General features: G+C 72.0%; 50 protein-coding genes and 2 pseudogenes (2 of these 52 running past the window's edge). 21 read left to right on the top strand and 31 right to left on the bottom strand.

Going from position 1 to position 56,435, the window contains the following annotated elements; all coding sequences use genetic code 11:
• The 7 genes from NQU54_RS02465 to NQU54_RS02435 all read right to left on the bottom strand — a co-directional run.
• On the bottom strand, positions 1–345 hold the 5' portion of the coding sequence (locus tag NQU54_RS02465; protein ID WP_069860357.1) for a zinc-dependent alcohol dehydrogenase family protein. It extends 645 nt beyond the left edge of the window; only the first 345 of its 990 coding nucleotides appear in the window; the start codon lies at positions 343–345; the stop codon falls past the left edge of the window.
• Positions 342–1,217: a carbohydrate ABC transporter permease gene (locus NQU54_RS02460; protein ID WP_069860358.1), complete on the bottom strand. Its 876-nt coding sequence runs from the start codon at positions 1,215–1,217 to the stop codon at positions 342–344. Before NQU54_RS02460 ends, NQU54_RS02465 begins: the two co-directional genes overlap by 4 nt.
• Positions 1,214–2,179 (bottom strand): carbohydrate ABC transporter permease, encoded by a 966-nt coding sequence (locus tag NQU54_RS02455; protein WP_069860359.1) that lies wholly within the window; start codon positions 2,177–2,179, stop codon positions 1,214–1,216. Before NQU54_RS02455 ends, NQU54_RS02460 begins: the two co-directional genes overlap by 4 nt.
• Positions 2,176–3,525: an ABC transporter substrate-binding protein gene (locus NQU54_RS02450; protein ID WP_069860360.1), complete on the bottom strand. Its 1,350-nt coding sequence runs from the start codon at positions 3,523–3,525 to the stop codon at positions 2,176–2,178. Before NQU54_RS02450 ends, NQU54_RS02455 begins: the two co-directional genes overlap by 4 nt.
• 50 nt (positions 3,526–3,575) lie before the next feature.
• The gene (locus NQU54_RS02445; protein ID WP_069860361.1) at positions 3,576–4,337 is read right to left on the bottom strand and encodes a DeoR/GlpR family DNA-binding transcription regulator; all 762 of its coding nucleotides are present in this window, start codon (positions 4,335–4,337) and stop codon (positions 3,576–3,578) included.
• A 290-nt stretch (positions 4,338–4,627) separates the two neighbouring features.
• The gene (locus NQU54_RS02440; protein ID WP_257629516.1) at positions 4,628–5,980 is read right to left on the bottom strand and encodes a 6-phospho-beta-glucosidase; all 1,353 of its coding nucleotides are present in this window, start codon (positions 5,978–5,980) and stop codon (positions 4,628–4,630) included.
• Positions 5,977–6,738, bottom strand: coding sequence for a DeoR/GlpR family DNA-binding transcription regulator (locus tag NQU54_RS02435; RefSeq protein ID WP_069860362.1), 762 nt, complete (start codon positions 6,736–6,738; stop codon positions 5,977–5,979). The genes NQU54_RS02440 and NQU54_RS02435 overlap by 4 nt, the downstream gene beginning before the upstream one ends.
• A 208-nt stretch (positions 6,739–6,946) precedes the next feature.
• On the opposite strand from NQU54_RS02435, the gene NQU54_RS02430 reads away from it, so the two are divergent.
• On the top strand, positions 6,947–8,083 hold the full coding sequence (locus NQU54_RS02430) for a carbohydrate kinase family protein (RefSeq protein WP_257629515.1): 1,137 nt from the start codon (positions 6,947–6,949) through the stop codon (positions 8,081–8,083).
• A 198-nt stretch (positions 8,084–8,281) separates the two neighbouring features.
• On the opposite strand, the gene NQU54_RS02425 is transcribed toward NQU54_RS02430, so the two are convergent.
• Both NQU54_RS02425 and NQU54_RS02420 read right to left on the bottom strand, forming a co-directional pair.
• Positions 8,282–9,040 carry a DUF72 domain-containing protein gene (locus NQU54_RS02425; protein WP_257629514.1) on the bottom strand — a complete coding sequence of 253 codons (759 nt, stop codon included), beginning with the start codon at positions 9,038–9,040 and terminating at the stop codon, positions 8,282–8,284.
• Positions 9,037–9,276 carry a hypothetical protein gene (locus NQU54_RS02420; RefSeq protein WP_257629513.1) on the bottom strand — a complete coding sequence of 80 codons (240 nt, stop codon included), beginning with the start codon at positions 9,274–9,276 and terminating at the stop codon, positions 9,037–9,039. Before NQU54_RS02420 ends, NQU54_RS02425 begins: the two co-directional genes overlap by 4 nt.
• Before the next feature lie 126 nt (positions 9,277–9,402).
• On the opposite strand from NQU54_RS02420, the pseudogene NQU54_RS02415 reads away from it, so the two are divergent.
• Positions 9,403–10,047: pseudogene (locus tag NQU54_RS02415) on the top strand (phosphoribosyltransferase); the annotation flags it as partial.
• A 35-nt stretch (positions 10,048–10,082) separates the two neighbouring features.
• A complete protein-coding gene (locus NQU54_RS02410; RefSeq protein WP_039940568.1) occupies positions 10,083–10,352 on the top strand; it encodes a DUF1876 domain-containing protein in 270 nt (89 codons plus the stop codon).
• A gap of 94 nt (positions 10,353–10,446) precedes the next feature.
• On the opposite strand, the gene NQU54_RS02405 is transcribed toward NQU54_RS02410, so the two are convergent.
• A complete protein-coding gene (locus tag NQU54_RS02405) occupies positions 10,447–10,857 on the bottom strand; it encodes a LysM peptidoglycan-binding domain-containing protein (RefSeq protein ID WP_257629512.1) in 411 nt (136 codons plus the stop codon).
• Positions 10,858–11,133: 276 nt separating this feature from the next.
• Positions 11,134–11,487, bottom strand: a complete 354-nt coding sequence (locus NQU54_RS02400; RefSeq protein ID WP_257629511.1) for a hypothetical protein — start codon at positions 11,485–11,487, stop codon at positions 11,134–11,136.
• Here NQU54_RS02400 and NQU54_RS02395 point away from each other — a divergent pair.
• The 3 genes from NQU54_RS02395 to NQU54_RS02385 all read left to right on the top strand — a co-directional run bounded on the left by NQU54_RS02395 (position 11,477) and on the right by NQU54_RS02385 (position 14,059).
• Positions 11,477–11,890 (top strand): DUF4232 domain-containing protein, encoded by a 414-nt coding sequence (locus NQU54_RS02395; RefSeq protein WP_257629510.1) that lies wholly within the window; start codon positions 11,477–11,479, stop codon positions 11,888–11,890. The two genes, NQU54_RS02400 and NQU54_RS02395, sit on opposite strands and share 11 nt — an antisense overlap.
• Positions 11,891–12,052: 162 nt before the next feature.
• Entirely contained in the window at positions 12,053–12,232 is a 180-nt protein-coding gene (locus tag NQU54_RS02390; RefSeq protein WP_167505227.1) for a hypothetical protein, read from the top strand.
• 48 nt (positions 12,233–12,280) lie between these two features.
• Positions 12,281–14,059, top strand: a complete 1,779-nt coding sequence (locus NQU54_RS02385) for an HEXXH motif domain-containing protein (protein ID WP_257629509.1) — start codon at positions 12,281–12,283, stop codon at positions 14,057–14,059.
• A gap of 45 nt (positions 14,060–14,104) precedes the next feature.
• Here the strand turns inward: NQU54_RS02385 and fxsT are convergent, their stop codons facing one another.
• The 6 genes from fxsT to NQU54_RS02355 all read right to left on the bottom strand — a co-directional run bounded on the left by fxsT (position 14,105) and on the right by NQU54_RS02355 (position 25,439).
• Entirely contained in the window at positions 14,105–18,466 is a 4,362-nt protein-coding gene (fxsT, locus tag NQU54_RS02380; protein WP_257629508.1) for an FxSxx-COOH system tetratricopeptide repeat protein, read from the bottom strand.
• Positions 18,463–19,644 (bottom strand): AAA family ATPase, encoded by a 1,182-nt coding sequence (locus NQU54_RS02375; RefSeq protein ID WP_257629507.1) that lies wholly within the window; start codon positions 19,642–19,644, stop codon positions 18,463–18,465. Before NQU54_RS02375 ends, fxsT begins: the two co-directional genes overlap by 4 nt.
• Positions 19,641–21,137, bottom strand: a complete 1,497-nt coding sequence (locus NQU54_RS02370) for a VMAP-C domain-containing protein (protein WP_257629506.1) — start codon at positions 21,135–21,137, stop codon at positions 19,641–19,643. Before NQU54_RS02370 ends, NQU54_RS02375 begins: the two co-directional genes overlap by 4 nt.
• Before the next feature lie 369 nt (positions 21,138–21,506).
• Entirely contained in the window at positions 21,507–22,772 is a 1,266-nt protein-coding gene (locus NQU54_RS02365; protein ID WP_257629505.1) for a phosphorylase family protein, read from the bottom strand.
• Positions 22,773–22,880: 108 nt separating this feature from the next.
• On the bottom strand, positions 22,881–23,438 hold the full coding sequence (locus NQU54_RS02360; protein ID WP_257629504.1) for a hypothetical protein: 558 nt from the start codon (positions 23,436–23,438) through the stop codon (positions 22,881–22,883).
• 66 nt (positions 23,439–23,504) lie between these two features.
• Positions 23,505–25,439 (bottom strand): helix-turn-helix domain-containing protein, encoded by a 1,935-nt coding sequence (locus NQU54_RS02355; protein WP_257629503.1) that lies wholly within the window; start codon positions 25,437–25,439, stop codon positions 23,505–23,507.
• Positions 25,440–25,719: 280 nt separating this feature from the next.
• Here NQU54_RS02355 and NQU54_RS02350 point away from each other — a divergent pair, with 280 nt between their 5' ends.
• Entirely contained in the window at positions 25,720–26,634 is a 915-nt protein-coding gene (locus NQU54_RS02350) for a YceI family protein (RefSeq protein WP_257629581.1), read from the top strand.
• Between the two features lie 59 nt (positions 26,635–26,693).
• Here NQU54_RS02350 and NQU54_RS02345 read toward each other — a convergent pair.
• Positions 26,694–26,750, bottom strand: a pseudogene (locus NQU54_RS02345) (DUF3761 domain-containing protein); the annotation flags it as partial.
• A gap of 22 nt (positions 26,751–26,772) precedes the next feature.
• Between NQU54_RS02345 and NQU54_RS02340 the strand changes: the two are divergent.
• Together NQU54_RS02340 and NQU54_RS02335 are read left to right on the top strand one after the other, a co-directional pair.
• Complete coding sequence (locus NQU54_RS02340) at positions 26,773–27,291, top strand: hypothetical protein (RefSeq protein WP_257629587.1); 519 nt, start codon at positions 26,773–26,775, stop codon at positions 27,289–27,291.
• Between the two features lie 147 nt (positions 27,292–27,438).
• On the top strand, positions 27,439–27,927 hold the full coding sequence (locus tag NQU54_RS02335; protein ID WP_093707302.1) for a glutathione peroxidase: 489 nt from the start codon (positions 27,439–27,441) through the stop codon (positions 27,925–27,927).
• A gap of 64 nt (positions 27,928–27,991) precedes the next feature.
• Here NQU54_RS02335 and NQU54_RS02330 read toward each other — a convergent pair whose 3' ends face one another.
• The gene (locus NQU54_RS02330) at positions 27,992–29,836 is read right to left on the bottom strand and encodes a glycoside hydrolase family 9 protein (RefSeq protein ID WP_257629502.1); all 1,845 of its coding nucleotides are present in this window, start codon (positions 29,834–29,836) and stop codon (positions 27,992–27,994) included.
• A gap of 230 nt (positions 29,837–30,066) precedes the next feature.
• Here NQU54_RS02330 and sigJ point away from each other — a divergent pair, with 230 nt between their 5' ends.
• Entirely contained in the window at positions 30,067–30,957 is an 891-nt protein-coding gene (sigJ, locus tag NQU54_RS02325; RefSeq protein ID WP_257629501.1) for an RNA polymerase sigma factor SigJ, read from the top strand.
• A 216-nt stretch (positions 30,958–31,173) separates the two neighbouring features.
• Entirely contained in the window at positions 31,174–32,400 is a 1,227-nt protein-coding gene (locus NQU54_RS02320; RefSeq protein ID WP_257629500.1) for a glycosyltransferase, read from the top strand.
• Between the two features lie 64 nt (positions 32,401–32,464).
• Here NQU54_RS02320 and NQU54_RS02315 read toward each other — a convergent pair whose 3' ends face one another.
• The 5 genes from NQU54_RS02315 to NQU54_RS02295 all read right to left on the bottom strand — a co-directional run bounded on the left by NQU54_RS02315 (position 32,465) and on the right by NQU54_RS02295 (position 39,341).
• Positions 32,465–33,718 (bottom strand): MFS transporter, encoded by a 1,254-nt coding sequence (locus tag NQU54_RS02315; RefSeq protein ID WP_257629499.1) that lies wholly within the window; start codon positions 33,716–33,718, stop codon positions 32,465–32,467.
• A 293-nt stretch (positions 33,719–34,011) separates the two neighbouring features.
• Complete coding sequence (locus tag NQU54_RS02310; protein ID WP_167505241.1) at positions 34,012–35,076, bottom strand: zinc-dependent alcohol dehydrogenase family protein; 1,065 nt, start codon at positions 35,074–35,076, stop codon at positions 34,012–34,014.
• A gap of 85 nt (positions 35,077–35,161) precedes the next feature.
• Positions 35,162–37,567, bottom strand: coding sequence for a GH92 family glycosyl hydrolase (locus NQU54_RS02305; RefSeq protein ID WP_257629498.1), 2,406 nt, complete (start codon positions 37,565–37,567; stop codon positions 35,162–35,164).
• Between the two features lie 165 nt (positions 37,568–37,732).
• Complete coding sequence (locus tag NQU54_RS02300) at positions 37,733–38,524, bottom strand: SDR family NAD(P)-dependent oxidoreductase (protein ID WP_257629497.1); 792 nt, start codon at positions 38,522–38,524, stop codon at positions 37,733–37,735.
• Positions 38,525–38,738: 214 nt separating this feature from the next.
• Entirely contained in the window at positions 38,739–39,341 is a 603-nt protein-coding gene (locus tag NQU54_RS02295; RefSeq protein WP_257629496.1) for a TetR/AcrR family transcriptional regulator, read from the bottom strand.
• Between the two features lie 94 nt (positions 39,342–39,435).
• On the opposite strand from NQU54_RS02295, the gene NQU54_RS02290 reads away from it, so the two are divergent.
• On the top strand, positions 39,436–40,218 hold the full coding sequence (locus NQU54_RS02290; protein WP_257629495.1) for an MBL fold metallo-hydrolase: 783 nt from the start codon (positions 39,436–39,438) through the stop codon (positions 40,216–40,218).
• 172 nt (positions 40,219–40,390) lie between these two features.
• On the opposite strand, the gene NQU54_RS02285 is transcribed toward NQU54_RS02290, so the two are convergent.
• The 3 genes from NQU54_RS02285 to NQU54_RS02275 form a co-directional block, all read right to left on the bottom strand.
• Positions 40,391–41,569, bottom strand: coding sequence for an amidohydrolase family protein (locus tag NQU54_RS02285; RefSeq protein ID WP_257629494.1), 1,179 nt, complete (start codon positions 41,567–41,569; stop codon positions 40,391–40,393).
• A gap of 3 nt (positions 41,570–41,572) precedes the next feature.
• Complete coding sequence (locus tag NQU54_RS02280) at positions 41,573–42,931, bottom strand: type I glutamate--ammonia ligase (RefSeq protein ID WP_257629493.1); 1,359 nt, start codon at positions 42,929–42,931, stop codon at positions 41,573–41,575.
• A 270-nt stretch (positions 42,932–43,201) separates the two neighbouring features.
• Complete coding sequence (locus tag NQU54_RS02275; protein WP_257629492.1) at positions 43,202–44,209, bottom strand: ABC transporter substrate-binding protein; 1,008 nt, start codon at positions 44,207–44,209, stop codon at positions 43,202–43,204.
• A 172-nt stretch (positions 44,210–44,381) separates the two neighbouring features.
• On the opposite strand from NQU54_RS02275, the gene NQU54_RS02270 reads away from it, so the two are divergent.
• Positions 44,382–45,527, top strand: coding sequence for a glycoside hydrolase family 88/105 protein (locus tag NQU54_RS02270; RefSeq protein ID WP_257629491.1), 1,146 nt, complete (start codon positions 44,382–44,384; stop codon positions 45,525–45,527).
• 62 nt (positions 45,528–45,589) lie between these two features.
• Here NQU54_RS02270 and NQU54_RS02265 read toward each other — a convergent pair whose 3' ends face one another.
• A complete protein-coding gene (locus NQU54_RS02265; RefSeq protein WP_257629490.1) occupies positions 45,590–46,669 on the bottom strand; it encodes a PQQ-dependent sugar dehydrogenase in 1,080 nt (359 codons plus the stop codon).
• Between the two features lie 399 nt (positions 46,670–47,068).
• Here NQU54_RS02265 and pqqA point away from each other — a divergent pair, with 399 nt between their 5' ends.
• From pqqA to NQU54_RS02235, 6 genes are all read left to right on the top strand, one after another.
• Positions 47,069–47,212 (top strand): pyrroloquinoline quinone precursor peptide PqqA, encoded by a 144-nt coding sequence (gene pqqA / locus NQU54_RS02260; protein ID WP_257629489.1) that lies wholly within the window; start codon positions 47,069–47,071, stop codon positions 47,210–47,212.
• An 11-nt stretch (positions 47,213–47,223) separates the two neighbouring features.
• Positions 47,224–48,123: a pyrroloquinoline quinone biosynthesis protein PqqB gene (gene pqqB, locus NQU54_RS02255; protein WP_147967173.1), complete on the top strand. Its 900-nt coding sequence runs from the start codon at positions 47,224–47,226 to the stop codon at positions 48,121–48,123.
• A complete protein-coding gene (gene pqqC / locus NQU54_RS02250) occupies positions 48,120–48,827 on the top strand; it encodes a pyrroloquinoline-quinone synthase PqqC (RefSeq protein ID WP_102936580.1) in 708 nt (235 codons plus the stop codon). Before pqqB ends, pqqC begins: the two co-directional genes overlap by 4 nt.
• Positions 48,824–49,108, top strand: a complete 285-nt coding sequence (pqqD, locus tag NQU54_RS02245) for a pyrroloquinoline quinone biosynthesis peptide chaperone PqqD (RefSeq protein ID WP_257629488.1) — start codon at positions 48,824–48,826, stop codon at positions 49,106–49,108. Before pqqC ends, pqqD begins: the two co-directional genes overlap by 4 nt.
• The gene (gene pqqE / locus NQU54_RS02240; protein ID WP_257629487.1) at positions 49,105–50,211 is read left to right on the top strand and encodes a pyrroloquinoline quinone biosynthesis protein PqqE; all 1,107 of its coding nucleotides are present in this window, start codon (positions 49,105–49,107) and stop codon (positions 50,209–50,211) included. The genes pqqD and pqqE overlap by 4 nt, the downstream gene beginning before the upstream one ends.
• A gap of 90 nt (positions 50,212–50,301) precedes the next feature.
• Positions 50,302–51,780 (top strand): SDR family NAD(P)-dependent oxidoreductase, encoded by a 1,479-nt coding sequence (locus NQU54_RS02235; RefSeq protein WP_257629486.1) that lies wholly within the window; start codon positions 50,302–50,304, stop codon positions 51,778–51,780.
• Positions 51,781–51,969: 189 nt separating this feature from the next.
• Here the strand turns inward: NQU54_RS02235 and NQU54_RS02230 are convergent, their stop codons facing one another.
• Entirely contained in the window at positions 51,970–53,235 is a 1,266-nt protein-coding gene (locus NQU54_RS02230; protein ID WP_257629485.1) for a glycosyltransferase family 4 protein, read from the bottom strand.
• 175 nt (positions 53,236–53,410) lie between these two features.
• Here NQU54_RS02230 and NQU54_RS02225 point away from each other — a divergent pair, with 175 nt between their 5' ends.
• Entirely contained in the window at positions 53,411–54,115 is a 705-nt protein-coding gene (locus NQU54_RS02225; protein ID WP_257629484.1) for a response regulator transcription factor, read from the top strand.
• Positions 54,115–55,539 (top strand): sensor histidine kinase, encoded by a 1,425-nt coding sequence (locus NQU54_RS02220; protein WP_257629483.1) that lies wholly within the window; start codon positions 54,115–54,117, stop codon positions 55,537–55,539. The genes NQU54_RS02225 and NQU54_RS02220 overlap by 1 nt, the downstream gene beginning before the upstream one ends.
• A gap of 24 nt (positions 55,540–55,563) precedes the next feature.
• Here NQU54_RS02220 and NQU54_RS02215 read toward each other — a convergent pair whose 3' ends face one another.
• Together NQU54_RS02215 and NQU54_RS02210 are read right to left on the bottom strand one after the other, a co-directional pair.
• Positions 55,564–56,382: an SAM-dependent methyltransferase gene (locus tag NQU54_RS02215; protein WP_257629482.1), complete on the bottom strand. Its 819-nt coding sequence runs from the start codon at positions 56,380–56,382 to the stop codon at positions 55,564–55,566.
• Positions 56,379–56,435 carry the end of a DUF397 domain-containing protein gene (locus NQU54_RS02210; protein WP_202544203.1) on the bottom strand. The gene runs 213 nt beyond the window's last position, so the window shows 57 of its 270 coding nt (coding positions 214–270); its start codon lies beyond the right edge, outside the window; the stop codon is at positions 56,379–56,381. Before NQU54_RS02210 ends, NQU54_RS02215 begins: the two co-directional genes overlap by 4 nt.

The following is a 56,435-nucleotide window of genomic DNA, read 5'->3' as shown; positions in this document are numbered from 1 at the left end:
CCCGCCGGGGACGCTGACCCCGATCGCGTTCCAGTTGTCGCACAGATTGCCCCGGCCGATCCGGCAGTAACGGCACTCATGGCAGTGCAGGGAGGGGTCCACGGCGACCCGGTCGCCCTCCGCCAACTCGGTGACATCGCTGCCGACGCCGACGACCACACCGGCGAACTCGTGCCCGGGGACGATGGGCAGCGTGGGTGCGAACTCCCCCTGCAAAATATGCAGGTCGGTGCCGCACAGCCCGCAGGCGGCCACATCCACCACGACCTCGCGGGGACCCGGGGTGGGGTCCGCGACGGTGGCGACGGTGACCTTCCCGGGGGCTTCGATGACTGCGGCCCTCATTTGACTGCTCCTAGCGAAAGGCCCTGGACCAGCTTGTCCTGGGCGGCGAAACCGGCGGCGAGCACCGGCAGGGAAATGACCATCGACGCCGCGCACACCTTGGCCAGGAAGAGCCCCTGGCTGGTGACGAACGTGGTCAGGAACGCCGGGGCGGTCTGGGCGACCACACCGGTGAGCACTTGGGCGAAGAGCATCTCGTTCCAGCTGAAGATGAAGCAGATCAGCGAGGTGGCGGCGATGCCCGGGCCCGCGATCGGGGCGACGACCCGCCACAGGATGGTGGGCAGCCGAGCGCCGTCCATCTGGGCGGCCTCGATGATCGACACCGGGATGTCGGCGAGGAAGGACTGCATCATCCACACCGCGATCGGCAGGTTCATCGAGGTGTAGAGGATGACCAGCAGCCAGACGTTGTCCAGGAAGCTGATGTCCCGCGCGAACAGGAAGACCGGCAGCAGTCCGGCCACCACCGGCAGCATCTTGGTGGACAGGAAGAAGAACATCACATCGGTCCACTTGCGCACCGGCCGGATCGACAGCGCGTACGCCGCCGGAAGCGCCAGCACCAGCACGAAGCAGGTGGAGAAGATGGATGTGCCCATCGAGTTCAGCAGCGCGGGCCAGGGGCTCGCGCCGCCGCCCGAGCCGAAGAACTCCTTGTACCCGTCCAGGGTCAGCGAAGCGGCCAGCGAGGGCGGGTTGGTGGCTGCGTCGGTCTCGGAGTGGAACGAGGTCAGCAGCATCCACAGCACCGGCAGCACGAAGACGACGCCGACGAACCAGGCCAGCACGGCCAGCGCCGTACCGCGCCGCTTCGCGCGGCGGGTGGCCTCCGAAACGGTGGTGATGACTGGGGTGCTCACGGCGGTCATGCGTGGGACACCTCCTCACGGAAGAGGGACGAAACCACGCGCAGCGCGAAGGTGGCGATGATGATCGTGCCGATCACCACGACGACCCCGGCGGCCGACGCCAGGCCGTACTCATGGGCGTTGTAGAAGGTTTCGTAGATGGTGTACGGGAGGTTGGCGGTGCCGAGGCCACCACGGGTCATGGTGAACACGGCGTCGAAGTTCTGCACGATGTAGATGGACCCCAGCAGGGTGCCCAGCTCGAGGTAGCGGCGCAGATGCGGAAGGGTCAGGAAGCGGAAGATCTGCCAGTTGCTCGCCCCGTCCAGCCGGGCCGCCTCAAGAGTGTCCAGCGGGCGGCTCTGGAGCCCGGCCAGCAGGATGAGCATCATGAACGGCGTCCACTGCCAGATCAGCGATGCCTCCACCGCGATCAGCGGCGTATCGGTGAGCCACTCCGGCTGGGGCCCGCCCAGCCAGTTGAGCACGCCGTTGAACAGGCCGTACTCGGGGTTGTACAGCGCGTGCTTCCACAGCAGCGCCGAGGCCACCGGCACCAGCAGGAACGGCGCGATGAGCATGGTGCGGACCAGGCCACGGCCGCGGAACTTGCGGTCGAGCAGCAGCGCCAGCAGCAGCCCGAGCACCACGCTGACGATCACCACGGAGGCGGTCAGCAGCACGGTGGTGCCGATGGACTCGCGCAGCGCCGAGTCGCTGAGCACCGTCTTGTAGTTCTCAAGGCCCGCGAACGCACGGCGGTCGGGCCGGAACGAGTTCCAGTCGAAGAGCGAGATCACCAGCGTCGCCACGAACGGAAGCTGGGTGACCACGATCAGGAAGATCAGCGCGGGCAGCAGCGGTGCCCGGGTGGCCCACTCCCGGGCCCGGTTCCGGGGCGCCGCAGGGCGCCCCGCGGAGGCTGTGGTCGCGGCCGGTGGCCGCTTGCCGCTCACGGGTACGGCCGTCGTCGGATTACTCATCGGTACTCCTCGCCGACGTTCTCGGCCAGCTTCTGCGACTTCTTCAATGCCGACTCGACGGACTGCTTTCCGGCGATGGCGGCGCTGATCTCCTGGGCGACCTTGGTGCCCAGATCGGCGAATTCGGGGATGTCGACGAACTGGATACCGATCGTCGGCCGCGGCTGCACACCCGGATCACGCGGCTTGGCGCCGAGGATCGCCTTACGGGTCTCCTCGGAGAAGGTGGCGGCGGTTTCCCGGTACTCCGGGGTGGAGTAGGTGGACGTCCGCTTGCCCGCGGGCACATTGGCCCAGCCGAAGTTCTTGCCGACCAGGGCCTCGTACTTCTTGCTGGATGCCCAGGAGATGAACTTCCACGCGTTGTCGGGGTGGCGCGACGCCTTCTGCACGCCCCAGGCCCAGGTGTAGAGCCAGCCCGAGCTCCGGGTCTTCTCCACCGGCGCCTGGACATATCCGATCTTGCCCTTGACCGGGGACTTGTCGGCCTCCAGCGATCCGGCCGCCGAGGTGGCGTCGTACCACATGGCGCTCTTGCCCTGGGTGAGGTTGTTCAGGCACTCGGCGAAGCCCGACTGGGCCGCACCGGCCTCACCGTGCTTGCGCACCAGGTCGACATAGAACTTGGTCGCCTTGACGAACTCGGGCGAGTCCAGCTGCGCCTTCCAGTCCTTGGTGAACCAGGTGCCGCCGAAGGTGTTGACCACCGTGGTCAGCGGGGCCATCAGCTCACCCCAGCCGGGCAGGCCGCGCAGACAGATCCCGTTCATCCCCTTGCGGGCGCCGTCCAGCTTGGCCGCGATGTCCGCGACCTGCTGCCAGGTGGGCCGCTCGGGCATCTTCAGATTCTTCTCGGCCAGGACGTCCTTGCGGTACATCAGGAACGACGACTCGCCGTAGAAGGGCTCGGCGTAGAGCTTGCCGTCCTCGGCGGTCAGCGACTCCCGCATCGAGGGGAGGATGTCCTTCTGGTCGAACGCCTTGTCCTTGTTGGCGTAGCCGTCGAGCGGCATCAGCCAGCCGTTCTTCGCGTAGAAGGGCACCTCGAAATTGCTGATGGTCGCCACGTCGTACTGACGCGCCTGATTGGCAAAGTCCTGACTGATCTTGTCGCGGACCTCGTTCTCGGGCATCATGGTGAATTTGACCGTGATGCCCGTTTCCTTGGTGAAATACTTTTTGGTGAGCTTTTGCAGGTCTACCATCTGCGGGTTGTTCACCATCAGGACATTGACGGTCTTGTCGCCTGAGCTGCCGCCCCCCATACCGGCGCAACCGGTGAGGAGCGCGCCCGCGGTCAGGGCCACCACCGGTATCCGGGCAGCGCGAAGAGTCAGGACTGGCATAACGGGTCCAATCGAAGGGACGTGGGGAAGGAAAAACAGCGGAGAAAGGGTCAGACCCTGACGATCTGGGGGCCCAGCAGCGAATAGCGATGCGCCTCGGTCAGCGGCAGACCGGTATCGGTCACAATGGTTTCGAAGTCCGAGACATCCGCGAATCGGCAGAAGCTGACGGCTCCGAATTTGGTGTGCACCCCGGAGAAGATCTTCCTCCGGGACACCCGCACCACCTGTGCCTTGATCTCGCTGACCGCTGGATCCGGGGTGGTCAGGCCGTACTGGCGGGAGATGCCGTTGGCGCCGATGAACGCCAGGTCGATGACGAAGCCCGAGAGCATATGCGTCGCCCAGTGGTCGACGGTGGCCATCGTGCCGCCGCGCACCCGGCCGCCGAGGAGCAGCACGGTGGTGTTGTCACGGGTGGCGAGGCCGGTGGCGGTCGTGAGGGAAGCGGTGATCACGGTGAGCGGCCGGTCCCGGGGCAGGGCCTCCGCGATCAGCTGTGGGGTGAATCCCTCGTCGACGAAGACCGTCTCGGCATCGCCCAGTAGATCCGCCGCGGCGCTCGCGATCCGCGACTTCTCCGGTACATGCATGGTGGTGCGGAAGGCGAGGGTGGTCTCGAAACCGGCGCTTTCCACGGGGTACGCGCCGCCATGGGTGCGCCGAACCAGTCCGTGCTGTTCCAGGACTCGCAGGTCGCGGCGCACCGTCTCCTTGGACACCCCGAGGTCGGCGGCGAGCTTGCCGACATCGACGACGCCGGCACGGCGAGCCGTGTCGAGGATCTCCCGACGGCGTTCCTCCGCGTCCACGCCGCACCTCCTGCCTAGGTCTTTCGGCTTGCGTGGCAGTTTTACAAGCGTGCAACAGGAGAGGCCAGCCTTGACACCATGGAGATCGTGACCGTATGCGCCCGTTTCACAATCGTTATGAGGGCAGGTCGGGATGGGTGAGGCCACGGACGGTGAGGAACCCGGATGCCTGGTTGCCCACCCGCCGGGCCCGTTTCCCGCCCGTTTGCCGAAAGAGGGCGTGAACGGAGCCCGACCGGGCGGGTTCAGATACTGGGGAATGCCCGAACGGACATATGCTGGGGCAGGCCCTAAAGGCGGGTGAGCGCGCCGGAGGCTTCGAGGATCCGGCCCGCGACCTTGACCGAGTCCACCAGCGGGTGGAGTGCGAGGGCCCGTAGGGCCGCACCGCGGGCGATGCCCGAATCGCTGCCCGCTTCGGTCGTGGCCGCCTCGATGGCCGAGCGCTCCACCGCCTTGATCGACAACATCAGGCCAAGCTGGTCCGGGGCCACCGCGCCGGTCGCCAGCGGCCGCGCCCCGCCCGCATCCACCAGACAGGGCACCTCCACCACGGCGTCCTCGTCAAGACCGGGGACGGCCGTGCGGTTGCGCACGTTGAGGATCAGCGTGGCGCGCTCATCGCGGGCGATGGCCCGCATGATGGCCAGCGCGATCCGGTCGTAGCCGCCGCCGTCCAGATCGCAGGTGTCGCGCTCCCAGCCGCCGGTGGCCTCACGGCTCTCCGCCATGTACGTGGCCTCGCGCTCCAGCCGGGTGCGCTCCCACGCCCTGAGCGCCCCGGGCGCACCGGAGCCCGCCGTTTCGTAGAACCGGGCCTGCTGGTCGCGGAGGAACTCCCCACGGGTGGCCGGGGCCTGACGGATCGAGGCCACCGACTCCCTGTTGAAGTAGTAGTAGTGCAGATACTCGTTGGGCAGCGCGCCGAGCGCCCGCAGCCACTCGGCGCCGAAGAGCTTGCCCTCCTCGAACGACTCCAGGGCGGCGGTGTCGCCGAGCAGCTTCGGCAGCCGGTCCCGGCCGTCCACCACCACCCGGCGCAGCCAGCCCAGATGGTTCAGGCCCACATAGTCGTAGACGGCCCGGTCCGGATCGGCGCCGACCGCCCGCGCGGCGCGGCGGCACAGGCCGACCGGGGAGTCACAGATGCCGATCACCCGGTCGCCGAGCACCCGCTGCATCGCCTCGGTGACCATGCCCGCCGGGTTGGTGAAGTTGATGACCCAGGCGTCCGGGGCCACGGCGGCGATCCGCTCCGCGATCCGCAGTGCCACCGGGAGGGTGCGCAGTCCGTAGAGCACCCCGCCCGCGCCGACGGTCTCCTGCCCCAGCACCCCTTCGGCGAGCGGAATCCGCTCGTCCGTCGCCCGGCCCTCCAGACCGCCGACGCGGATGGCCGAGAAGACGAAGTCGGCGCCGCGCAGCGCCTCGTCGAGATCGGTGGTGGCCCGGACCGCGGGGGCGCTGGGGCGGCCCGCGGCCTGTTCGGCCAGGACCGCGCGGATCGCGTCCAGCCGGCGGGAGTCGGTGTCGTACAGCACCAGCTCGGTGCAGCGCCCCGCCTCGTCCCCGGTGTCATCGAGCAACGCCCGGTACACCAGGGGCATACGGAACCCGCCGCCGCCCAGCACAGTCAGCCTCATACGGTCACTACCTCCACATCGGCCTCGCGGAACACGGCGAGCGTCGCCGGGTCGGAAGTCTTGTTGGTGATCAGGGTGTCGATCCGCTCCGGTCCGCAGATCCGGGCGAGGCCGGTGTCACCGGGGAACTTCCCCGCGGTGGCCAGCAGCACCACCTCCCGGGTCGCGCCGAGCATGGCCCGTTTGACGGGCACCTCCACATGGGTGCTGTCCAGCACGCTGCCGTCGGGGAGCACCCCGCTCGCGCCGAGGAAGAGCCGGCCGACCCGCAGCTGGCGGATGTTGGACTCGGTCAGGAAGCCGACCACGGAGCGGTAGTTGGCGCGCACCTGCCCGCCCAGCAGGATCAGCGTCACCCGCGGATCGTCGCGCAGCTCGTCGTAGACCGCGAGATTGCTGGTCACCACGGTGACCGGACGGCCGCGCAGCAGCTTGGCGAGCTGGAGGGTGGTGGTGCCGATGTCCAGCAGCAGCACATCGCCGTCGGTGACCAGCTCGGCGGCGGCACGCGCGACGGCCTCCTTGTCGGCCAGGTCGTCGACCGCCACCTCGCCGAACGGCCGCTCCTCGTCCTGCGAGGGTGCCGCCACCGCGCCGCCGTAGACCCGGGTGAGCCGGCCCGCCCGGCCCAGCTCGGTGAGGTCCCTGCGGGCCGTGGCCTCGCTGATGCCCAGGCGTGTGGCGATCTCCCCGATGGGCAGCACGCCCTCCTCGCCGAGGATGCTCAGCAGCTTCTCGTGGCGGGTCTCTCGCAGCATGGTGGCAACGTACTCCAGGTGAGCGAGTTTGCGCGAGTATGATCGACCTCTTGCATTCGGCATCGGTGAGGTGCAAGGTGTCGCTCACGCCACCAGGGTCCTTCTGACGGATTCCCGCGGGCGAAGGGCCGGGCGTCGCGACGCCGCGGAGATCCGTCAGGAGGGCCCTGGGCGAGAACAAGCCATGCCGCACAAGGAAGGCACGTCGGTGAGCACCACGGCCGGAACACCCGATCCGATCCAACCGATCCAACCGATCGACCCGCTCGCGGCGCTGCGCGCCTCCGCGGACCCCGAGCACGACGTCTACCTCACCGGCACCGTGTTCCTGGACATCATTTTCACCGGGCTCGACCACGCCCCCATCCGCGGCACCGAGTCCTGGGCGCGCGGCATGGGATCGAGCCCCGGCGGCGTCGCCAACATGGCCACCGCCGTGGCCCGGCTGGGGCTGCACACCACGCTCGCCGCCGCCTTCGGCACCGATGTCTACGGCGACTACTGCTGGGAGAGCCTCGCCCTCGGCGAGGGAGTGGACCTCACCCACTCCCGGCGCGTCCCCGGCTGGCACTCCCCGGTCACCGTCTCCATGGCGTACGAGGGCGAGCGCACCATGGTCACCCATGAGCACCCGGCCCCGCCGCCCGCCGTCCAGGGCGACCCGCCCCGCTCCCGCGCCTGTGTGACCGCCTTCGAACCAGGGCGCCAGGAGGACTGGGTGCGCCAGGCGCACGCGCAGGGCAGCAAGGTCTTCGCCGATGTCGGCTGGGACGAATCCGGCCGCTGGGACCCCGCCGCGCTCCTCGATCTGCCCTACGCCCACGCCTTTCTGCCCAACGCGGCCGAGGCCCAGCGCTACACCCGCACCGACAGCCCCGAGCGGGCGGTGCGCGCCCTGGCGGAGCAGGTGCCGATCGCGGTGGTCACCAGGGGCGCCGAGGGCGCCGTGGCCCTCGACTCGCTCACCGGGGAGAGCGCCGAGGTGCCGGGGCTGCCCGTGGACGCGCTGGACCCGACCGGCGCCGGCGATGTCTTCGTGGCCGGTTTCATCACCGGCACGCTCGCGGGCTGGCCACTCGCCGACCGGCTCGCCTTCGCCAACCTCACCGCCGCCCTCTCCGTCCAGCACTTCGGCGGCTCCCTGGCCGCGCCCGGCTGGCCGGAGGTGGCCGCCTGGTGGAGCCGGACGCGGCGGGCGGCCGACGGCGGCGCGGACGCGGCCGAACTCGCCCGCCGCTACGGCTTCCTGGGCGATCTGATTCCGGACCGGGTGCGCGACTGCCCGCGGCTGCGGGCCCTGCCCACCATCGGCTTCCGGGTGCATGACAGTGCCCAACGGTCCTGACGGTCCCGACCACCGCATCGAGGAGAACCCCATGGAACTCGTCTGTACCGGGGCGCGCCGGTCACGTCGCAGAGCCGTGCCGGCGGCGCTCGCCGTCGGCGTCGTCCTGCTCGCCGCGGGGTGTGTCCCCGGCACCGACGGCTGGCGGGGCGGTGAAGGAGTGAGCCCGGCGGGCACCACGGCGACGGGGTGCCCGCCCTACGGCGAGGGCGTGCCGCTGACCGGGCGGCCCAGGCGGTCCACGGCACGGGCGAAGACGGCCGCGTCGTGCACCGCAGCCCCGCCCGTGTCGTTGTTGAAATAGGCGTAGACCTCCGCGTCGGCCGGCCAGGTGTCCTGGATCCGCCGGGCCCAGGTGGTCAGCGCCTGGCGCCCGTAGCGCGGGGCCGGCCGGGCGAGGCCGCCGTGGAAGCGCAGATACCCCCACTCGGTGGTCCGCCACAGCGGGGTGACCGGCCGGGACCCGGAGTCGGCCCAGCACAGCGCGGCCGACCGGCGCTCCAGCACCGCGCGGATCTCCCCGGTCCACCAGGAGGTGTGGCGCGGTTCGACGGCCACCCGCGTCCCGGCGGGGAAACAGCCCAGACAGCGGTCCAGCAGCTCACCGTCGGCCCGCAGCGTGGGCGGCAGCTGGAGCAGCACCGGGCCCAGCCGGTCGCCGAGCCCGGCCGCATGGGACATCAGCCGCTCCACCGGCTCCTCCGGATCGCGCAGCCGCTTGATGTGGGTGAGGTAGCGGCTCGCCTTGAGCGCCATCACAAAGCCCTCCGGGAGGCGCCGCCGCCAGGTGGTGAACTGGTCGTACGAGGGCAGCCGGTAGAAGGCGTTGTTGCTCTCCACCGTGGCGAAGGAGCGGGTGTACTCCTCCAGCCACAGCCGCTGCGGACAGCCCTCGGGGTAGAGATCGCCGCGCCAGTCCCGGTACTGCCATCCCGAGGTGCCGACCAGGACGGTCATGCCTCGCCCGGATGCCAGGGCGGCCACTGCCCGGGGCGGTCCTCCCAGTGGACCTGGGCCGGGTCGTCGAGGTCGATATCGGGGAAGACCTGCCGCAGGCGCGGTTCGAACTCCTCCCGTTCCAGTGGTTCGCAGCCCAGACCGCGCAGCCGCACCCGCCGATAGCGGCTGTCGGCGTCGAATGACTCGACGAAGACGGGGTAACCGGACTCCTCCGGGCCGGGGGCGTTCTTCATACCTCCAGGGTGCCGGAGTCTCCGGTATCCGCACGCCCCGGGCGGCGGCCCGGGGACCGCCGGTTTGCGCACGGGCGGATCGTCGGCTTCATTCGAAGGTGAGTCCCTCAGGAGCGGGGGTGAATAATGATCTTCACCGACCGGGTGGCCGCCGGGCGGCGCCTGGGCGAGGCGCTGCGCCCCCTGGGCGAGGAGAAACCGGTCGTGCTCGGGCTGCCGCGGGGCGGGGTGCCGGTGGCCTTCGAGGTGGCCCTGGCGCTCCATGCGCCCCTTGACGTGATCATCGTCCGTAAGCTCGGCGTCCCCTACCACCGGGAGCTGGGGTTCGGCGCCATCGGCGAGGGCGGGGTACGGGTCGTCCATGAGGCGATCATCCGCATGAGCCGGGCCGACCAGGAGGACCTCGCCGAGGTGGAGCGGACCGAGCGGGAGGAGCTGGCCCGCAAGGCGCGCCGGTTCCGTCAGGGCCGCTCACGGGTCCCGGTCGAGGGCCGCACCGCGATCGTCGTGGACGACGGCATCGCGACCGGCGCCACGGCCCAGGCCGCCTGCCGGGTCGCACGTGCCCAGGGAGCCGCGCGGGTGGTCCTCGCCGTGCCGGTGGCGCCGCCGGACGCGGTCACCACGCTGCGCGAGGACGCGGACGAGGTGGTGGCCCTCTCCACCCCCTCGGACTTCGCGGCGGTGGGGGAGTGGTACCAGGACTTCTCCCAGACCACGGACGACGAGGTGGTGGAGTTGCTGTCCCGGTCGACCGGAGAGGCGGGCGAGGCGCATCCTGGAAGGTAACGCAGGAGGTGAGCGCGATGGAGACGATCGTGGGATGCGACATACAGATGGAGTTCCGTGAGATCGGCCCGCTGACCGAAGCGGTCGTCCGGCTGAGAATGCACGACGGTACGGAGATGCTGGCCCAGGGCCGTGCCAACCGCAACCCCGACGACCCGGCACAGCCGAGGGTCGGCGAGGAGATCGCGGCGGCGCGGGCGCTGAGCAATCTGGCGCACCGGCTGATCGGCAAGGCGGGCGGCGACATCGAGGAAGTCACCCATTCCAAGGCACATTTGGTGATGTAAGGCCGTTGAGGCGAAGGAGCGTCCGCCGCGGTGGTCCACCGCGGGCGGAGGCTCCTGTGCGTGCTCCTGTGTGTGTCCCGGGCTCCCGGCGCGTTCAGTGGTCCCCGAGGGTGAGCCGCTGGCCGGGGCGGATCAGGTCCGGGTCGGCGCCGATGACCTGGCGGTTGACCTCGTAGAGCCGCTCCCAGCCGCCCGTCACGTTCTTGGCGTCGGCGATCCCGGAGAGGGTGTCACCGCGGACGACGGTGTACGACCCGGTCTGAGGCTGGGCCTTGGCCGGGGGCTCGGGCACGGCTCTGGGGGCGATGAGGAGCGGCTGGGCCTTGGCGCCCGTGACGGAGGTGACGGCCGGGGTGGCGGAGGTGGGCGCGGGCGCTGAGGCGGCGTTCGCCTGGCCGATGCCGATGAGCGGCAGGGCGACGCCGGCGCCGCCCGCGGTGATCGCGAGCGAGGTGCGGGAGACCCGGTGGGGCCGGGGCCGGCGATGACGTCCGCGTGCGGCCATGGAGTCCTTCTTCCTGCCCTGGTATGGCAATTGGCGAGTGCGATGGCTGCCGAACAGTAATCCCACGGTTCTGGCGGGGACAAGGCGTTCGGATGTTTGCGGTAGAGAATCCAATGTGAGGAATTTGAGCGCCGACGCGATCAATGTGCCCCGGACATAAGAGCCTTCGCGTGGGGAAGGGAAACCGGAGGGGAGGAATGTGGGGGAGGCACCGGGGCACTCGAGCTCGGGGCCGATGCCCCCGCAGACGGCTGACCTCGGGAGGTCGCTCATGAGTCAACGGAACGGTTCGGCTCGGCGCACGACGACATCGCGGTCCCGCTCGCTCCGGCCGCCGGTCTTATGCGCGCTGCTGGTCGGCGCGCTGGCCACGGTCACCGCGTGCGGCAGCGACACCGGGGGCGGGGACTCCGCGCAGCGCGCCTCGTCCGCCTCCTCCGCCGCACCACCCTCCGCTCCCTCGGCTGCCTCTTCCGGCTCCTCCGACTCCTCCGACTCCTCCGGCGGCGGGTCCTCCCGGAACGAGCGGCCTTCGTCGCAGACCGCGCAGTCCCCTCCGCCCTCGGCGCACCGGGCCCCCTCGGACGGGTCCTCCGCGCGGCCCGAAGCCGCGTCCGGTGTGCGCCGCATCTGTTCCAAGGCACAGTTGACGCTGTCGGCCGGCCGGATGGACATGGGCGCCGGCAATGTGTATCTGCCGCTGGTGTTCACCAACAAGGGCTCCACGACCTGCACGCTCACCGGATATCCCGGTGTCTCGCTGCGCGATTCCGGGGGCGCCGGGATCGGCGCCCCCGCCACCCGGCGCGGCCCCACGCGGTCCACGGTCTCCCTGCCGCCCGGCGGCCGCGCCTCCGCCGCCCTGCACACGCTCAACGAGGGCACGACCGACACCCCGTGCCGGCGCACCGCCGAGCGGATCCGGGTCTATCCGCCGGATTCCTTCGACGCGATGAACGTCTCGGTGCGGTCGTTCCGGGTGTGCGGAGGCGTCTTCGAGGTCGAGGCGATGCGATCCGGAACGGGCGGATGACACCGACATATCGGGGCGCTCCTTCACGAGTCGAAGTGACCGAAAATCTTGACAAGGCGCGCGCCGACTGGCCGTGTTCACCCTTTCGCAATCAAAAGGGGTAGGCCACCATGGGGATGCCGCATATGAGCCGGTAGGGAGCGTCCGGAGGGGGACCGTGTCATGGAGCGAGTCGCGACCGAGGTCGAGACGGAGCTGCTGGACCTTTCGGGGACGACGCTCGAAGATCTCGAGCGGTACGAAGGGCTTTCCGCGGTGACGGAGCGGCTGCTCGACATCGTCCAGCGACCACCGATGGTCGGGGGTAACATGTCGCAGTCCCAGGAAACGTGTGTGAGTTAGGCGGCTATGACGTCCTCCACCGGGCGGGGTCCTAACCATCGTTTATCGGTGGAGTCTTTCGCCGAGTTGGCGCTGGGTTCGGGCGGCTCCTCGGCCGTGGCCGAACTGAGGTCGGGGCAGCGCAGCCGGACCATGCTGCTGCTGCGCGCCCTGGTGGACATGGCCTCCGCCCACCCCGGCCTGCCCGGCCCGCTTCCCCCGCCCCGGGACGCCTGGCGGCTGCTGGTCCGGGCCGAGCACCGCTCCCCGGCCGCCGTGGAAAGGCTGCTGCTGCACCCTCCCGTGGGCGTGTGGCTCCACCGCTGTCTGCGCAGGCTGCGCGGTCTGGAATCGGAGGACGGGCCGCTGTGGAGTGCGGTGGGTTATCTGCATGCCATGGCCGCCTCGGCGGCTCTTCTCGCCGGAATCGACTTTCGCGGCGCCGTTCCGGTGCGCGAGGGCGGGGTGATATTGCCGGCCCTGGGATTCGCCCGCATTCCGGACACGACCGATGTCGCCGAGGTCGTCATGAGCGGGCAGAAAGCGGTGGTGTTATCCGGCCCGCATTCGGTGACACTGCCCGCCGACTTCTCCGAGGACGCTCCCGATTGGCACGGTCTGCGGCGACTTCGCGGCGAACACCGGGGGATCGTCTGCTCACCCCTTGTCGATGACATCGATCCCTATCGCGACTTTCTCCGGATCCGGGGCCCGGAGCGGCTCGGCGCCGAAGAGCGGCAAGGCTGGCGGGAGCGATTCGACAATGCGTGGCGGCTGGTCGCGGAGCAGCGCCAGGTGGACCCGCGGGGAATCGGCGCCTGCCTGGTTTCCGTCGTGCCCGTGCCGTACACCGCCTGGCCCGAACCGTTCAGCGCCTCATCGCCCGAGGCATACGGCTGTGTGCTGCTCAACGGGGCCACCGACCCGCTGACCCTCGCCGCCGCGCTGGTGCACGAGGCCCAGCACATCAAACTCAGCGCCCTGATGGACCTGGTGCCCCTGATCGAAGGGGGTCTGGAGGAGGTCCACTACGCGCCCTGGCGGCTGGATCCCCGACCGCTGCGGGGACTCCTTCAAGGGGTGTACGCGTTCCTGGGCGTGACCGGATTCTGGTGGGACCGACTGCGGCGCGCCGAGACCGGCCCGGCCCGGAACACCGCCGCGTTCGAGTTCGCCCTGCGCCGGGCGCAGACCGCCTCGGGGCTGCGTACGCTCCTCATCCATGCCGAACTGACGCCCAGGGGCAAGGAGTTCCTCCGGGGGCTGGAGAAAAGGCTGGCCGAGTGGCTCGAGCAGCCGGTGCCCTCCGTACCCGGGCAGCTCGCCTCCGATCTGATCGAGGACCACCGGCTCGTCCACCGCATGCGGCACCTCGCGACGGAACCGGAGCGGACCGCCCAGTGGGCGTGGGCCTGGCGGGAGCGGACCGACCCTCCTCGGGAGCTGCCCGGGACCTCGGTCCGGCCCACTCGCCCCGAGGCGCTGGCGCGCCCCGCGCTCGCCCGGCTCCGGCTCAGGGATCCGGCGGGGTTCGCCCGGCTGCGCGAGGGCGGGGGAGCGGGGCTGCCCGGGGGCGGTGCCGCCCCCGACCGGGTCGACCTCGACTGGGCCGCGGGGGACGCCGCGGCCGCTCTGCGGGGCTACCGGGCCCGCCTGGAAGCGGACCCGGACGACATCGCGGCATGGGCGGGGCTCGCGCTCAGCCTGCCGGATGGCGTGGCCAGGACGACGCTGCTGAACCACCCCGAACTGGCCGTGGCCGTCCACCGGGAGCTGCGCACCGCACCGGGCAGGGGTCCCGATCCGGTGGCTCTGGCACGGTGGATCGGGACGCGTGGACGCGGCTGAACGGCGCGTGGCGCGGGCCCCGCGACCGGCGAGGTGGACGGCGGTTCAGATGGAGATCGACTCCGCGTCGCAGTCCGCCCGGATGCCCCGGGCCGCCGCGACCGTCGCCGGGTGGTTGGCCGTCAGCACCCGGCGCAGCCGGCCGAGCGCGTCCTGGTGCAGCTCCTCCGCCCGCCTGCTCTCGCCCAGCGCGCGCAGATCGCCCGACAGATTGAGCGCACACGCGAGCGTGGTGGGGTGGTCCTCACCGAGCCGGGAGCGGCAGGCCGCCAGGGTCTCGACGTCCAGGTCGTGGGCCTCCTGGTAGTCCGCGAGGGTGTAGTGGTCGCTGGCCATGTTGATGGCACAGGCCAGCGTCATGGGATGGTCGGCCGCCAGCCGCTCGACGAGGACCGGCAGCGTCTCCCTGTTCAGCGCGAGCGCCTCATCCGTCTCGCCCAGCAGCCGCAGCGTCACGGCGAGGTCGATCGCCGCGCCCAGGGTCGCCGGATGCTGTTCTCCCAGCAGGACGCGCATCTCGTCGACGCATTTCCGGCCGAGCTCACGGGCGCCCTCAAGATCGGCGGTCTGCCGCAGATCCATCGAGAGGGCCAGGGCCGTGACGGTGATGTGGAGGTTGGGCTCGGTGTAGCGCAGCCGGTAGCGCTCCAGCACCTCCCGGCTGAGGCTCAGGGCGCCCTCGTGGTCGCCTGCTTTACGACGCGCCACGGCCAGATTGCGCAGGGCGAAGACCCCGATGGGCGCGTTGGGCGGGAGCAGTTGGCGGGCGCGGGCACAGGTCTGCTCCAGCATGTCGCGGGCGGTCAGGTAGTCCCCGCCCTCGCGGATGTCGATGGTGAGGTTGGCCTCCACCAGGAGAGTGGGCTGGGCGTCCTCGCCGAGCACCAGACCGGCGGTGCGCCGGGCGCCCTCGTCCAGCCGCCGGGCCTGCTCGTAGTCCCCCGCCGCGCGCAGTGCCACGGCGTAGTCGATCGTTGCTCCGATGGAGTACGGATCCTCGTCCCCGAAGAGCCGCAGGGTCCTTTCCCAGCGCTCCTTCTCCATCTGCACATATCGCGCGTAGTCGCCCTGGTAGCGGCTGTCGACGGCGACCGCGCCCTGCATCATCAGGGTGCTCTCGTGGTCGTCGCCGTCCTTGGCGCGCTGGAGCTCCAGCGTCCGGCGGTTGAGCTCCCATGCCTCCTGGAAGTGGCCGAGCACGGTCAGGGCATGGCCCAGGGTCCGGGAGACGGCCAGCGTCTCCGCGCTGTCCTCGCCGAGCGTCGCCACCCATTCCCGGCGCACCTGGGTACCGAGCTCCAGCGCACCGTCGTGGTCCCCCCAGGCGTAGAGGAAGCGGACCAGATTCCGCACCATCTGCCGCACCCACTTGTCGTCGCACTCCATCGCGCGCGACGCCCGGACATGGGAGAGGAGGTCGGCGTACCGCCCCCAGTTCGCGGGGGCCACATCGTTGGGGTCACCGACGGCCAGCAGTACATGGGCGCTGTGCCGCATGTCCGCCTGCTGCTGGGTGGACATCTGGCCGATCAGCACGGCCTGCACCAGCCGGTGCATCTGGATCGTGTTGCTGCGGTGATTGATCTTGATCAGGGCGTAGCGGTTGATCTCACGGATCGCGTGACCGAGTCTGATCGGGTCCTGGAGCACCTCCGACAGCTCGGGGGAGAGGGAGACCCCGCGCACGCCCGAGAACAGCCGCCGGGAGATCGGCTCGGGCGCGAAGAACGAGCACATCTGGAGGAGTTGGAGCGCACCGGGATGGGTTTCGGCCAGCCGCCGCAGCGACATGTTCCAGGCGGCGGCGACCGGTTCCGGATAGTCCACCGGAACGCCCGCCGCCAGCAGCTCATTGCGGCGGGTGGAGACATCGGCCCGCTCGTCCTCGAAGACCTGGAGGTACTCGTCGACCGGCATACCGGTCTCGGTGAGCCATGCCGCCGCCTGCTCGATGGCCAGCGGAAGGTCCCCCAGGGCGTCGGCGACCCGGTCGGCCTGATCGTCCGGCAGCTCCGGCCCCCGGCGGCGCAACAGCTCGATGCTCTCCTCCCGTTCGAAGACATCCACTTCGACGGTGCGGGCGGCGCGCGACCACTGTGCGTTCCTCGAGGTGACCAGGATCCGGCCCGGTCCGCCCGCGGGGAAGAACGGACGCACCGTGTCCAGTTCCTCGGCGTTGTCGAAGACCAGCAGCCAGTTGCGGCACGGGCGCCCGGTGCGGAGGGCGTCGAGCACACTGGGCACGGCCGTGTTGGCCTCCATGCCCGCGCGCAGCCCCAGCCGGTCGGCGAGCTGGACCAGCGCCTGACGGATCTGCTCGGGGCGTTCCGCCGGGATCCACCACACCGCGTCGTAGTCGGCGGCATGCTGATGGACGTACTCCAGTGCGATCTGTGACTTGCCCACTCCGCCGAGCCCGTGCAGGGCCTCGGGCAGCACGGCGGCGGTCCCTTCGGCCTTCAGCCGCTCGTGGAGAATGTCGAGCAACGTCTGCCGCCCGGTGAAGTTATTGTTCCGGGGCGGTACGTTTCCCCAGATGGCGGGGGGTTCTCCGGGCCGGCGCTCCTCCGCGGCGGGCAGGGACCGGGCAGCGGTCACGGACACGAATGTTCCTCTCAGGTGCTCCCCCGCCGGGCCCGGCGTGCCGTGCGCCGGCGGAGATGGTGAATCGTCGGCCTGGGACAGCGGGTCGGATCGGGGAGTCGTGGAATCATTCATGGCCGCAACCGCCTCAGAGTCCACATATCTTCCCCTGTGTGATGCGTCTTCAACTGGATCAGGGACGCTTTCCCCCGAGCGGGCGAGCGCCTGATGGGCCAGGACCAGGGCGCGAAAGGAGCGCGCACCCTCCAGGTACGGACCGGAGAGCGACTGGTAGACCTGTTCCTGAAGGCGGATGTACGGAAGCAGGCGTTCCGTCCGGGGAAGGTCCCGCACCGACCCCGAGGGGTGGTTGAGCAGATCGCGCAGCATCAGCAGCGGTTTCCAGCGGCGCCCCAGCCGGTCCAGAACGCTGCCCAGGATGTACAGCGACTCGTCCCGCATCCCGGCGGACAGCAGCAGTTCCCGCACCCCGTCATGGAATTCATACCCTATGCCCGTTTCATCCAGCGGGTCGGCGGTCGCCACCTTGCGCAGCAGCCCGCCCAGCAGGACCTCGGCCAGATCGCTCGGGTTGCCCTCCGGCTGGTGGATCCCCTGCACGAACTCCATCACGGGAATGTTCAACGGGGCCGCGGCAAGCCGGGACGCCAGCCGGAAGGCGCTCGGCGAGGCGGTGGCGCGGAACCGGAAGACGCGGTCCCAGGCGCTCGGTTCGGGCTCGGGCTCCCAGCGCTCGGCGGGGACCCCGGGCAGCAGCGCCATCGTGTCCTCGCCGCGCACCGACGGCCGGGCCACCAGCCGCGCCCAGTTGGCCATCCACCGCGCGTCCAGCTCCAGCACCGGGACCGGTGGCGCGCCGTCCGGCCAGGAGCCGCCGTCCGCCGGCCGCCAGGTGCCGTTGGGGGCGCCCGGTTCGGGGACCCGTACCCGCACCCGCTCCGGCGCCACTCCGGTGTGATGCCAACGGCCCTGGCGTAAAACGTGCAGCACCGCGACCGAGGCGTGCCGCGCCCAGAGGGCCAGCGCGCGCTGGGCGCTCTCATCGGCCCAGGCCGCGCCGATGCCGTCGGTCAGCACCAGCACCGTCCGCTTGCCGCGCGGCGGCATCGCCTCGATCGGCGACCGGTCCTCGGGTAACGGATGGTCGGTGTTCACCCGGTGCACCCGCACATTCCGGAAGGCGCCGGTGCGTTGCAACACGGTGACCAGGTGCTCGGCCGTCCGCCGCCACACCACCATCGAACTGCCGCAGTCCACCACCAGGACGGCGTCCATCCAGCGTTCGCGCACCGGCACACAGTGGGGCACCCACAGCCCGTCGCGCGCCGCGTGCTCGGCCGTGGCCTCCTCGTCGATCTCCGTCTCGACCGGCGAGGGCGAGGTGCGCTTCAGCGGCCGCAGCGCCCGGGACAGGGCCCGTTCGGGCAGCGGCGGCTCGGCGACGGACTGCCTGCGCGCGGGTGCGAAGGTTTCCATGACGGTCGCCGGCTCCGCCGCACCGGGCGGTGCGGGCACACCGGCCACCTCCACGGGGAGGGGCGGCTCGGCGACGTCGGGCCCATCCCCGGACCCAGGCGCCGGGCGCTCCGCCTCGGGGCCCGGCGGAGGCGCGTCGGACGGCTCGTCACCGGGCGGCGGGGCGTCCGCCTCCGGTGTCCCGGGGAGGGGGCCGGGGTCCTGCCGCCCCGGGCCACGGTCCGTCTCGGCCTTGCAGACCGCCAGCCACATGGCGTCGGCGAGCTGCCGCCAGTCGAGGTCCCGTGGGCCGGGCCCGGCGGGCCTGCCGCCTGGGTCATGTGTCATGTCGAGCCCGCTGCGCTGTCCAGCCGATGCCAGACGGCGTGCAGTAGCTCCTCCCACTCGGGCCCGGGGACGTGTGACTGGGACGTCACCAGATACACCGCGTTGAGCAACTGGTCGGCGGCGAGCCCGCCTTCGCGCTCGCTGCGCTCGAGGAACATCTGGATCAGCTCCCGGGCACGCGGATTGTCGGCCCGTCCCAGATGCGCGGCCACGATCGCCGCGAGCCGGTCCGCGTCGGGGTCGGGCAGCCGGAGCTGGAGACAGCGCCGCAGGAACGCGGGCGGGAACTCCCGTTCGCCGTTGCTGGTGATGACGACGATGGGGAAGGCGCGGCAGCGCACCCGCCCCGAGGCGATGACGGTACCGCGCTCCGGATCGTCGGTGAGGACCGAGACGGCCGGGCGGCGTCTCCGGATGCGCACCAGCTCGGGAATGGAGTACTCGCCGGCCTCGAAGATGTCGAGGAGGTCATTGGGCAGATCGATATCGCTCTTGTCGAATTCGTCGATGAGCAGGACACGCGGCAGACGGTGCGGGAGCATCGCCGTGCCCAGCGGGCCGAGTTGGAGGAAGTCGCCGATGTCCTCCGGTCCGGGTTCGTGCGTGTCCCCCTCCGACGCCTGGCCGGCCGCGGCGGCGTGCACACGGCCGACGGCATCGTAGCCGTAAAGACCGGACCGCAAAGTCGAGCGCGTCGTGATCGGCCAGCGCAGCACCCGGCCGAGGCCCAACTCCCGGCTGATGCGGTACGCCAGCGTCGACTTGCCGGTGCCCGGGCGGCCCGTCACCAGAAGGGGGCGCCTGAGGATCAGCGCCGCGTTGACGAGATCCGCCTCCTCGGGGTCGGAGCGCACCCCCAGGGGAGCCGCGCCCAGCCGCCGGGCTGTGTCCTGCTCGTCCTCCGGCGGCGCCGGGGGCTCGGTCGGGGTGTCGTCCGGATCCGGTAACGCGCCGGGCCGCTCGTCGCCGTCCACCGGGCAGGCCGAGACCCCGCCGAAGGTGCGCCACGGGGGCGGCGGCGGAAGGATCTCCTCCAGGCTCACATCGTGGAGCGGGCGCCCGGTGCCCTGGTAGATCCACCAGGGGCGCGGAATCGAGGACGGCAGGGCGGGCGAGGCGGAACCCGGGTCCTGGTGGACCCGGCCGTTGTGGCGCCGCGCAGGCTCTTCCTCGGTCATCGAGCACCAACCCCCTCGTCCGGGCCCGTCATGCGCCCTTCCGGTTCCACGGGTCGGGTCGGGTCGTCCCAAACGAGCACCACATGCTGCCCGAGATGTTGCTCCCACTCCGCGGAGTCGAACGAATGGGCGTCCAGACGTAACTCTGTCACGGCTTCGCGGAGGCGTGCCAGGCTCCCGCTGGCCTCGGCCTGTTTTCGTCTGAGTTGTCGCATGAAGCCGGGGTCCCGTGTGGTCCGGCCGTCCCAGGCGACCACCGGGATCCCGGCCCGCCACGCGGTCCACGCCTCCGAGGTGCCCTCGCGGGTGGCGCCCGGGGGCGAGTTCAGGACCAGCGCGACCACCTGTGGGTCGGCTTTGAGCCGGGCCAGCAGGGCGGTGGGGTCCCCGGAGCGCGGGCTGTCCGGGTCCTCGCCGTCCACGACGAGCTGCTTGGCGCGCTCGGGATACTGGTCGAAGAAGTTCCAGCGCTGCTTCCACTCGCGGTGCCAGCGCCTGGTCCTGCTCCGCTCCAAGCTCCGTACGACCACCGGATGGTCCATGTAGAGCGGGGTGGGCAACTCGCTGTCGAGCTCCAGGCGCCAGCGGTGCACCGGCAGATTCAGGTCATCCGCGTCCAGCATGAATTCGACGTGGATCTCCCGGGCGTCGCCCCACTCCTCGGCCGCCTCGTAGACCAGCGTCTGGACCGCACGCTCCGCGGTCTCCGTGGTGACCTGGGTGATCGGGCCGCGGGCCGGATGCCAGCCGGTGGGGTCGTAATTGTGCCAGGACGAGAGCTCGTAGCACCCGGCCTCCTCCTGCGGCAGCAGCCGGATCACCAGATAGGCGTCCACCGGGCCGACCGGGGCGGCATGCCCCACCTGCTGCCGCAGCGACCGCAGCTGGGGTGTCAGCCCCAGCTCCCGGGCCTGCTCATCGGCCCATTCGCGCAGCGCGTCGGCCCGGTGCAGCGGGCGCGCCGCCGCCGCGAGGTACTCCACGAGGGCGAGCTGCGGCGGCAGCCCGCCCGGCTGCGCGTTCATCCGGCTCAGCACCTCGAAGGCGTGCCAGGGGCTGGTGACCGCGGGGACGTCCTGGAGCGGGCCCGCGGCCGAACGGCACAACTGGCCCAACTGCTCGATCTCCAGCTCCTCCAGCAGCGACCGCAGCTTCGCGGTGGCGACCTCGGACAGGGCCGGACGGGCCGTCATCTGCTCCATGACCGAGTCGAGGCGCCGCATGGCGTCCTCGTCGGCCGAGGCCAACACCGCGAGGGACGCGCGTAGCGCGTGCATGATCCGCAGGTTTTGCAGGCATTCGTGGGCCAGTTCCGCCAGGAAGTAGTCGGTCACCCGGTGGGCGCGCACGGGGACACTGGTCATCTCCAGCTCCATGGCGACCAGATCCAGACACAGCGCGCGCAGGTCCGGATCCGTCAGACAGCGGAATTCCTTCAACGCCGTGACGAGGTTGCCGACCGATTTCAGGCCACCGGTCCCCATGGCCGTCATGCAATGCCCTCCCCCGAGGCCGCATCACCGGTCCCCGCCGCCGGTGATCCCGCCGGAGACCCTGCCATACGCGGGCAGCACCCGCCCGGTCTCCGGGACAACTTGTATGCCCCGCAAGCCTCCCCTGACACCCCGGGGCGAGGAAGCCCCCGACATCGTTTTCCGCCCCGGCGGGCCCCGCCGCGGTGGGGACATCTCCCGGCGGTGCACCGGGGCGCATGCGCCCGTGAGCGGAGGGCCGTCCTCCTCAGGGGCCCACCTGGTCGATTCCGGCGATCATGCGGCAAGGGCGCCCTCCCGGGGCGGCCCGGGGTCCGGCGGCGGGACGGCACGGGGCCGACGCACGGCGGGGCCGGAGGGTGAGCAGGGTCACTCCAATCCGAACTCCTCGACCCGCCGGGCGAATTCGGCGGCGGCCGGATCGTCCGGGGCGAGCACCGCGACCACCTCCGCCAGCTCTCCCATCGCGCGCCGCGCCTCGCAGGTGCGCAGCAGCGACAGGGCCTCCGCCCGGCCGGCCGACTGACGGCTCACCGCGGTGCCCACGGTGGGCAGCTCATCGAGCAGCTGCTGCCAGCGCGCCGGGGAGGTCATTCCGGACACGGCCAGCAGCGTCTCCGCGAGGACGCCGAGGTCACGGACCGTCAGCCGCCGCCGGGGGCGGCCGGGCACCGCACCGGCGGCGAGGGACCGCGTACTGGCGGAGAGGGCGGGCGTACCGGCGGAGAGGGCGGGCGTACCTGCGGCGGGGGCGGGCTCATCGGCGGCGAGGGTGGGCGTATCGGTGAAGAGGGCCGACGCTTCGGCGGCGGATGCCCGCGCCCCGGCGGCCCGCGGCCGGTCCGCCGGGGCGTCCGCCGCCACCGGCATCCGGCCGATCAGTTCGAAGGCGAAGGCGGCCGCGTGCCGGGAGGCCACGGGCTGCCAGCGCTCGTCATGCGCCTCGCCCTTGTCCCCGAGCAGATCCGAGATGCCGCGGATCACCAGCGCGTCCAGCTGCTGATTGACATACGCGCCCGCGAGGAAGCCGAAACCCTCCATGTCCACCGCGAGCGCGTCACCCGCGCCGGCGGTGAGCCTGAGCCCGACGTCCGAGCGGTGGTGCGCCACCACCCGGCCGCCCGCCGCGAGCGGCTTCACATGGGCGTTGGGGCGCGGTGCGTCGTCCCCCGGGCGGATCCGCAGCTGCCACGCGTCGCCCACCGTCACCAGCCGGGCCAGCTGCACCAGGCCGTAAGCGGACTGATGGGTCTTCTGCCGGGGCAGGAACCCCGACTCGGTGTCCTTGCCGGTCTCGTAGTCGTACACCGCGTCGGCGGCCACCACATCGCCCAGCGCGACGTCCTTGACGCCGCCCGCGACCCCTACGAACAGCAGCGCCCGGGGCGCGAAGAGCGCCGCGGCGCGCTCGACCGAGGCCGCGGCGCCCGGATTCCCCGGGCCCGTCATATGGATGGCGACCGTCCGCTCGGCGGACCCGTCCCGGAACACGCCCAGCTCGAACAGCGCGCCCCGCTCCGCACGGACCGGGCGCGGATCCTCCAGATGGGCCCGGACCGCCCGGTACTCGACCTCGAGCGCGGTCAGGACCACCACATCGGCCCGCGCCGTATCCCCATTGCCACCAGCGCCCACGGATCCCCCCTAGGACAGCCTCTGCCGACACCTTACGGACCTGACGCGGCGGATCCGAGGCCCTGAGGGAAACCGCATGAGCTTCATGCGTCAGGGCCGCTTCATGCGTCAGGGCCGCCGTAAGTCCGCGTACAGCACGATCTGCACCGCCAGTACGGAGATCAGCACCACCTCCGCCACCGACACCGCCAGCAGCACCGCCCGCACCGGCTCCGTCGTCCAGTACACGATGAGCGCGGCCGTCGGCGCCACCGTGAACAGCAGCAGGTCGGCCGCGAGCTGGAGCCGCTTGCGGGAGATCCGGCGGCCGTCGTCGCGGTGGGCCCGCTCCCAGCCGAACACCGCCGGCCGGCCCGGGACGAGCGCCGTCAGCCGGGGCCCCAGATCCTCCCGGACATACCGTCCGATGGCCGATATCTTCTCGTCGTTGACCAGATACGCCCAGCCCAGCAGCGCCGACGCCGGAGGCAGCAGCAACAGCAGCTCCGGACGTCCACGGCTCTGGAGGGAGAAGGTGATGATGGCCGCCATCGCGGCGAGCGTCGCGTAGAGCAGATTGTCCCGGAACCCGATCCGCGCCCGCTGCTCCTCCTTGACCTGCTCGTACTCCAGGATCAGCAGTCTCCCCGTGACCGCATCGCCCTCGGCGCTGTTGTCTCGCGTCACCGTCGCCCCCTCCACGGCCCATGACCGGCTCCCCTGCGACCGGCCCCCTGGTGACTGTTTCCGCCCCTACGCCTGGTCCATTCCGTACGCCCGCAACTTCCGGTACAGCGTGGCCCGGCCGATGCCCAGGGACTCGGCGGCCCGCGCCTTGTTGTCCCCGTGGCGGCGCAGCGCCTCCAGGATCGCCGTGCGCTCCGCCCGTTCCATCCCGCTCAGCCGGCGGGTGGCCGGAGGCACCCGCAGTCCGTACGGCAGCTCCTCGCGCCGCACCGGCCCGGTGGCACGGCGGCGCTCGGCCACCTCCCGTACGACATGGGCGAGTTCGGCGACATTGCCCGGCCAGGTGTGCTGCTCCAGCGCCCGGCGCGCGTCCAGGCTCCAGGTCAGCGGGGGACGTCCGGGGGAGGGGTGCCCGGTGAAGGCCGTCAGCAGCGCCGGGATGTCGTCGACGCGTTCACGCAGCGGCGGCAGCGCCACCGACCGGGCCGAGAGGATGTCAAGCAGCCGGCTCAGACACGGGCCGGTCGGCGCACCCGGGGTGTGCGTCGCCACCAGCGGCACCGCGGGCCGCCGCTCCAGCAGCGAGAGCAGCGCGGCCACATCGGACTGGCCCAGCCGCTCGGCGTGGCGCAGCAGCAGCGGCGCTGCGCCGCCCTGCCCCTCCGCGAGCGCGTGGCACCAGCGCGGGACCTCGCCGGGCACCTGCTCGGCGGCGTCGACCACATGCGGCGCGGTCGAGCCCCGCAGGGTGAGCAGGGCGCGGGCCAGCGCGGTCTTGCCCACGCCCGCCTCGCCGATCAGCAGCAGCGGCTCCGCGGACCGCGCCAGCTCCGTCGCTCCGGAGACCGCCAGCCGCCAGGGCCGGGAGGTGCCCACGAGCCCCGGGAGCCGGTCGTGCCCATGGCGCTCCGCCGCCCGCGCCCGCCGGGCCGCCGGGCATACCGTGGCGACGGCCCCGATGACCTCGCCCCCGTGCGTCAGGCGTGACATCCGTACGGTGAGCCCGGCGCCGTCCGGCACGGCGAACTCCTCCGGTGCCGCGATCGCCTCCGGCGTCGCGGTGTGTGCGCCCTCGGGCCCGGCGCTCTCCTCCGGCGCCGCGCTGCGAGGGCCCTCCGGCCCGGTGTTCTCCTCCGGTGTTCCGGTGCGCGCGCCTTCCGGCCCGGCGTTCTCCTCCGGCGCCCCGGCGCGTGCGCCCTCCGGCCCGGTGTCCGCGTCCCTGACGAGGGCCGTGGCCCGCCGTTCCAGCCGCGTCAGCGTCTCGTGCGACAGCAGCCGCGCGGCCTCCGGGCTGACGAGGCGGCTGCTGCCGTCGAGCGCCACCACGGCGGCCCCGTCGGCCCGCTGACGCAGATACGCGTCGAGCAGCAGCCGCTCCGGCGGGCGGGCCCGGCCCAGCAGCTCCGTCTCGACGGCGTGCGCGGTGGCCTCGGCGATGGCCGCGCCCGGATGCGCGGTGCGGTCCTCGGCCAGCGGGGCCACCACGGTGACGGCGCCGGCCGGGCGGCCCGCCGCCGGCTCGTACAGCGGAACGCTGACCGCCGACACCTCCTGCCACAGGTCCAGGAAGTGCTCCGGGCCGTGCACTTCGGCCCGGCGTCCGGTGCGCAGCGCGAGCGCGGCGCTGTTGTGCCCGACCGCCTTCTCCGACAGATCGACCCCGGCCACATCGGCGGACGTGCCCGCGTAACGGCCGCCGCCCGACCACAGCGCCCGGCAGCGGGAGTCGACCAGCACCAGCCCCATCCCACCGCTCAGCGTGGGCGCCACGCGGTCCAGTGCGGGGCGCGCCGCGGCCAGCAGTGGTGGGTCCACGGGCGGCCGCACCCTCGGCGGGGCGGTCAGATCGCGCGGTACGCCGAAGAACCGCGCCCGCCGCCAGGCTTGGGCGAGGTCCTCGGGGACCCCGTCGCCCGGCGGCCGTCCGCCGAGGAACCGGTCCCGCGCGCGGCGCAGCGACGAAAGGGCCGGACCGGCGGGGGTGTCATCGATGCTCGTCACAACCCCTCCACCGTATACGCCGGCGCTGTTTCGAAATGAGACACCTCGGGGTCCGGGTTCTGGATCAAGATCATCAATGGCCGATCGCCGATCGCCGGGAGCACATCGGCTTCCGCCACCCCGAAGTCTCCCCGCATGCGGGGGAGTTGCTGATCGGGGCGCTACGGAAGATCCTTGGCCACGGCTGACACCCACCCCCCCGGCGTCCGGAGCTCAACGTGGGGCTTCATCATGGACGCGCCCCCCCATCCCCAGAGAAACCGTTAGTGAGATGACTGCAATGCCCCTCGCACTGCTCCGGCGCATGCGCACCAAGCGTCCGGACCGCGGATCAGGACTCAGGATGCCCCTGCCCGTGGGCGCCGGAGCCTTCAGCTGCGAGGTCCTGGACCCGGTGGGCCAGGCCCTGGGCGGCGTGGAGGTCACCGTCACCGAGACGCGTGGCGCCGCCCGTACGGTGGCCAGGGCCACCACCGACCCGCATGGACTCTTCCTCGCCACGCTCGAACCGGGGCAGTACACCGTGCTGCTCACCGGCAGCGGTCTCCAGCCCAAGCGCCTCACCATCGACATCGCCCACGGCCAGTGCGAACCGGCCCGCCGGGTGCAGATGGACCCCTCCCAGCAGCTGGAGCTCCCCCCGCCCGGCACCTGGCTGTTCGACCCGCCGCACACCGCCATCCGATTCATCGCCCGCCACGTCGGCATGGCCAATGTGCATGGCCGCTTCACCCGCTTCCGGGGCGGCATCCACATCGCCGAGCGGATGGAGGACTCCCGCGTCGAGGTCGTCATCGACGCATCCAGCATCAACACCGGCAACAACACCCGTGACGCCCACCTGCGCTCGGCCGACTTCCTCGACGTCGACAACTTTCCCGAGATCCACTTCGCCAGCAACCGCTTCATCTGGCGCAGCGGACCCAAGTGGACCCTCCAGGGCCCCCTCACCATGCACGGCGTCAGCCGCTCGGTGTCCCTGGACACCACCTACCTCGGCGCCGTCAACGGCGGCTATGAGCAGGAACTGCGCTGCGCCGCCCTCGCCACCGCGGAACTCCACCGCGAGGACTACACCCTGAACTGGCGCAATATGCTCGCCCGTGGCATCGCCGTGGTCGGCCCCACGGTCAAGCTGGAACTCGACATCCAGGCGATGTACCGCAACCACGACACACCGACGCCGCCCGAATAGGCCGCTACCGGGCAGGTGAACGGGGCGGGCCCGGTGGCCCGCCCCGTCGCCGTATCAGATCACCTGTAGAAGACGGCGACGCCACCGTGGTGCGAGCACGCGCCCTGGTGGTGGGCGGCGTAGGAGTAGGTGCCGTCGTTGCAGAGCGCGGTGGCCCCGCTGCTCGATCCGCCCGTGCTGCTGGACGATCCGCCGGACGACGAGCCGGATGACGACCCGCCGGACGACCCGCCCGACGACGAGCCGCCGCCCCCGGAGCCCCCCGATGACGACCCGCCGGATGAGGTGCCGCCGCCGGACGACGTGCCGCCGGATGACGTGCTGCCACCACCGGTGGAGGAGGACGAGCCGTCCTCACCGCTCTTCTTCGCCTTGGGCGAAGCCTTCGGCTTCGCGGTGACGGTCTTGGTGACCGTCACGGTGGGTGCCGGTTCGGCCGTGTGCTTCACCGGGGCGGGCTTGGCCGTGACGGTGACCGTCACCTTGGGCGTGGGCTTGTCGCCGTCGGCCGACTTCGTGTCGCCCTGGGCCGACCCTATGCCGACGCCGGCGAAGAGCAGGACGGCCGCGACCGGGACGGCGACGCGCTTGCGTGCCCATCCGGGGCGTCTCGGCGCCGGTGATGGCTGGTTATTCCAGGACATGGTCCCCCCTTGAGTGATACGTGAGGACCCGACCTTAACGGCGCTGGTTGAAAAGTGAAGAGGTTGTGTGCGCTCGGTGTTCATATTGTGATCCGCCGTCATGGGCCCATGAGCGCATAGATTTGGACTCACCCACCGAACGACGAAAGCGGTTGATCCCATGAGCCTGTACGACATCCCCCTGCGCACCCTCACCGGCGAGCCGACCTCCCTCGGGGAGCACCGGGGCGCGGCGCTGCTGGTGGTCAACGTGGCGTCCAAGTGCGGTCTCACCCCGCAGTACGAGGGACTGGAGCGGCTGCACCAGCGCTATGCCGGGCGCGGGTTCACCGTGCTGGGGGTTCCGTGCAACCAGTTCGCGGGGCAGGAGCCGGGGACGGGCGAGGAGATCCAGACGTTCTGCTCGACGACCTACGGGGTGACCTTCCCGCTGCTGGAGAAGACCGATGTCAACGGCGACCAGCGGCATCCGCTCTACACCGAGCTGACGCGGACGCCGGACGCACAGGGCGAGGCGGGGGATGTGCAGTGGAACTTCGAGAAGTTCCTCATCTCGCCGGAGGGCGAGGTCGTGGGCCGGTTCCGGCCGCGGACCGAGCCGGAGGCGGACGAGGTCGTCGCCGCGGTCGAGGCGCAACTGCCGCGCTGAGGTGATGTGACGGCGGGCGAGGGATCCGTGCCCCTCGCCCGCCGACCCAGGACCGCCCGCCGATTCAGCCGCGTTCGGCCGCGAACGCGGCCAGCCACGCCAGCGGCGCGTTCCAGTTGATCGCCACCTCATTGGTGGAGTACGAGCCGATGTCGTCGATGTAGCACGCCGCGGGCGCGCAGCCCTGGAGCTTCTCCACCGCCACCGGGTCCTGGAGCCCCGCGTTGGCGCCGCCCGCGATCGATCCGGCGGGCGGGTTCGGCAGCGAGGCGTCGTACTGGTGCGCCCAGAAGCGGTGGTGCTGGTTCTGCGAGGCGCGGTCGCCGTAGCCGGTGACGTACGACTGGCCGAGCGCGTTGCGGCCGAGCAGATAGTCCAGCGTCTCCAGCGCCCCGGTGCGGTAGCGCCGCTGCTCGGTGAGCTCGTAGGCGACGGCCATGACCGTCCCGTTGTTGGCCACCTGGCCGTTGGAGCCCCACACATAGCCGTCCGACGGCAGCGGCACCGCATAGCCCTGGCCGGCCATCCGGCTCAGCTGAGCGTCGGCGGCCGAGACCACCGAGGCGCGGACGCGGGCGAGGTCGGCGGCGGGCAGGCCGTTGGGGACGGTGGCCAGGACGAGCCGCCCGAGGGCCCCGGTGGCCTGCCAGCTGAAGCCGAACGGGCTGAACACATCGCTCGCGGTCTGGTACGGCGAGGAGGTGACCGCGTCCCGGTACCGCGCCTCCCCGGTGGTCGCGTACAGCTCCGCCGCCGCCCAGTAGAACTCGTCGCCCACCTCGCTGTCGTCGTACGCCCCGCCGCCGGTGGAGTCGGAGCCCGGCGCGAGCACATCGGGGTTCGCCTGCGCGGCGGCCCAGGCGCGGCGTGCGGAGTCCAGGCAGCGGGCGGCGAAGGCGGCGTCGTACGGGGCGTAGACCCGGGCGCACTGCGCCGCCGCGGCGGCCAGGTTGAGCGTGGCGGCGGTGGACGGCGCGTGCAGCTCACGCGGCTCGGCGTCCTGCTCCGGCCGGGTGGGCAGCCCGGTCCAGGCGGCGTCATGGACCTTGTGGAAGGCCATGCCCGCCCGCGGCTTGCCCTCCGGGATCTGCATGCGCATCAGGAACTCCAGCTCCCAGCGCGCCTCGTCCAGCACATCGGGGACCCGGTTGCCGCGCTCGGGGACGCGCAGCGTGGAGTCCCCGAGCGCGGCCGCGTGCCCCGTACGCTTGGCGCGCTCGAAGGAGTTGACCAGCTGCCAGACCGCGAGCCCGCCGTTGACCACGTATTTGCCCTGGTCACCGGCGTCGTACCAGCCGCCGCGGACATCCTGGGCGTAGTCGCACACCCCGCTGACACAGGGCACGGTGGTGTCGCCCTGGTTGGGGGCGGCGCCCAGATGGCCCGCCGGGCGCGCGTAGGCCGCACCGGCCAGCGACGCCTCGATGGGGATACCGCTGCGCTGCTGGTAGAAGAAGGACATCGAGTCCGCGCGCAGCCCGTCGTAGAGGTTCGCGCGGATGTCGAACGGGTGGCTGGTGCGCCCGTCCACGGTGAGCGTGTAGCCGGTGCCCGTCCGCTGGTACGAGGAGAAGTCCACGAGGTGCGCCGACTGCCCGGAGGCGGCGTCCGCGCCCCGTACGGCGGTGGTGCCCGAGGCGGCGGTGCGGCCCGCCGCGTCGCGCAGCCGCCAGGGCAGGGCGGTGGTGCTCGGGCTCACGACGGTGGCGCGTTTGGGGCCGTCCGGCAGATATCCCAGCTGGTTGACCTGGACGGCGGACGGCGCGGCCGAGGCGCCGGGGGAGGTGTGGGCGGTGGCCGTGGAAGCCGCGGGGGCGGACGGGGTGGCGATCAGCAGCAGGGCGCCGGTCAGTAGCGCGGTGGCGGTCCGCGCACCGCGCGGACGGCGGGGTAATTGGGGCAGAGGCATGACGGAACCTTCCAGAAGGGGCGGACTGGGCGGACGTGGGCGAGCGTGGGCGTGGGAGATATGGGAGCGCTCCCAATTTATGTAATGATCTGATCGCAGTGCGTCAAGGGACTGGACGGGTGCGCGGGCCCGCACAGGCCGTTCCGTCCCCTCCGTCACATCGCACCCGGCCCATCCGTCAGCACGGTGTGGCCCGCGACGGTGTGGTCCGTGACAAGGGGATGTGACCGATGAACGAGAACCAGCTTCTGGCGGAGGGCTTCGAGGCCCACCGCGGCCATCTGCGGGCGGTGGCCTACCGCATGCTCGGCTCGCTGAGCGAGGCGGACGACGCCGTCCAGGAGGCATGGCTGAGGCTCAGTCGCTCCGACACCGGCGCGGTGCGGAACCTGGGCGGCTGGCTCACCACCGTCGTCGGCCGGGTCTGCCTGGACATGCTGCGCTCGCGCACCGCCCGGCGCGAGGAGCCGCTGGGGGTGCGCCTCCCCGACCCGGTCATCAGCGGTGAAGGCGGGCCCGGCCCCGAGGACCAGGCGCTGCTCGCCGACTCGGTCGGCCTCGCCCTGCTGGTCGTGCTCGAGACGCTGGCCCCGGCGGAACGGCTGGCCTTCGTGCTGCACGACCTGTTCGCCGTGCCGTTCGAGGAGATCGCCCCCATCGTGGACCGCACCCCGGCCGCCGCCCGTCAGCTCGCCAGCCGCGCCCGCCGCCGGGTCCGGGGAGCGGCTCCGGTCCCCGACGCGGACCTGGCCCGGCAGCGCGAGGTCGTCGACGCCTTCCTCGCCGCCGCGCGCGACGGCGACTTCGACGGCCTGATCGCCGTGCTCGACCCGGACGTCGTCCTGCGCGCCGACTACGGCCCCGCCCCCGCCCGCGCCCCCCGCGAGGTGCACGGCGCGGCGGCCGTCGCGGACCAGGCGCTCACCTTCTCCCGCCTCAGCGGTACGGACCTCCGCTCCCGCCCCGCACTCGTCAACGGCGCCGTGGGCGTGGTCAGCTTCCGGGAGGGGCGGCCGTTCTCGGTGCTGGCGTTCACGGTCACCGACGGCCGGATCGTCGCGGTCGACATCCTGGCCGACCCCGGCCGTCTGAGCGGACTCGACCTGACGGATCTGGACTGACCCCGCCGGTCTGGACTGACCCCGCCGGTCTGGACTGACCCCGCCGGTCCGACTCGGGGCCGGGTGGATCGCCCGGGGCAGAAACGGCGAAGGCAGGGAGATCCACTCCCTGCCACTCTCAACCTATAGCGCACCGGGGGGCTTGCGGCAAGGCCCCGGGTATCCCTCAGGATGGGCGGCCGAGGACAGAACCTGGGGATATGGGGGATTCGCTACATGCGTGTGGTGTTGTCGACATGGGGATCGCGCGGGGACGTGGAACCGCTGGCGGGACTCGCGGTGCGGCTGCGGGAACTCGGCGCGGAGGCGCGGGTGTGCGCGCCGCCGGACGAGGAGTTCGCGGCGCTGCTGGCCCGGGCCGGCGTGGAGTTGGTGCCGCTCGGCCCGACGGTGCGCTCGGTGGTGACCGGCGAGAGGCCGCCGTCGGCGGCGGACGCGTTCCGGCTCGCGCCCGAGCTGGTCGCCGCGCGGTTCGACACACTCACCGCCGCGGCCGAAGGGTGCGATGTGCTCCTTGCGACCGGCCTGATGCCGGCCGGCGCACGCTCGGTGGCGGAGAAACTGGGCATCCGCTACGTGTTCGCGTGCTTCCATCCGTTCGGACTGCCGTCGCGGCACTTCCCCCCGGGGGCCCGGCCGGGCACGCCGCCCCCGCGGGAGGAGACCGATCTCAAGGTGCTGTGGGAGCAGGACGACCAGCGCGTGAACGCGTTGTACGGCGAGGCGGAAAACGGCCATCGGGCGGCGATCGGCCTGCCACCGCTGAAGAGCGTCCGTGACCATGTCCTCACCGATCGGCCGTGGCTGGCTGCGGATCCGGTCCTGGGCCCGTGGCAGGAGATGACGGAACTCGACCTCGTGCAGACCGGGGCGTGGTTCCTGCCGGACGAACGCCCGCTCCCGGATGAGCTGGAGGCGTTCCTGGACGCCGGCGCACCGCCGGTGTACGTGGGCTTCGGCAGCATGGCCATGCGCACCTCGAAGGACCTCGCCCGGGTGGCCATCGAGGCGGTCCGGGCGCAGGGCCACCGAGTCCTCCTGGCCCCCGGCTGGGCCGACCTGGCTCCGATCGACGACCGGGACGACTGCCTCGTGGTCGGCGAGGTGAACCATCAGGCACTGTTCGCCCGGGTGGCCGCCGTCGTGCACCACGGCGGCGCGGGCACCACGACGACGGCCGCTCGGGCCGGCGCGCCCCAGGTGGTGGTCCCCCAGATCGCGGACCAGCCGCGCTGGGCCGCCCGGGTGGCCCAGCTGGGCATCGGCGCGGCACACGACGGTCGGACGCCGACCTTCGACTCCCTGTCGGCCGCGCTGAGAACGGCCCTGACACCCGAGACCCGAGCACAGGCGAGGGGCGTGGCGGGCACGATGCGCACCGACGGGACGACGGTGGCCGCGAAACTGCTCCTCGACTCCTCGGCGTCTCCGCCTCGCGGATGAGGGACGACACCCTCGGCGGCGAAACCCCCTCGCGGCCACCGGCGTTCGACCCGGCCCAGATGGGCTAGGGGCGGATGCGCGAGCGGTGGGTTCCGCTGCGGGCAGGAGGGCGGCTGTCCGCTGAGGGGGCGGCGGTCGGCCGTGCACCGTTGAGGAGGACCGCGAGGAGCGCGGCCGCCATCAACGCCGACATGGTGGCGAAGCCGGCGGAGAAGGTGGCCACCTGGGCCGCCAGGCCGAGCGTCAGGGAGCCGAGACCGGTGCCGGCGTCGTAGCCGATGTTCCAGGCGACCGACGTCGTGTGCCGGTTTTCCGCGCCCGCACGGTCGAACGCCTGCACCAGCGTGAGGCTCTGGAGCCCTCCGTACGCGGCTCCCAGCAGAAGCAGTCCGGCCGACAGGGCCAGGACGGTGTGGCTGTCCGAGCCGACGGCCAGGGCGATCAGCGCAAGACCCGCGCTCGCGGTCGCGACGAGGACGGCGCTGATCGGCCGCAGAGCGATCCGGTCGGCCAGTGCCCCGCAGCCCCAGCGGGCTGCCGCGGCGGTGGTGGTGAGGGCGAGCAGGCAGGTGGCGGCGAGCGCCGGGGTGGCGGTGAACTGCGGGGCGAAGGTGAGCACCGCTCCGCCTGAGGCCGTGACCAGGAGCAGCACGGTGAGCGGGAGCAGGATGCGCCGGAGCACCGTGGCCGTGGAATCGGAGCTCTGGGCGTGGCCGTCCCGGGGTGAGGGGCTGTGGGTGCGGGCTTCGACGGCGTGGCCGAGGGGTCGTGTCCAGGGCAGCGCGAGGACGGGAAGAACACCGCAGGCGATGATCGCGGGCAGGGCGAACGTGCCCACCAGCCAGGGGGCCACCGGAGTGAGGATGACCTGGGGAAGGGCGACGGCGAGGCCGTAGAGGCCGATGGCCGCTCCCTGGCGTCCGCGTGGGGCCAAGGCGGCCGCGGCTGTCGAGCCGCAGACGGTGATGATGCCGAAGCCCGCTCCGCGCAGGGCGGTCGTCAGCAGAACGGGCAGCAGATGGTCGCTGAGGGCTTGCAGGGGGGCGGGCAGGCCCAGGAGGAGCGCGCCGAGGGCGAGGGTGCGGGTCCATCCGATCGTGCGCAGCGTCGCCTTGACGCACAGCTGGGCCAGGACGGTGGCGGCCATCAGGACGGCGGTGACGAGTCCGGCGCCGAACTCGTCGGCTCCTCCGTTGACGGCCCATGCCGGGGAGACCGGGAGCAGGAGGGCGAATCCCGAGAAGCAGAACAGCACCACCACCAGTAGGTGCGATATGCCCGGGGACCGTAGGACGGATTCTTTCGCGCGTTCAGACATGGACCTCGTTGTCCTTGATCTTCGAGGCGGGTAGGGCGAACGGGAGGTGTGCGGTCAGCCGGATCAGCGGCCGCCGGAGCCATCGTCGGCACCAGCCTCATCGTGCCCCTCCTCATAGCCACCGCCGTCACCCTCATCAGCATCTTGTTCTCCCCCGCAGAACGACGCCAGCCCGCATCCGCGAGCTCTCGGGTCTCCACGCCCTCCGGGCTCTCGCGGCAGCCGACCGCCCGTTCCACATCGCCGCCCGGGCCGGAGCCCCCGCCGCGCCGAGCCGCCGCCGGAACGATCCGTCAGCTCCCCGTCACGGGTGGGCGGTGCGGTTCGATGACCGTGACCCCGCCCCTGGCCCCCGACGCCATCGTGGACAGCGCCTCCGGCACCGCGTCGAGCCCGATGACATCGGTGACCAGCAGATCCGGCCGCAGCGAACCGGCCTCGACCATCGCCATCATCGGGGCGTAGTCATGGGCGGCCATGCCGTGGCTGCCCAGCAGGCGCAACTCCAGCGCGATGACCCGGTCCATCGGGATCATCGGCGTCCCGGCGGCCGGCGGCAGCAGCCCCACCTGGACATGGCGGCCGTGGCGGCGCAGGCTCTTGATGGACGCCGCGCAGGTCCGTGGGGAGCCCAGCGCGTCCAGCGAGACATGGGCGCCGCCGCCCGTCGCGTCCGCGACCGCCTCCGCCACCGAGCCCAGGGTGGAGGCCACATCCACGCACACCGCCGCGCCGAACCGGGCCGCGAGCGCCAGCGCCTGCGGTGAGATGTCCACCGCCACCACCCGCGCCCCGGCCGCGGCGGCGATCATCACCGCGGACAGCCCCACCCCGCCGCAGCCGTGCACCGCGACCCACTCGCCCGGGGCGACCTGGCCCTGGGCGACGACGGCGCGGAAGGCGGTGGCGAAGCGGCAGCCCAGACCGGCGGCCGTGGTGAACGACAGCTCGTTGCGTATGCCGACCAGATTCACATCGGCGTTCTCGATCGCCACGTACTCGGCGAACGAGCCCCAGTGGGTGAACCCCGGCTGGGTCTGCCGCTCGCACACCTGCTGGGCGCCTTCCGCGCAGGCGGCACAGCGCCCGCAGGCGCACACGAACGGCACGGTGACCCGCTGCCCCGGGCGCCAGTTGACGACGTCGGGGCCGACCTCCTCGATCACCCCCGCCAGTTCATGGCCGGGGACGTGCGGCAGCCGGATGTCCGGGTCGTGCCCCATCCAGCCGTGCCAGTCGCTGCGGCACAGCCCGGTGGCCTCGACGCGGATCACCGCGCCGTGCGGGGCGGGAGCGGGGTCCTCGACGCCACGGACCTCGGGCCGCCGCCCGAAGTCGTCGAACACCACAGCACGCATGGACACCCGCTCCCTCGCTCGACCACACCCCCCATGGCCCGTGTGTCCAGGCGGGCCATAGAACCTACACCACAACCGGCCGGTTTCAGCCCCTGTGCGTGGCGCCCATCGACGGCGGTTCCGCGCCCGGTCCGGTGCCCCAGGACGACGGTTCGGTGGACAGCCGGTGGGCCAGCTTTCCGCCGTGGGCCACCTGGTCCCAGTCCAGCCAGGTCCGCGCCACGTTCCGGCCGTTCAGCGAGACGCTCCGCACATACCGCTTGGCGTCGCTCGCGCCCGGTGCGGTGACCGTCAGCGTGCCGCCCTGCCGGAGGCCGTACCGCCCGACGCGGACCACGGCCGAGGCGAACTGCGGGCTGGACAGGGCGAGGAAGTCCCCGCCGCTCATCGTCGGGTACAGGCCCAGCGAGGAGAAGACGTACCAGGCCGACATCGTGCCGAGGTCGTCATTGCCGGTCATCCCGTCCGGCCCGGTGGTGAACAGGGTCATCGCCGCCCGCACCACGGTCGCCGCCTTCGCGGGCGCGCCCGCCCACAGATACATGTACGGGGCGTGCAGATCGGGCTCGTTGTTGGGGTTGTAGGTGGGCTTGCCGTAGTAGTCGTACGGGGCGGAGATCCAGTCCTGGCGGGCCGTGCCCGCCGGGTCGGTGAGCAGCTTGCCGTAGGCGAAGAAGTCGTCCAGCCGCTTCTCGGTCGCGCTCCTGCCGCCCATCAGCCCCACCAGACCGGCCGGGTCCTGCGGCACCAGCCACTGGTACTGATAGGCACCGCCCTCGTGGAACTGCCGGCCCGCCTCCACCGGGTCGTACGGGGTCACCCACGCGCCGTCGGCCGTACGCGGCCGGAACTGCCCGATCGACGGGTCCCACAGCGTCCGGTACGCCTGGCCGCGCTCGGCGAACGTCCGGGCGTCGGCGCGGTGTCCGAGCCCGCGCGCCATCAGGGCGAGCGCGGCGTCCGCCGCGGAGTACTCCAGGGTGGCGGAGGCGGGGTGGACGCAGTCGTTGTCACCGCCCTTGTCGGCGCAGTCGGTGCCGAGTTCCAGCCCCGAGGGGACGTAGCCGAGTTCCCGGTAATAGTCCACTCCGGAGCGGCCGTTGTAGGGCGAGTCGGCGGGTGGGGTGCTGGTCGCGTTCTTCTTCAGCAGCGCGTACGCCTCGTCCTCGTGCCCGGCCAGCAGCCCCTTGGACCACGCCTCGACGAGGAAGGGGGTCACCGGGTCCCCCGTCATGATGTTGGTCTCGCTGTTGGCCAGCGCCCAGCGGGGCAGCCAGCCGCCGTCCCGGCCGATGCCCACGACCGACAGCGCGACATCGCGGGCCACCCCCGGTTCCAGCAGCTCCAGCAGCTGGTTCTGCGGCCGGTAGGTGTCCCACAGCGAGAAGTTCTGGTACGGGGTGTAGCCGGAGGCGGTGTGGACCGCGCCGTCGAAACCGGTGTAGCGGCCGTCCACGTCGCCCGCCACATTGGGGTGCAGCTGGGCGTGGTACAGCGCGGTGTAGAAGGCGCTCCGCCGCTCCTCGGTGCCGCCGCCGACCCGGATCGCGTCGAGCTTCTTCCGCCAGGTGTCGTGCAGCGCGGCGCGGGCGGCGTCGAAGTCGTACGAATCCCCGGTCTCCGCCGCGAGGTTCTTATCCGCGCCCTCGGGACCGGTGTACGACAGCCCGACCTTGACCACGACGTCCCGGTCCCGCGTGGCGTCGAAGGTGGCCCAGGCGCCGTTGCCGCCCTCTCCGGCCGCCTCGCGGGAGCCGGGGGACGAAGTCGTGCCGCGCCAGGTGCCGTAGGAGGCGAAGGGGCGGTCGAAGGTGGCGGTGAAGTAGACGGTGTGCCGGTCCTTTCCGGCGCAGAAGTTCCCGGCCTCCACCCGGCCCTCGACGGTCCGGTCCCCGACCACGCGGATCTCCGAGCCGAAGACCTTCTGATTGGCCTTGCCGGTGTTGAACAGCACATTGGCCGCGCCGGTGGCCGGGAAGGTGTAGCGCTGCCAGCCGGTGCGCCGGGTCGCGGTCAGCTCGGCGTCGATGCCGTAGGTCTTCAGGCCCACCCGGTAGTAGCCCGGGGCGGCCTCCTCGTCGTCATGGCTGAAGGTCGAGCGGTAGTGCTCCGGGTCGACGTCGCCGACCGCGCCGGTCGTCGGCATGATGGGCAGCTCGCCCGCCACCCCGCAGCCCACCCCGGACAGATGGGTCTGGCTGAAGCCGTGGATGGCGTTCTGGTCGTAGTCGTAGCCGCCCTGGCCGCCGGTGTCCGGGCTGACCTGGACCATGCCGAACGGGGCGCTCGCCCCGGGGAAGGTGTTGCCGAAGTTCTCGGTGCCCACGAACGGATGGACCAGCGAGGTGGGGTCGGCCGGCGGGGGCGCGGCCGAGGGTGCGGCCGCCGCGCCCGGCGGTCCCAGCAGACCGGCGCCCAGCAGCGCGGCCGTCAGCACGCCCGCGACCGTGCCCGCCGTGCGGGCTCGGATTCCACCGATCAGCGACCGCATAGGACGCACCTCCGTATGACAACGTTGTCCGGCCAGGGTCGCGAAAAATTTGGCATGGGGACCGGGCGGTGTCAATGTCCCTGGCGCGGACGGGTGGTCGCCGAGACCAACCGGACCGCCGTCCGTGCCGGGACATCGGCACCGCCCGCGCACAGGGCGGTGGATTCAGCGCTTGTCGCGCTGCCCCTCGGCGAGCTGACGGGACGCCTCGCCGGCGCCCGCACTCCGCTGGGCCCGCTCGGCGAGGGCCGGGAACAGCCCGCCGATGGCGCTGCCCAGCCGCAGCTCCAGCGGGGCCACGTTGACCTCGGCCCGGTTCCGCTCGATGGCCCGGATGGTGGCGGCGGCCACCCGCCGGCTGGAGATCGTCCGGACCCCGGTGGGGAGGGATGTGCCCGCGTCGGCGAACATCCCGGCGTCGCCCACGAATCCGGGCTGCACCAGCGAGACCCCCACCCCCGTGCCATACAGGTCCTGCCGCAGTCCGAGGGCGAAACCGCGCAGCCCGAACTTCGCCGCGTTGTAGAGCGCGGCGCCGGGGGAGGCCGTACGGCCCGACAGCGAGCCGATCATCACCAGATGGCCGGACCCCGACTCCACCATGTGCGGCGCCATCAGCCGGGACAGCAGCATCGGGGCGCGCAGATTGACATCGAGGGCGCGGTCCAGCTCCTCGGGCCGGTAGTCCAGGACCGGGCCGCTGGAGGGCAGTGCGGCGTTGGCGATGAGGATCCGGGCGTCCGACGCCTCCTCGACGAGGCGTTCCACATCGGACCGTTCGGCCAGATCGGCGACGATCGCCTGGCCGCCCAGCTGGTCCGCCAGCGGGCGCAGCACCTCCTCGCGGCGCCCGGTGAGCAGCAGCTTGGCGCCCTTGGCCGCGAGCGCGCGGGCCAGTGTCCGCCCGATGCCGCCGGTGGCCCCGGTGAGCAGGACGGTTGTGCCGCCGATCCGCATGCGATCTCCTCCGGTTACGGTCGAGTACGTTCCGGGCACGGTACTGCGGACGCACTCCGCGCCGGGCATGGACCCCGGTCCGCCACCGGCGCGCGCGGCGCCTCGGCCCGGACGTCACCCGTGTCCGGCATCGGCCGCCCCGTGTCGCGCGTCGGCGGCCGTCTCCGACGCGCGCGTCGGCTGCCCGTCGGCTGCCGGGCCGGGGTGGGTCGAGTCAGGACTGGGCCAGGGCCCGTTCGATCGCGCGGCGGGCCCGGCCCGCGGCGGCCCGGTCGTGCTGGAGCTGCATGGCCGCGTTCAGCGCCAGACCGGCGGCGATGATCTCGAACAGCGCCTGGTCGATGTCGAACCCGGCGGGCAGCTCGCCGTTGTCCACCGCGGCGGTCAGGTCCGCCCGCAGCTGTTCCCGCCAGCGCGACCACACCTCGGCCACCGCGTCGCGGACCCGGCCTGGGCGGCCGTCGTATTCGGTGAGCGCCGCGGTCATCAGGCAGCCGCCGGGCAGCAGTGGTGCTTCCAGGTAGCCCACGGAGTTGGCGCACACCGCGCGCAGCCGCCGCAGACCCGGCGGCTCGGTCAGGGTGGGCTCGACCACCCGGTGCCAGAAGTCCACGAACGCCTTGTCCAGCGTGGAGATCTGGAGTGTCTCCTTGGTGCCGAAGTGCTTGTGCACCCCGGACTTGCTCATCTCCAGTTCCTCGGCGAGCCGGCCGATGGTGATGCCGTCCAGCCCTTCTTCGGAGGCGATCTCGGCGGCGCGGCCGAGGATCCGGCCCCTGGTGGCCTGCGCTTCGGCCGCTGAGCGTCGTGGTGACATCCGGCAAGGATAGCGTACGCGCGTTCGCTATTGATTTAGCGAACGTGCGTACGCTAAATTTCGCATGCCAATCACCGGGACGAAGGAGTGCGAGATGCGGGTGCGACGACTGGGCTGGGCCGGAGTGGAGATCGAGGCGGGCGGCAGGCGACTGGTGGTCGACTACGTACGGGACCTCTCACCGCTGTTCACGGGGTGGAAGCCCGGTGAGGGGCTGGCGGAGCCGAGCGGGAAGGCCACCGCCGCACTGGTCACCCACCTGCACCGGGACCACACCGACGCGTCCGCGCTCGCGGACGCGCTGACGCCGGGGGCGCCGGTGCTGCGACCGGCACCCGGCCACGGCGACGACGTGGACAATGTGACGACGCTGCCGGCCGAGCGCGAACTGGCCCTGCACCGGCTGGCCGCCGAGGTCGTGGATGCCTGGTCCACCCGCGAATTCGGGCCGTTCCGCGTCACCGCGGTGCCCTCCGTCGACGGGCTCGGCGACCCGCAGCTGAACTGGGTGGTGCAGGCCGACGGGCAGCGGGTCTTCCACGGCGGCGACACGATGTTCCACGGTTACTGGTGGCTCATCGCGCGCCGGTTCAGCCCGTTCGACGCGGTGTTCCTGCCCGCCAACGGCGCGGTGGTCGACGCACCGCACCTTCAGCCGCCGAGCCCGCTGCCCGCCGCGTTGGACCCGCGGCAGGCCGCCGCGGCCGCGGAGATCCTCGACGCCCGGTACGCGGTGCCGATGCACTACGAGGCGGAGCAGCCGGACAAGATCGCGGGCTATGTCGAGGTCTCCGACCCGGAGAAGGAGTTCCGCACGCACGCCGGACGGCGCGCACATGTGCTGGCCGTCGGGGAATGGCTGGACCTGGCCACATGACCGGAAACGCCGCCGTGCCAACGGGCTCGGGCGGCGACAGCCACCTCATCCGGCACGAACCCCGGCCGCGGCGACGCGCACTCCGGCCCCGTACCCGCGCGGGGCGGCGGCCCGTCGCCGTCCGGGCCACGGGCGGGGCGGGCCGTTCCGGTGCGGTGGGAACCGCGGGCGGCTACCCCGCGCGGGGGGCCGGGGTGCCCAGGCCGTAGACGCGGCGGGCGTTGTCCGCGCCCAGCAGCGCCGCCACCCGGCGGGCGTCGCGGCGCGACCAGGCGCCCTCCGTCACCCAGTGGGTCAGCAGCCCGGTCAGCGCCTCCCGGAAGAGCCGCGCCCCCACCACATACAGTTCGGGCAGACCGTAGGCGTCGGTCGAGAAGAGCACCTTGCCGAACGGGGCCAGCTCCAGCATCTCCGCGAGCACGGCCCCGGCCCGTGCCCCGGTGTGTGACAGGGCCAACCCCACATCGGCGTACACATGCGGGAAGACGGCGGCCAGATAGGCGGCGCCGCGGTGGTACGGATAGCCGTGCAGCAGGATCAGGGTGCAGCCCGTGGGGCGCACGGCCCGGACGAAGTCGGTGAGGGCGAGCGGATCGCAGCGGTCCAGCCGCAGATCGGGGTCGCCGAAGCCGGTGTGCAGCTGGAGCGGCAGCCCGGTGTACGCCGCCGACCACAGCAGATGGCGCAGCAGTACGGGGTCGGTGACCCGGGCGGCGGCGGTGCCGCCCTGGCCGCGCCGGGCGAGCCAGCGCTCGGCGGCGGTGTGGACGGCGCCGGGGCCCGGCGGATCGGGTTCGAAGTCCAGTCCGTAGCGGTAGGCGGCCACCGATTTGAACCCGGCCGCCGTACGGGCCGCCTCCCGGATCCCGTCCGCCACCCCGGTCAGGAAGTCGTCGGCGGTCAGCGAGGTGTCGGCGATCCGCTCGGCCAACTGCTCCAGCCGGACGATCTCATGGGCGGTGCCGCCCGCCGCGAGGGCCAGCTCCTGCGGGGTGGTCAGATTGCCCGGCAGCCCGGTGTCCACCAGGAACTCGCTGATCCCGGTGGCGCTCAGCAGCCGCCTGGCCACCTCCCGCGCCCCCAGTTCGCGCCGCCGGGCGAGGTAGTGGGCGGGCGGGCAGTGGGGTTCGAGGCCCAGCAGGGGTGGACACCAGCGGCGCACCGCGAACCCCAGCTGGCTGTCGAAGAAGGTGGTGCCGAGCGCGGCGGGCGCGTCGGATTCGGTCAGGAACGCCTCGAACGCCGCCGAGCCCAGCTCGGAGCGGACCACCCCATGGCAGTGGTGGTCCACCAGTGGTGGCAGGAGCGGCAGCGGCGGCTCGGTCGGATCCGTCTGCTCGGCGGCCTCCATCGGTCAGTACCGCCTCCGGGTCGCGATGGCGATCTCACGCGGGGACGACTTCTCGAACAGGGCGGCCTCCGCCCGGCGCACCGCGGCGATGGACTCGAAGAGCGGATCGCCCAGCGCCTCGCGCAGCACCGTCGAGTCCTCGAAGTGCTCGAGCGCCGTCAGCAGCGAAGTGGGCAGCCGCCGCTCGCGCCCCTCGACCGCGGGGTCCCCGGAGACGGGCGGCGGCAGGGAGAGCCCGGCGTCCAGCCCGCCGAGGCCCGCGGCGATGACCGCGCCCGCCACCAGATAGGGGTTGGCCGCCGGGTCGAAGGACTTGATCTCGGCGTTGGCGGCCCCCGGGTCGTCCGGTGCGCCGGTGATGAAGCGCACCGCGGCCTCGCGGTTCTCCAGGCCCCAGCACTGGTACGCCCCGGCCCAGCGGGAGGGTTCGAGCCGGAGGTAGCTCGCGGGGGAGGGGGCGCCGATGGCGAGCAGGGCGGGCAGTTCGCGCAGCACCCCGGCGAGGAACGCCTCGGCCGTCGCGGTCATGGCGTGCGGTCCGTCGCCGTCCCGGCACAGATTGCGGTCCCCCTGCCACAGGCTCAGATGGAGATGGGCGCCGTTGCCGACCCCGCCCGGGTCCACCACCGGGCCGAACACCGGGTTGAGCCCGGCGCGCCCGGAGCACGCCCGGATCGTCTCCCGCACCAGCACGGCGAGGTCGGCGGCGGCCACCGGATCGGTGGGCGCCAGGGACACCTCGAACTGGCCGGGGGAGTACTCCGGATGGAGCTGGTGCACCTCGGTGTGCTGTGCGTCCAGCGCGCCGAGCAGATCGGCGAGATAGTCGGCGAGGTCGACCAGGCGCGCCATGCCGTAGGCGGGGCCGGTGGTGGGGTAGCGCGGCGGGTCCTGGTCCGGGTCGCCCGTGGTGACGACCCATTCGGTCTCGAACCCCATGCGCACGGTCAGCCCCCGCTCCCGTGCCCGCTCGGCCATCCGCCGGGCGAACAGCCGCTGGCAGACGGGGTGCGCCCGGCCCTCCTGGTCGTACCGGTCGACCGGGGCCCAGGCCCAGCCGGGCTGTGCGGCCAGTGGGGTGAGCCGCTCCAGGTCGGGGAGGAGCCGCAGATCCCCGTCGGGGCCGCCGACATGGCGGCTGGTGGTCATGGAGTCGTCCACGAGATAGACGTCGAAGACGGGGGACATCCCGACCCCGCGCCGCGCGGCCTGGGGCAGCCGCGCGGTGGGCACGGACTTCACCCGGGTCAGACCCGCGTTGTCCACCCAGGTCAGCGCGATGCCCTGGATTCCGTTCGCGGTGAGCCGCTCGGCCTCCTGCCGCGCCCGTGCGTACGCCTGCTCGCGATCCCCGGTCCCCATGGGTGCCTCCTCAGCCACGGCTTGTACGCCGAGACTATTGCCTGAGGACGGACTTGTGGTGACGCATTGTCCCGATCGCATACGGGGTGTGACGGTGGCTTATGCCGGTCGGAGGTTGACACGGGCGGCCGGGGCGTCGAGGGGCCGGCCCGGCCGTGGAGGGGTTCGGTTTCGGCCACCTGAGGTGCCCGCGGTCAGCGCCCGGGACGCCCGCCGTCGGCGCCGGTGTCGCCCGGTGTCGCCCGGTGTCAGCGTCTGGGGCGCCCGGTGTCAGCGCCCGAGGTGCCCGGTGATGTCGCGCAGTACGACCCGGGCGGCGGTGGGCCCGGCGTTGAGGTACCAGGGGTCGTCGTCGACCTTGACGATGTGCCCGCCGCGGACCGCGCCCAGCTTCTTCCACAGCGGATTGGACAGATAGGTGGTGGCGTCGGTCTTCCCGGGGCGACCCTGGACGGAGTAGAAGATCCAGTCGCCGTCCATCTGCGGGATCCGCTCACCGCTGAGGTCCTGTGAGATGTCGTCGAAGCGCTGGGACTCGGGGCGGCCGAGTCCCATGTCGTCGGCGATGGTGCCGGTGAAGGACTTCTTCCCGAACATCCGGACCCGGTCGGGGTTGAAGCGCACCATCGACAGCGCCGTGTGCTCGCCGCCCAGCTTCTCGTCCTGGTCGGCGGCGTCCTTCTCGAAGCGGGTGAGCAGGGTGCGGGCCCGCTCGCGCCTGCCCACCGCGTCGGCGACGGTCAGCAGGTCCTTCTTCCAGTTCACCCCGCGGCCCTTGGTGACCACGGTCGGGGCGATGGCCGCCAGGCTGGGGTAGAGGGCGCCCTGGGTGCTGTTGACCAGGATCAGATCGGGCTTGGCGGCGGCCAGCTTCTCCAGGTTGGGGGAGGTGCGGGTGCCGATGTCCGTCATCGAGCCGAGCGCCTCGGCCTGCCGGGGGAAGGCCGTGCGCAGATAGCCGGGGACGAGTCCGGCGTAGTCGGCACGGGTGGTGGCCACCGGTACCACGCCGAGGGTGAGCAGATCGTCGAGCTGTCCGGTGCTGATCGCGGCGATGCGCTTCGGCGCGGCCTTCAGCGGCGTACTGCCCTGCTCATGGGCGACGGTGCGCGGGAAGTCACCGTCCGCCGCGGAGGACCCCGGAGCCTTCGAGGCCGCCGCAGACCCCGAAGACCCCGAAGACGCCGATGACGACGCGGGATCCGAGGATCCGCAACCGGTGAGGACGGTCGCGGCGAGGACGGCCGAGAGCAGGGGGAACAGACGAAGGGGGCCCATGAGCAACTCCAATGGGTAAGGTCAGGCTTACCTTACCTTGGCGGGATTCGGCCTTGACGGGCCCGGCTCATCCTCGCCTTTCCTCCGCTTTTGTTCCGGTACGGAGTGTGTGCCGATATTCTTGACGTGTACATGGCGTCTCTAAGGCGTCCTGACACCCAAGGAGGACTGAATGATCAGTCGCAGAACGCTGTTCGCGAGCACACTGGGCCTCACCGGTGGTCTTCTCCTCCCGACGGCGGGCGCCGGCGCGGCGCCCGCCGACTGGTCGCGGGCGGTGGTGGACTCCACCATCGCCCGCCGCCCGGACCCCGCGTCCCTCGGCGGCTGGGGCTACATCCAGGGGCTGTTCCTGCTCGGCACCTACCGCGTCCACCAGCGGGTCGATGAGCCGTCGTACCTGGCGTACATCAAGCGCTGGGTGGACAACTTCGTCGACGCCGACGGCCATATGAGCCGGACCTTCGACAACCTCGACGCGATGCAGGCCGGCAATCTGCTGCTGATCCTCCACCAGGAGACCGGCGACCCCCGCTACCGGACCGCCGCCGGCCAGATCCGGGCCCGGATCACCACCTATCCGCGCACCGCCGACGGCGGGATGTGGCACGCCACCGGCAGGACCAACGAACTGTGGGGCGACGGGGTCTTCATGGCCCAGCCCTTCCTGCTGCGCTATGGCATCGCCTACGGCGACCAGGAGTACGCGTACGAGGAGGTCACCAGGAACCTCTCGGTGTACTTCCGCCACCTCAAGGCGGCCAACGGGCTGATCTACCACGGCTATGACGCCGACGGCGACGCCCCGTGGAAACCCGACCCCACCACCGGCACCTCCGCCCACTTCTGGGCCCGGGCCATCGGCTGGACCGCGATGACCCATGTCGAGGTGCTGGAACTGCTCCCCGCCGACCATCCGCGCCGCACCGAACTGATCGACAACGTACGGCACCTGGCGAAGGGCTTCGCACGCTACCAGGACCCGGCCACCGGCCGCTGGTTCCAGGTGGTCGACAAGGCGAGCGAGCCCGGCAACTGGACCGAGACCTCGGCCTCCAGCATGTACACCCTGATGCTGCACGCGGCCCTGGAGCACGGCTGGATCAGCGGTGACGGCTACGCCGAGGCGGCGCGAAGGGGCTATGAGGGCGTGCTGCGGAAGGTGTCGGTCGGCTCCGACGGGCTGACGAACATCACCGATATCAGCGAGGGCACCAACGTCGGGGATCTGGCCTACTACCTCGGCCGCGCGCGCAATACGAACGACCTCCACGGTCTGGGCGCCTTCCTGCTGATGAACGAGCGGCTCGCGCACTGACACGGGCGTACGGTCGCGGCCCGGCGGACCGCGACCGTACGCATCACTCATCCGCGACGGGGCTACTTCAACTCGACCTGGAACACCTTGTCCGCGCCGTCCGGCTCCCCGCCGTTGCTGTCGGCGTTCGTCGTGGACAGCCACAGCGTGTTCTTGCCCGGCACGGTCTCCACGGTGCGCAGCCGCCCGTAGGAGCTGGTGTAGTACGCCTTCGGGGTGCCCGCGTTCGTCCCGTCCACCGGGATCCGCCACAGCCGCTCACCGCGCAGCGCCGCCAGGTACATCGCGCCGTCGGCGTAGGTGACCCCGCTGGGCGAGGCGTCGCCGGTCGGCCACTGGCGCTTGGGGCCGGTCATCCCGGCGGTGGAGCACTCGCCCTCGCAGATCGGCCAGCCGTAGTTCTTGCCCGCCTCGATGAGGTTGAGCTCGTCGTACTTGCTGTCGCCGAACTCGGCCTCCCACAGCCGGCCCTGCGGGTCCCAGGTGATGCCCTGCGGATTGCGGTGGCCGTAGGAGTAGACGAGCGTGCCGAACGGATTGCCCGGGGCGGGCTTGCCGTCCGTGGTCATGCGCAGGATCTTCCCGTTGAGGGAGTTCTTGTCCTGGGAGAGATCGGGTGTCTGCGCCTCGCCGGTGGTGGCGTAGAGATAGCCGTCCGGGCCGAACTTGAGGCGTCCGCCGTTGTGGTACTTGTTCTTCTTGATGCCGGTGACGAGGGTCTGGTAGCCGCCGAGCGAGGAGCCGTCGTAGGTCATCCGGGCGATCCGGTTGCCCTCGGAGGCGGTGTGCATCAGATAGATGGTGTGGTCGCTGTTCCAGTTCGGGGAGACCGCGATGCCCAGCAGCCCGCCCTCACCGTCGGTGGTCACCACATCGGGCACCGTGCCCACCTCTGTCCTGGTGCCCGACTGGGTGAGCTTGTAGACCTTGAATGAGTCCCGCTCTGTCAACAGGGCCGAGCCGTCGGGCAGCCAGCTCAGCCCCCAGGGGACGGTCCAGCCGGACGAGACGGTCTTGATGTCCGAGGGAGCCGAATCGGCCCGGCCGGGGGCGGCGGTTCCCGTTCCGGCCGTCCCGATCAGCAGGCCGGCGGCGAGCGCGGTGGCGGCCGCCGCGGCGGCGGTGTTCCGGTACCTCTTCATCCCGTTCTCCTGTCTGATCCCCGTTCACATGCGGGGAACTGTAAGGAAGGCTTACTAACGCGTCAACAGATTCGACAGCAGGGGGCCGGTGCATCGCGGAAGGTAGGAGGTGTCTCTCGGGGCGTCAAGCATTGGTACGGGCCAAGAAGTCGGCCACGTGGTCGATTTCACGCCCTCAGGGCTGTCGAACCATCAGAGGTCGGATGACCTTTTTGGTGCACGCTTCTTGACCACGTCCCGACGGCTGGTGACCCTGCAACAGACGGAACACCATGCGCATCCCCTCCCTCGGCCTTCACAGCCCGAAGAAGGAGAGCCCTCATGGACCGAGATCGCTGACGGCCCGTCCGTTCCGTCCTGTGGACCGATTTCCCACCAGATGGAAGGCAGGTCGAAACCATGAACGACACCACCCCGCGCACCGCGCCCGAGGCGACGGACCGCAGCCGCACCGACGCCGGGCAGACCGCCTGGCAGACCCCCGACTACGTGGTCGTGGAGACCGCGCTGGAGGTCACCGCCTACTCGCTGAACGCCCGCTGAGCCCCCCCGCCATGCGCGTGCGCGTGCTCGGCACCGCGGCGGGTGGCGGCGTACCCCAGTGGAACTGCGCGTGCCCCGGATGCTCCGGGGCACGCGCCCACCCCGGGTGGCGCCGCCGCCACGCCTCGCTCGCCGTCCAGGCCGCCGAAGGCCGCTGGTACCTCGTCAACGCCACCCCCGACCTCGGCGACCAGGTCGAGGACCACCCCGAACTGCACCCCGGGCCCGAACCGCGCCGCACCCCGCTGGCCGGGGTGATCCTCACCGACGCCGAACTCGACCACACCCTCGGCATCGCCCGGCTGCGCGAGGCGGACGGCATCGAGATCGTGGCCACCGCCCCGGTGCGGCACGCCCTGCTGACCGGACTCCACCTGGGCGAGGTCCTCACCCCCTACGCCCGGCTGGACTGGCGCCCCCTCGGCCCCGAGGACCGGCCGCTCGCCGAGGACTCGCCCCTCGTCATCGGCGCCGTCCCCGTCTCCGCCAAACGCCCCCGCTACGCGGCCGGACTCGACGCCCCGGACGACGGCGGCTGGGTGGTCGCGCTGCGGCTGACCGACCGCACCACCGGCCGCTCCCTCCTCTACGCCCCCGCGCTCGCCGCCTGGTCCGACACGTTCCAGCGCGCCGCGGAGAGCGCCGACCACGTCATCGTCGACGGCACCTTCTGGTCCGACGACGAGCCCCTCAGCAGCGGCTTCGGCTCGCGCACCGCCACTGCCATGGGGCATCTGCCGATCGACGGACCGGACGGCACGGCACGGCGGCTCGCCGCGCTCGAAGGACGCACGCTGTACACCCACCTCAACAACACCAATCCCCTCAACGACCCGGCCGCGCCGCACCACACGGAGCTGCGGAAGCTGGGCGTCGAGGTGGCCGCCGACGGGATGGTGATCGACCTGTGAGCACCCCACGCACACGTCTGGAGGAGCGGCTGCGCGCGGTCGCGCAGGAGCGCTACCACGACCGCCACCCCTTCAACGTACGGATGCACGCGGGTGAGCTCACCCCCGCCGAGCTGCGCCGCTGGATCCTCAACCGCTTCCACTACCAGCGCCACATCCCCGTCAAGGACGCCCTGATCACCGCCAAATTCGACACCCCACGGCTGCGCCGGATGTGGCTGCGGCGCATCCAGGACCACGACGGCACCACCGAAGGCGAGGGCGGTATCGAGCGGTGGCTGCGGCTCGGCGAGGCCGCCGGTCTGCACCGGGACCGGCTGCTGTCGGCCGAGGAGGTGGTGCCCGGGGTGCGGCTCGCCGTCGACGGCTACGTCAACTTCTGCCGGCTGCGCGGCCCCCTGGAAGCCGTCGCCGCCTCGCTCACCGAACTGTCCGCGCCCGGCATCATGCTCACCCGTATCGACGCCTTCGAGCGGTACTACCCATGGATCGAGCGCGAGGGCCTGACCTACTTCCGCAACCGGGTCGACCAGGGGCGCCGGGACAGCACCGAGGCCCTCGACGCCGTCCTGACCTGGGCACGCACCCCCGAGGACGAGGACCGCGCGGTGGCGGCGCTCGCCTTCAAATGCGATGTGCTGTGGTCCCTGCTGGACGCGGTGGACCACGCCGACACCAAGGACGGCCCCGGGGAGGGGACATGACCGCCGCCGGCACCCCGCCCGCCCCGGCCGGATGGCGGCCCGCGCTGGCCCCCGCGGTGAGCCTGCGCCACGACCGGGTGCGCGACGCCGATCTGCTGGTGCTGCCCGAGCGGGTGGTGGTGCTGCGCGGCAGCGCCGCGCGGATCCTGCGGCTGTGCGACGGCGACCGCGACCTCGACACCATCGTGGCGGAGCTCGAAAGCCGCTTCCCCGGCGCGCCCGTGGCCGACGACGTGCGCGCCTTCCTCGGCCGGATGCGCGGGGAGGGCTGGATCCGATGACCGCCGCGCCCCGCCCCTGGGCTCTGCTCGCCGAGCTCACCCACGGCTGCCCGCTGCACTGCCCCTACTGCTCCAACCCGCTGGAGCTGGTCCGCCGCTCCCGTGAGCTGTCCACCGCCGAGTGGGCGGAGGTGATGCGCCAGGCCGGGGAGTTCGGCGTGGTGCACACCCATCTCTCCGGCGGGGAGCCGCTGTTGCGCGGCGATCTGGCCGAGATCGTCACCGCCGCCGAGTCCGCCGGGATCTACACCCAGCTCGTCACCAGCGGAGTGGGCCTGGACGACGCCCGGCTGGCCGCGCTGGCCGCCGCCGGGCTGCGCAGCGTCCAGCTGTCCGTGCAGCACGCCGACCCGGCCGCCGCCGACCGGATCGCCGGGCACCGCGCCTTCGCCGCCAAGGAGCGGGCCGCCGCCCTGGTGCGCGCGGCCGGACTGCCGCTCGGCCTCAATGTGGTCCTGCACCGCGACAACCTCGACGCGCTCGACGCCCTCATCCAGCGTGGCGTGGACTGGGGCGCCGACCGGATCGAGCTGGCCAACACCCAGTTCTACGGCTGGGCGCTGCGCAACCGGGACGCCCTGCTGCCCACCCGCGACCAGCTCGGCCGGGCGCGGGAGACGGTCCAGCGCTGGCGGGACCGGCTGGGCGGGGCCACCGACCTGGTGTGGGTCGTGCCCGACTACTTCGACGGGGTCGCCAAGCCCTGTATGGGCGGCTGGGGCGCGGTCTCGCTGACCGTCGCGCCCGACGGTACCGCGCTGCCCTGCCCCGCCGCCGCGAGCCTGCCCGACCTGGACCCGCCCAATGTCCGTGACCACTCCCTGGAGTGGATCTGGGACCACTCGGGCGCCTTCAACCGCTACCGGGGCGAGGGGTGGATGCGGGAGCCGTGCCGCACCTGCTCCCGCCGCGCGGAGGACTTCGGCGGCTGCCGCTGCCAGGCGTACGCCCTGACCGGCGACGCCGCCCGTACCGACCCGGCCTGTGCGCTCTCCCCCGACCACGGGGTGATCCGCGCGCTGACGGACACCGGACACCCGGCCGCAGCGGCCACCCCGGCGCCGACCGGCGGCTATGCGTACCGCAAGCCCGGAGGAGGGTGACGCCGGCCACGGTTTGGCGCATACGCCCCCGCTTCCGTACAGTTTCGCCGTTGTCCAGGGGAACAGACGAACCAGAAAGCGGCAGCGGCGATGACGGTGACTGACGAAGGCCGGGCCGAGCGGGCGACGGCCGAGGGGCCGGGCATCGACCCGGAGCGGCTGGCGACCTGTCTGAGCGTGCTGGCGGAACTCGACCGGCTGCCGGTCGACCACCCCGACGCGATCACCGTCCGCCGGGCCACCTCCGGGATCTACCGCAGTGTGAAGCAGCGCAGGCGCCAGGAGCGGCGGGCCGCGAAGACCGCCAACGACAAGGCCGTGACCGAGGCCACCGCCACCGGCGCCGCGGACCGGATCGACGACGAGACGCTGGGCCTCGCGCTCAGCAGCTCCGTCACCACCGAGATCGCGGGCATCCTGGCGCGCCCCCGCTCCTGCTACGTCTGCAAGACCCGGTATGTCGAGGTCGACGCCTTCTATCACCAGCTGTGCCGCGACTGCGCCGCCGAGAACCGGGCCCGCCGCGACGCCCGTACCGATCTCACCGGGCGTCGCGCCCTGCTCACCGGCGGCCGCGCGAAGATCGGGATGTATATCGCGCTGCGGCTGCTGCGCGACGGCGCGCACACCACCGTCACCACCCGCTTCCCCGGCGACGCCGTCCGCCGCTTCAAGGCCATGCCGGACAGCGCGGAGTGGCTGCACCGGCTCAAGGTCGTCGGTATCGATCTGCGTGACCCCGCCCAGGTCATCGCGCTGACCGACGAGGTGAGCGCCGCGGGCCCGCTGGACATACTGATCAACAACGCCGCCCAGACCGTCCGCCGCACACCCCAGGCGTACGCGGAGCTGATAGCGGGCGAGTCGGCGCCGCCGCCCGCCGGGGAGCTCCCCGAGTCCCTGGTCCTCGGTGCCTTCGGCAGCGGCGCCCAGGCGGCCCTGCCGGGCCCCCGCGCGGCACGGGACGGCGCCCTCACCCCGCAGGACCTCACCGCCCTCGCCCTCACCAGCGGCTCCGCCTCACCGGCCCGGATCGAGGCCGGGACCGCGATCGACGCGGGCGGGCTGGTGCCGGACCTGGACCCGACCAACACCTGGGTGCAGCGGGTTGACGAGGTGGACCCGGTCGAGCTGCTGGAGGTCCAGCTGTGCAATGAGACGGCGCCGTTCATCCTGGTCAGCCGGTTGCGCCCGGCGATGGCCGCCTCGCCCGCCCGGCGCAAGTACGTGGTCAACGTCTCCGCGATGGAGGGCAAGTTCGGCCGGGGCTACAAGGGCGCGGGCCATCCGCACACCAATATGGCCAAGGCCGCGCTGAACATGCTGACCCGCACCAGCGCACGGGAGATGTTCGAGGCCGACTCCATCCTGATGACGAGCGTCGACACCGGATGGATCACCGACGAGCGCCCGCATCCGGAGAAGATACGGCTGGCGGCCGAGGGCTTCCACGCCCCGCTCGACCTGGTGGACGGCGCGGCGCGGGTCTACGACCCGATCGTCCGGGGCGAGGCGGGCGAGGACCTCTTCGGCTGCTTCCTGAAGGACTACGCCCCGACGTCCTGGTAAGCCGGGACGTCCTGGTGGGCTGGGACGTCCTGGTAAACCGGGACATCCGGGTGCGCCCCGACATCCGCGTACGCCCCGACAACCGCGTACGCCCCGACATCCGGGTACTCCCCGGCGTCCTGGCAGGCGCCCCGCTCGGCCGGGGCGCCGTCCACCCGCGCGGTGCCGGATACGCGGCCCCGCCCGGGGTTACGCGCTCGCCTTCTCGCCCGCCGCCGGGGTGCGGCGGCGGCCGGGGGCGATGCCGAAGCGGCGGGCCAGGCGCCGCCAGCGGGCGCGGGCGGCGGTCCGGTAGCGCTCCCAGCCGCGGGCGAACCGGCTCGCGCGCAGCTCCTCGAAGAGCTGGTCGTAGCGCCGGGCGATCGGCGCGGGGTCATAGACCCGGGAGCCCTCCAGCGCGGCCGCGCCCATCGCCCGCCGGGCCGGGGCGTCGGCCATCAGCTCCATCAGGGCGCTCGCCAGCGCGTGCTTGTCCCCGGTCGGGACGAGCCGCCCGGTGACCCCGTCCCGGATGATCTCGGCGGGGCCCAGCGGGCAGTCGGTGCTCACCACCGGCACCCCGCAGCGCATGGCCTCCACGATCGTCATCCCGAACGACTCGGCGTCCGAGGCGACCGCGACCAGCGACGCCTTCGCGAACTCCGCCTCGATGGGGGAGTAGGACCCCATCAGCTCCGCGCTCCCGGACAGCCCCAGCCGCTCGATGTGCTCCGCGAGCCGCTCCTTCTCCGCGCCCCCGCCGTAGATCCGCAGCCGCCAGTCCGGGTACTTCTCCGCGACCTCCGCGAAGGCGTCGATCAGCAGGTCGAAGCGTTTGCCGCGGACCAGCCGCCCGGCCGCCGCGATCACCGGCGCGGTGCCCTCGGAGGGGGCGACGGCCGGCTCGGGGACGCTGTTGGGTATCGCCAGGGTCCGCACCCCCGGCATCGGCATCTTCGCGCGGTAGACCGCGGCGTCCGCCTCAGTCGTGGTGACCACGGCGTCCAGCGACCGGTAGAACGGGGCCAGCTCCGCCCGCAGCTTCTTGCTGTGCGCCTCGTACCGCAGATGCTCCTGGGCGATGCGCAGGGCACGGCGGGGGGCGAAGCGGGATATGTAGACGTTCACCCCCGGCCGAGTGCCGACGATCACATCGGCGGGGCAGTCGCGCAGATACTCCGCGGCCCGTGTGTCGATCAGGCGGTTGTACTGGTGGTGCCGTTTCTCGGCGGCCGGGAAGTCCCGGCTGGCCTCGAAGAACAGCGGGTCCTTCGCGTCCGCGCCGTTTGGACGCGTGTCCACCAGGGGGACCAGCCGCACCCGGGCGTCGAGGGCGAAACGCGGCGTCTCGCGGTGCCGCATCATCGAGACGATCTCGACCTCGTGACGGTCGGCGAGCGCCGTCGCGAGGTTCATCGTCGTCCGGATCGTTCCGCCGATCCCGTAGGCGTTGTGCAGCAGGAATGCGATCTTCATGCGGTATTTTCTCCGGCCGGTTGCATTCCCGGGGCGAGTTCCCCCCGGAACATAGCGGACACCTTGCCGAGGTCCGGTAAGCCCGTCGCGTGAAGAAGGTGAGAGCGGGGTAAGAAGCCCCGCTCGGGACCCCCGCCCGCGACGGGCACCGCTGTGGCCTTGGCAGACTCGGGGTGTGACCAACACCGTGCTGCTCGCCGAGGACGACCGTGCCATCCGCCAGGCGCTGGAACGCGCCCTGACCCTGGAGGGGTACCGCGTCACCGGCGTGCCCGACGGGATCGAGGCGCTGGCGGCCATCCACCGCGAGCGCCCGGACGTGGTGGTCCTGGATGTGATGATGCCGGGCGTGGACGGGCTCCAGGTGTGCCGGGTGCTGCGCGCCGAGGGGGACCGCACCCCCATCCTCATGCTCACCGCGCGGGTCGGGACCGCCGACCGGATCGAGGGTCTTGACGCCGGCGCGGACGACTATGTGGCCAAGCCCTTCGAGGTCGAGGAGGTCTTCGCCCGGCTGCGCGCGCTGCTGCGCCGGGCCGCCCCCGCCGAACCGGCCGCGCCGGAGGACACCGCCATCGACGGGGTGCTGGAGGTCTCGGACCTGCGCCTTGACTCCTCGGCGCGCCGGGTCTGGCGCGGCGGTACGGAGCTGGAGCTGACCCGTACCGAATTCGACCTGCTGGAGCTGCTGGCGCGTAACGCGGGCATCGTCCTGGACCACGCCACGATCTACGCCCGCATCTGGGGCTACGACTTCGGCCCGGGTTCGAAGAACCTCGCCGTCTACATCGGCTATCTGCGCCGCAAGGTCGATCCGGAGGGGCGCACCCCGCTGATCCATACGGTGCGCGGGGTCGGTTACACCCTGCGGGAGGAGTGATGGTGCGGCTCCCACGGCTCCGCCGCAGGCGGCCCAGTCTGCGGACCACCTTCGCGCTCTCGTTCTCGGCGGCCGCCACCGTGGTCACCCTCCTGGTCGGCGGTCTCAGCTATGACGCGGCGGCCGGGCTGGTGCGGGTGGACCAGCAGTCGGCGTTCGACGACGTCATCCACGATCTGCGCGGCCAGGTCCGCGGCGACAAGGTGGTCCTGCGGCAGTACCCCACCGAGTCCACCGGGCCCGTCCCGTACGACCTGCGGGACGATCTGCGCCGGATCAGCCGGATGGACGTCCAGGTGATCAACGGCCGGGGCACGGTCTACGACGCGGGCAAGCCCCCGCTGCCGGTGACCGACGAGGACCGGACGACCGCCGCCGCCCGCACGGCCGGCACCGTCGTACGGCGCGAGATCGACATCGGCGGGGAGCAGTACCGCATGGCCACGGTGGCCGTGGGCGACGGCACCGGTGCGGTCCAGGTGGCCCAGCAGATCAGCGACACCGAGGATCTGCTGCAAGAACTCCAGCAGCGCACCGCGCTCTTCGTGGTCGCCGTCATCCTCGCGGCCGGGCTGGCCGGCTGGTGGCTGGCCGGGCGGATCACCCGGCGGCTGGTGCGGCTGACCCGGGTCGCCGAGAGCGTGGCCGCGACCGGCCGGATGGAGGTGGCGGTGCCGGTCGCAGGGGACGACGAGGTGGGCCGCCTCGGACGGGCCTTCGACGGCATGCTCGGACAGCTCGCGCGCTCCAAGGACGACCAGCGGCGGCTGGTCCAGGACGCCGGGCATGAGCTGCGCACCCCACTCACCTCGCTGCGCACCAATATCTCCCTGCTGCGCCGCTTCGAGGATCTGCCGGGGCCCGCGCGGGAGGATCTGCTGGCCGATCTGGCGGGGGAGACCCGGGAGCTGACCGACCTCGTCAACGAACTGGTGGACTTGGCGGCCGGGCAGCGGGACGACGAACCCCGTACGGAGGTCTCGCTGGAGGAGGTGGCCACCACCGCCGTGACCCTCGCCCGGCGCCGGACCGGCCGCGAGATCACCGTACGGGCCAGCGGCGACACCCGTCTGACGGGCCACCCGGCCACCCTTCAGCGCGCGATCTCCAATCTGGTGGAGAACGCCGCCAAGTTCGACCAGGACGGCACCGAGCCCGTCGAGGTGATGATCAGCGGCCGCCGGGTGGAGGTGCTGGACCGGGGTCCGGGCATCGCCGCGGAGGACCGCGAGCGGGTCTTCGACCGCTTCTACCGCGCGCCCGGGGCACGCAGCCTGCCCGGTTCCGGGCTGGGTCTGGCCATCGTGCGCGAGGTCGCCCTCGCGCACGGCGGCACCGTCTTCGCCCGGCCGCGTCCGGGCGGGGGCGCGATACTGGGCTTCACGGTCGGCGACGGCACCGGGGCGATCGGCACCGGGCCGTGAGGCCCGGTCCCGGGGCTTGGGCCCCTAGGACTTCCGGGCCACTCCCGCCCACATGTTGATGTCCGCGCTGCGGGTGGTCTCCGGGCGGTCACCGGGGTCCGGCTTCCACTGGTGGGGCTCCGACACACCCGGGTCGATCAGCTCCAGACCGTCGAAGAACGCCCCGACCTCGCTCTGGGAGCGGGTGGTGAAGGAGATTCCGCTCTCCTTGTAGACCTGGATGACGTTCCGCCAGGTCTCCTCCGAGAAGTCATGGGTGGAGTGGGTCAGCATCAGATAGCTGCCCGGGACCAGAGGCTCCATCAGCTTGCGGACGATCTCGTACGGCTTGTCCTCTTCCGGAATGAAGTGGAAGAGCGCGTTCACCGAGATCGCCACCGGCTGGGTCAGGTCCAGCGTCTCGTGCAGCTCGGGGGCGCTCATGATCCGCTCGGGGTCGCGCACATCCGACTGCACATAGGCCGTACGGCCCTCGGGGGTGCCGATGAGCAGCGCCTGGGCGTAGGCCAGCACGATGGGGTCGTAGTCGGTGTAGACCACCCGGGCCTCCGGGATGACGCCCTGGGCGACCTGGTGGAGGTTGGGCTCGGTGGGTATCCCGGTGCCGATGTCGAGGAACTGCCGGACCCCGGCCTCCCGGGCCAGCCAGCGGGTGGCGCGGTGGATGAAGCCCCGGTTGACGGTCGCGTTGAGCCGGACGGTCGGATAGACATCCAGCACCCGCCCTGCGGCCTCCGCGTCGACCTCGTAGTGGTCCTTGCCGTTGAGGTAGAAGTCGTACATCCGAGCCGGGTGCGGCTTGGTGGTGTCGATCTGGTCAGGGGCGAGCCCGTAGTCGGTCACGCGGCCCTCCGTTCCGGTGCGGAACCCGCAGAGGTGGTCAGGTTTTCTGGGCG

Source organism: Streptomyces malaysiensis subsp. samsunensis (assembly GCF_024519315.1).
In the GTDB taxonomy this organism is placed as follows: Bacteria; Actinomycetota; Actinomycetes; order Streptomycetales; family Streptomycetaceae; genus Streptomyces; species Streptomyces malaysiensis.
The sequence above is the reverse complement of the archived record's forward strand: the minus strand, read 5'-3'. Positions and strand labels throughout refer to the sequence as shown.

Bases quoted from the DNA above. Each gene is read 5' to 3' on its own strand.
- NQU54_RS02460 (WP_069860358.1), bottom strand. From the start codon at position 1,217: ATGACCGCCGTGAGCACCCCAGTCATCACCACCGTTTCGGAGGCCACC.
- NQU54_RS02455 (WP_069860359.1), bottom strand. From the start codon at position 2,179: ATGAGTAATCCGACGACGGCCGTACCCGTGAGCGGCAAGCGGCCACCG.
- NQU54_RS02450 (WP_069860360.1), bottom strand. From the start codon at position 3,525: ATGCCAGTCCTGACTCTTCGCGCTGCCCGGATACCGGTGGTGGCCCTG.
- NQU54_RS02440 (WP_257629516.1), bottom strand. From the start codon at position 5,980: ATGAGGCTGACTGTGCTGGGCGGCGGCGGGTTCCGTATGCCCCTGGTG.
- NQU54_RS02435 (WP_069860362.1), bottom strand. From the start codon at position 6,738: ATGCTGCGAGAGACCCGCCACGAGAAGCTGCTGAGCATCCTCGGCGAG.
- NQU54_RS02425 (WP_257629514.1), bottom strand. From the start codon at position 9,040: ATGACCGTCCTGGTCGGCACCTCGGGATGGCAGTACCGGGACTGGCGC.
- NQU54_RS02420 (WP_257629513.1), bottom strand. From the start codon at position 9,276: ATGAAGAACGCCCCCGGCCCGGAGGAGTCCGGTTACCCCGTCTTCGTC.
- NQU54_RS02410 (WP_039940568.1), top strand. From the start codon at position 10,083: ATGGAGACGATCGTGGGATGCGACATACAGATGGAGTTCCGTGAGATC.
- NQU54_RS02405 (WP_257629512.1), bottom strand. From the start codon at position 10,857: ATGGCCGCACGCGGACGTCATCGCCGGCCCCGGCCCCACCGGGTCTCC.
- NQU54_RS02400 (WP_257629511.1), bottom strand. From the start codon at position 11,487: ATGCGGCGCACACCGGACGCGGCTTCGGGCCGCGCGGAGGACCCGTCC.
- NQU54_RS02390 (WP_167505227.1), top strand. From the start codon at position 12,053: ATGGAGCGAGTCGCGACCGAGGTCGAGACGGAGCTGCTGGACCTTTCG.
- fxsT (WP_257629508.1), bottom strand. From the start codon at position 18,466: ATGACACATGACCCAGGCGGCAGGCCCGCCGGGCCCGGCCCACGGGAC.
- NQU54_RS02375 (WP_257629507.1), bottom strand. From the start codon at position 19,644: ATGACCGAGGAAGAGCCTGCGCGGCGCCACAACGGCCGGGTCCACCAG.
- NQU54_RS02370 (WP_257629506.1), bottom strand. From the start codon at position 21,137: ATGACGGCCATGGGGACCGGTGGCCTGAAATCGGTCGGCAACCTCGTC.
- NQU54_RS02350 (WP_257629581.1), top strand. From the start codon at position 25,720: ATGCCCCTCGCACTGCTCCGGCGCATGCGCACCAAGCGTCCGGACCGC.
- NQU54_RS02335 (WP_093707302.1), top strand. From the start codon at position 27,439: ATGAGCCTGTACGACATCCCCCTGCGCACCCTCACCGGCGAGCCGACC.
- NQU54_RS02330 (WP_257629502.1), bottom strand. From the start codon at position 29,836: ATGCCTCTGCCCCAATTACCCCGCCGTCCGCGCGGTGCGCGGACCGCC.
- sigJ (WP_257629501.1), top strand. From the start codon at position 30,067: ATGAACGAGAACCAGCTTCTGGCGGAGGGCTTCGAGGCCCACCGCGGC.
- NQU54_RS02320 (WP_257629500.1), top strand. From the start codon at position 31,174: ATGCGTGTGGTGTTGTCGACATGGGGATCGCGCGGGGACGTGGAACCG.
- NQU54_RS02315 (WP_257629499.1), bottom strand. From the start codon at position 33,718: ATGTCTGAACGCGCGAAAGAATCCGTCCTACGGTCCCCGGGCATATCG.
- NQU54_RS02310 (WP_167505241.1), bottom strand. From the start codon at position 35,076: ATGCGTGCTGTGGTGTTCGACGACTTCGGGCGGCGGCCCGAGGTCCGT.
- NQU54_RS02305 (WP_257629498.1), bottom strand. From the start codon at position 37,567: ATGCGGTCGCTGATCGGTGGAATCCGAGCCCGCACGGCGGGCACGGTC.
- NQU54_RS02300 (WP_257629497.1), bottom strand. From the start codon at position 38,524: ATGCGGATCGGCGGCACAACCGTCCTGCTCACCGGGGCCACCGGCGGC.
- NQU54_RS02295 (WP_257629496.1), bottom strand. From the start codon at position 39,341: ATGTCACCACGACGCTCAGCGGCCGAAGCGCAGGCCACCAGGGGCCGG.
- NQU54_RS02290 (WP_257629495.1), top strand. From the start codon at position 39,436: ATGCGGGTGCGACGACTGGGCTGGGCCGGAGTGGAGATCGAGGCGGGC.
- NQU54_RS02285 (WP_257629494.1), bottom strand. From the start codon at position 41,569: ATGGAGGCCGCCGAGCAGACGGATCCGACCGAGCCGCCGCTGCCGCTC.
- NQU54_RS02280 (WP_257629493.1), bottom strand. From the start codon at position 42,931: ATGGGGACCGGGGATCGCGAGCAGGCGTACGCACGGGCGCGGCAGGAG.
- NQU54_RS02275 (WP_257629492.1), bottom strand. From the start codon at position 44,209: ATGGGCCCCCTTCGTCTGTTCCCCCTGCTCTCGGCCGTCCTCGCCGCG.
- NQU54_RS02270 (WP_257629491.1), top strand. From the start codon at position 44,382: ATGATCAGTCGCAGAACGCTGTTCGCGAGCACACTGGGCCTCACCGGT.
- NQU54_RS02265 (WP_257629490.1), bottom strand. From the start codon at position 46,669: ATGAAGAGGTACCGGAACACCGCCGCCGCGGCGGCCGCCACCGCGCTC.
- pqqA (WP_257629489.1), top strand. From the start codon at position 47,069: ATGAACGACACCACCCCGCGCACCGCGCCCGAGGCGACGGACCGCAGC.
- pqqB (WP_147967173.1), top strand. From the start codon at position 47,224: ATGCGCGTGCGCGTGCTCGGCACCGCGGCGGGTGGCGGCGTACCCCAG.
- pqqD (WP_257629488.1), top strand. From the start codon at position 48,824: ATGACCGCCGCCGGCACCCCGCCCGCCCCGGCCGGATGGCGGCCCGCG.
- pqqE (WP_257629487.1), top strand. From the start codon at position 49,105: ATGACCGCCGCGCCCCGCCCCTGGGCTCTGCTCGCCGAGCTCACCCAC.
- NQU54_RS02235 (WP_257629486.1), top strand. From the start codon at position 50,302: ATGACGGTGACTGACGAAGGCCGGGCCGAGCGGGCGACGGCCGAGGGG.
- NQU54_RS02230 (WP_257629485.1), bottom strand. From the start codon at position 53,235: ATGAAGATCGCATTCCTGCTGCACAACGCCTACGGGATCGGCGGAACG.
- NQU54_RS02220 (WP_257629483.1), top strand. From the start codon at position 54,115: ATGGTGCGGCTCCCACGGCTCCGCCGCAGGCGGCCCAGTCTGCGGACC.